The sequence below is a fragment of the Shewanella sp. 6_MG-2023 genome (assembly GCF_030547195.1).
Taxonomy (GTDB): domain Bacteria; phylum Pseudomonadota; class Gammaproteobacteria; order Enterobacterales; family Shewanellaceae; genus Shewanella.
In genome coordinates this window covers 1-45069 of the sequence record NZ_JAUOQU010000037.1, presented here as the reverse complement: position 1 = coordinate 45069, position 45069 = coordinate 1, and the positions used below count along the sequence as shown (strand labels likewise).

The window sequence follows — 45069 nt, the reverse complement described above, 5'->3', positions numbered from 1 at the left end:
GTCCCCTTCGTCTAGAGGCCTAGGACACCGCCCTTTCACGGCGGTAACAGGGGTTCGAATCCCCTAGGGGATACCACCTTCTTTTTTCGAAAAGAACATAAACCACTTAAATGTGGTTTTTTTGTGCCTAAAATTAGGCGAGTTGGTAGCGTGTTAAAAAAGCTCCAATGACGAATATGAGTAAATTTCCCAAAAGAACTCATCGCTAATATCTCATCGATATCTGTAACCTAATTCAAACAGCTCTTATCCATCATATATCCTATTACGGATATACTCGATCACACCAATTACAGCAACCAAGCGAAAACACTATAAAATCCTCCAATTGATAACTTCAAATCCGCCTTAGAGAGCTTTCAAACTAGAACGATTCAAACCAATACTAAGCACTGCCTACTCACAACCTGCTATTCAATTCATCAATTAGTGACTTTATTAAATTCATTAACTAAATCGCTATTCAACTCTGTGCTTATAAAGTCTTATTTAACTGTAAATTTGAGACAAAAAAAGAAGCCATTAAGGCTTCTTCTATAAACAATGACGAAATTATTTTCCCAAGAGGACTGACATTATACAGCAGCTTTACTTAGGCTTTGATAATGCGACAACCTGAATATAGCCAGCGACAGTAATACCAATAAGCCAACTGAACCCACAACAACACCTTGCCATTCAGCTTGAACCCAAAACATCATCAAGTAAGGCCCTCCAAGAGCTGCGCCGAGATAATAACTACAAAGGTATAGTGATGTTGCTTTAGCCCTGTGAGAGGACGCCCTGATGGCCACAAATGAGTTACAACAGCTATGGGTTAAAAAGAATCCACTTGCTGTTAATAAAAAGCCTATAACGATAGCAAATAAATTATCAACTAAGGTCAGTAAAGTACCCAAGAACATCACAACTAATGCGCCGCGATATAAAAATTCCACCCCAAATTTAACCACCCACTTTGCAGATAAGTACGAAGTAAAAGTGCCACTGAGATAGCATAAGAAAATTAATGTCGCACCGAAACGACTAAACCCATACGGCTCAGCCATGAGGTGTAATTGAATAAAACTAAACTGGTTTACCATCATCATAAACGCTATGCCACCAATGACATACACTAAGCGCATTTGATGATCCGTTAAGTGATAAACAAAGCCGCCAATATCTTGTTTTATCTTCAAAAAGGTACTTTGCTTATCTAATTGTGGGGCATTTTTTTGCTCACATCGAGGTAATAGATAAGTCACCAAGGCGATACCCGTTAAGGTCACCAAAAAATTCACCATCATTGCTGACTGCCAATCAAAGTATTGTGACAATAACCCACCCATCAGGCGTCCGCCAATACCACCAAGACTATTGGACATAATGTAAATACCTGCAGCTTTTAGCATAAAGCTCGCTGGCAGTTGCTCTTTAAAATAAGCCATCGCAATGGCTGGTACGGCAGCTAACAAAACCCCTTGCAGTAACCTCACCATCAACAAAGAGTCAAAGTCTTGTACAAAAATCAGTAAGATATTAGAGGCTGCGAGTAACCACATACTCACCATGATCGGCATTAACCGCCCGACTCTATCGGAAATAACCGCATACAACAGTAATGAAAATGCCAGTGAAAAACTGGTAAAAGATAGAATCAATGTAGCTCTAGCACCTGAAACCTCAAAGTGTTCAGCAATGGATGGCAACATCCCCTGCATGGCATATAGGTTTATATAAACCACGACAGATGCTAAGCACAAAGCCCAAATTAAGCGTATTTCAGATTTTGGCCGACAGGTTTTAGTCCTTGTAGATGCAGACAATTCAGGCACAACTTAAGCCTTAAATAAAAATTGATGAAGAATTTGATTATTACCCGAAAACCAACATAAGCAATGGCGGAAATATTAAGATGTGACTTATGCCCTAAAATGATTCTTAGGGCATTATATTTATAGGTTGAGTGAGTTAAACCTAACGAAAACTAATGAGGGACTTTTTTCATCACAACTTCAGTGGTGAACTTGTCGTTGTGGATGACTTGAAACTTTTCATAGGTTTGAAAAATTACCTGCTCATTGTAGGTAATCATTGCCACCACCCCATAATCCACCGCATCATCAATACCTTCAGCAGGTAAAGTAAACTTAAACGGCACTGGAGCTCTGGCAATATCGAAGGTCTTTTGTGAAATGATTGAACCTGGGGTATTAAAGTCAATAATGGCAATATTGATTTTACAGCCTTGAGGCAAGGCTATTTTTTCTAAGTAGCCCGCATAGCCATTAATAACCACTGGCGGCTCAGGTTGAACGGTGACACAAGCACTTAGCATTAATGTTAATAACGAAAATATCGCCATTTTAAATGAAAATTTCATAAATTATCCTTTTGTCATTCTAAGTAGGCCTTCTTGGGTTGCTGATGCAACTAAACGGCCTTGTTGATCAAAAAACTGCCCCTTTACAAAACCGCGACCACCGCTAGCATTGCTGCTTTCAACACTGTAAAGCAACCAATCAGAAAAGTTAAACGGTCTATGGAACCACATCGCATGATCAATAGTCGCCATCCTAACGCCAGGCGTTAAAAATGAAACCCCATGAGGCTGAGCTGCGGTGACTAAAAAATTAAAATCAGAGGCATAAGCCAATAAATATTCTTGTACATTATGATCCGTTGGGATTTTACCACTGGCACGCATCCAGATATATCGTTTGGGCTCAGTGGAATCAGGCGCGATGGGGTGCGAAGGGTTAACTAAACGCATCTCAATCGGTGAGTCAGTCATAAACTTTTCAAGTATTCTTGCTGGGATCTTATCTCGCATACTCACAGCAAGTTCTTGCTGATTAAGTATGCCTTCAGGCCCGGGGACATTAGGCATTTCAGCTTGATGTTCAAAGCCTTCCTCTGGAGCTTGAAAAGAACAGGTCATATAAAAAATTGGCCTACCCTTCTGAATCGCTTTTACGCGTCTTGCACTGAAGCTGCCGCCATCACGCATATTTTCAACATCATAGACAATCGGTAACTTTTCATCACCGGCTCGTAAAAAGTAAGAATGTAAAGAGTGCACATGGCGATCTTCACTGACGGTTTGCTTAGCAGCGCTCAGCGCTTGCCCCATCACCTGGCCACCAAAAACATGACCAAAACCTAAGTCTTGGCTTTGACCGCGAAACAGCCCTAATTCAATTCGCTCTAGAGACAACAAAGACAAAAGGTCATTTAATACTTGGCTCATAATATTCCTAGCAGTTTATTTACTTATCACTAATATCATAGGTTAACTTAATAACCTTGGTTACTGGAAAATTTAATCGTAAATTGAGTCGCATATAAAATTAAATCTACCTAGAAGAAAAAATAGCATAACTTTTTCATCATTTGCGAGATCATAACCCCGTACAAAATCTCAAAAAATTGCTATGCTATTAGTCCATTCTAATTTAAATCAACACCCTGAAGCCTTAATTATATGCAATCTTGGATTTTAGCTATTAGACCACGTACTTTACCGGCTGCGATTGGTCCATTATTAATTGGTAATATTTTAGCACTACATTTAGAACTTTTTAGTTTTACAATTGCTTGTATCTCGATGCTGTGTGCTATTTTATTGCAAATAGCCGTAAACCTAGCCAACGATTATTTTGACTACAAAAACGGTATTGATACCGATGAGCGTGTTGGTCCAGTTCGAGTTACCCAAAGTGGCATGATATCTCCCAACAGTGTTCGAAATGCGATGATTTTGTGTCTTATTCTCGCACTTATCGTCGGCTCAGCACTGATTTTACACGGTGGTTGGCCTATCGCTATTTTAGCTGTAGCCTCATTATTAGGTGCCGTCTGTTACAGTGGCGGCCCGTATCCATTAGCTTCTCACGGTTTAGGTGAAATCGCCGCATTTGTTTTTTTTGGACTAGTGGCCGTAGTAGGTAGTTATTACTTACAGGCTGGGGAAACCAGTATCAGCGCTTGGTTACTTGGCAGCGCCATTGGTATGTTCAATGCCGCGATTATGCTCGTCAATAATACCCGTGATATCCAAACTGATACCAAAGCTGGCAAAAACACCTTAGCGGTTCGTATCGGCCAAGCTCAGGCAAGAGTGCTTTATCAAGCCTTAGTGTATTTACCCTTTGGGCTCATCATTGGCGGTTTTCTGATGGGCTACCTTGCTGGTTTACCGGTTTTACTCGCCGGGCTTTCCATCGTTTATGCCCGTCAGTTAAGTGGCGAGTTCAGTAACACCAGTGGTGAAGCACTCAATCCAATTCTAGGCAGAACCGCAAAACTCACAATGATTTTTAGCTTGTTATTTAGCATAGGTTTAGTGTTTAGTTTGCCGCAATAATAAAATATCACCAATAAAAAGGGCTTCTACTATTTAGTAGAAGCCCTTTTTTAATCTATTGATTTACAATAAGTCTTAAACTGCTTTTGCAATTTAAACTTTAGATAAGGTGCGCGCTTTAGCACTCCAATCTAAATGATACTTTTCACCCGCTGGCTTGTCAGTGCGTTCAAACGTATGAGCACCAAAGAAATCGCGCTGACCTTGAAGTAAGTTAGCAGGCAAAGTTTCACATCGGTAACTATCATAATAAGCAATTGCCGAGCTAATACATGGCGCTGGCGTGCCTTGCATCACTGATGCGGCAACCGTTTTACGCCAATTCATATGTTTAGCCGATAAGCTAGCACTGAAGGTATCAGCCATTAATAAGTTCGGCAGCTCAGCATTATCTTGGTAAGCCTTGGTAATTTCTTGCAAGAAAGTGGCACGAATAATACAGCCTGCACGCCAAATTTTGGCTATTTCAGCAAAATCTAAAGTCCAGTTTTGCTCTTTCGCGGCCATTGCCATTAGCTGGAACCCTTGTGCATAGCAGCACACTTTGGCGCAATATAGTGCATCTTCTAAGTTAGCAATAAATGCTGCTTTTTCTGCATCAGAAAGGGTTACAACGGCAGGGGCAGCAAGTTTGCTGTTAAGCTGTACTCGTAAATCTTTTTGAGTACTTACCGCGCGGGCATAAACAGCTTCGGCAATCGTAGGCGCAGGGCAACCAATTTGTAAACTGCTTACCGCAGTCCAAAGGCCTGTGCCTTTTTGACCCGCTTTATCAAGGATCATCTCAACTAATGGCTTGCCTGTTAGTGGATCGTCTTGCTGCAATACTTCTGCACTTATCCCCATCAGATAGCTATTCAAGCTGCCATTATTCCAGCCATTGAAAATATCACCAATTTCATGGGCACTTAAGCCTAATCCGTCATGAAGCAATTGAAATGCTTCGCAAATTAACTGCATGTCCGCATATTCAATGCCGTTATGTACCATTTTCACATAGTGACCAGAACCGGCAGGACCTATGTATGTTGTACAAGGCTCGCCTTCAACAACTGGGTTACCAGGCTCAAAACGTTCAATGGGTAAACCTGTAGCAGGATCGACTTTAGCTGCCATCGCTTTCCAGACAGGTGCAACGTATTGCCATGCATCTTTATTACCACTTGGCATCAATGACGGGCCAAAGCGCGCCCCAACTTCACCACCTGAAACCGCTGAACTAAAGAACACAAATTTGCCTTTAAAACGTGCTTCACGTTCTACAGTATCCGTCCATAAACTATTACCGGTATCAACGACAATGTCATCTGACTCAATGCCCGCTTCAATTAATGATTTACACACTCCATCAACAGGTCCACCAGCAGGAACTGACAGCACAATAACACGTGGCTTAGTTAGAGATGACAGCATTTCGGTAAGATTATTACAAGCCAGCATTCGGGGGGCTGAATTGGCTTTTCTTTCCGCTTGTTCTTGATTAATGGCAGCATTAACTTTGACAGTATCTAAATCAAAAGCAGCAACCTGGTAGCCATTATCAACGATGTTTAACGCGAGATTCTTGCCCATAACACCAAGGCCAATAACGCCGATGTCTGAACTGAATGGTAGGGTATTCATTTATTATTTTCCAAAGGTCGCAGAGATTAATCGCGTATAGCGAATCCATTTGGACGGTGATTATACTGATTTGTGTAACTAAATTACAGTCATAATACGTGCATACACTTTTGCCAAAAGCGGCATATTAGATCACCAACAAGACTCTGAAAAAAATTATTCATATAAGACAACACCTTAATCTAGATTTTTAACTTTAGATAAGGAAGTGATGCTTTGTTTATCCGAGTAAAAGTTATTTTGCATTTCCTTTTACTGGCATTAAAAACACATATCAATCATTAAACCTGTTCACTTAACCAGCAATCCTAAATTGTATAGGTAAAGTGTACTTTCTCTAAATCCACCAGTTTTAACCAATTAAGCTAATGATTTAAAATTAGATTTTACCCCTCTGCCAATTAACACTTCTTGAATAAATTCCATTAAAAAATGTGATTAGGTTAATAAATACTACAATTAACCTGCAACCTATACCCCGAAATTGGTATATTCAAAAAATTCACATCAGCTACGGAAACTAATCAATGATTAACGCGACCACTCAAGACAAGCTTCAGCATCTTGATTACATGACATTATTAGTATTTTTAAGGCTATATGAATTTAAAAGTGGCAAGCTCACTGCTGAAGCTTTTAATGTTCCTCAATCAAAGATAAGCCGCTGTTTATCACGCTTGCGAGATGCATTTGATGACCCCTTATTTGTCAAAAAAGTAGCCGGTCTTGAAATTAGCGATAAAGCACAACGGCTCTACCCCATCATTAAAAAAATCGAGATAAACCACCTCGACTTAGCCCAAGAAATTGATAAAAGTAATGACAAACTTGATAACAAAGTTGTTATCCATGCTCCATCGGGCTTCACCAATGGCCTACTAAGAAATCTCTATCAATGTAGTTGCATGAGCGCCTGTGTGAAATCAGCGGTACTGCAAGACAATGGTCCCAATGATGAAGAAATGCTGCTAAATAGCCAATGTGATGTGGTGATAAGTTGCCAAGCATCTAGCCATGTAGGGATTCAAAATCAGAAAATATGTGAAGTGCGAGATACCTTCATTGTCGCAAGAGATGATCACCCAATTTGGAATGAGATATACAAACCTATTCTTGATAGAGTGCTGAACTACCCGGTTATTTTGACCGAAGTGTTACACTTTAATAGTGACATTGAAGCCACACCACTGAAACAGTTTGCCGATAGCCGTAAACGCGAGCTCGACGTTGCAGCCAAAACCAATAATCTCAATGAAATTAGTGACTTCCTCGTTGGCACTGATGCCATCACGTTAGTGGTATCACAAGGCGCGGTTGATCACTTAACTCAAAATGAAGCAATTAGGGCGCAAATGATACCGAAAACAGAGCGCGCCGAACTGATGCGTAATAAGCCTAATATGAACCTGTATATGCAAACCCGAAAATCAGAGCGCAAGTTAACTGATTGCGTTAAACATAAAATTGCACAACTGGTTACTCAGGGCGCCAATGGCAGCGATGAAGCCTGTCTATTTGAAAAATAAACACCAGCGACATAAACGCCGAGCAATGCTCACAACATTTAGGTGAGCAAACAATGCAAAGGCTATTACTGAGTTCAATAAATAATTTGATGCCGTTGCATCAAAAATAATAACCACAAGGTTTTTCAGTAAACTTATTCATAAAAAGCAGACTATTTGATTAAAAATAGTCTGCTTTTTTGTATCTATCCTTAAGGCCTTATCAGCTTGTTACTTCACTTAATCTCTGTAATGTTAATACTGCCTTTGCCATAGGCTGGGTGGCCTTTTTGCTGCTCTTCAGGTAATCGATTAATGCAATAATTGATATAGAAAATATTAAATACCACGGTGAAAAACGTGTTCATTTTGAAATCAATTCCAAAATTCACATGGGCATAGTCTTGTAATGCAGAACGGGCCCTAAATGACCAAAACACGTACAAGAAGAAAGCGCCAAAAAGTAACAAACTACCTACTCCACTCAATAACCCCATTGCACTGTGTGACAGCACACCACCAAAGCCAAAGCAAACCGCGATAGCGATAATAAAGTCGTCATCAGCGGTGCGAATTGATGTAATTGCATCCATTTTGGGATACTTAGCAAATAACCAAATTATCGGGTAAATACCACCAGTAAAAATGGTTAACCAAAATAGTCTGCTGGTTTTAGTATTAATCTTTTCTGGCAGTTCTTTAATGTTGTTCATAAAACTTGATCAAACCTTTGTCATATTTACTGGTTAACAGTCATCTTTCTCAATTTCAGCCACGAGTAACTGAATTCGAGAATACATCTAGTTTAACGATAGATAGAATACCCTTGCCGATTATAAAATAAAAAACATCTCAGTTTGATTAAATAACACTATAAATCGGCACTTAACTCTCAGTTTAGACCAAATTTAGTCCTTAATATCTTTATATTCGATAAAAAGGCGTTATCCATAAAAAAACGAGCCATTAGGCTCGTTTGTTAACATGACACACAAACTAAACCGTGAGTTCCTTGGCCAACGCATCAGCATAGCCCATCTTAGTTAATGCCGTGCGAATAATATCTAGCGTCATCGGATCTTCAATAGTGGCAGGCATAGTATATTCGTTATTGTCAGCAATCTTACGCATGGTGGCGCGCAAGATTTTACCCGAGCGGGTTTTAGGCAGTTTTTGCACCGCGCTGACTAATCGAAAAGACGCCACTGGGCCAATTTCATGTCTCACCAATGCTAGTAACTCTTGATATAAAACTTCATCAGATAACTCGACGCCATTTTTAAGTACCACTAGCCCTAACGGTACCTGACCTTTGAGTTTATCTTGCACCCCAATAACCGCCGCTTCTGCAACCGCTGAATGTTGGCACAATACCTCTTCAAAGCGCCCAGTAGATAATCGGTGCCCAGCAACGTTAATAATGTCATCTATGCGGCTCATAATATACAGGTAGCCATCTTCATCAATATAGCCCGCATCGCCCGTTAAATAATAACCTTGATACATAGATAAATAGCTCTCCACATAGCGTTTATCGTTGTTCCATAAGGTGGTTAAGTTACCCGGTGGCAACGGCAGTTTAATCACCACATTACCACTTTCATTGGCGCTAACTTGCTCGCCCATGGCATCGAGTACTTCGACCTGATAACCGGGTACTGGTCTTGCGGGCGATCCCGCTTTAATCTCGATAGGATCTATCCCCATCAAATTCGCCGCAACTGGCCAACCGGTTTCAGTTTGCCACCAGTGATCGATAACAGGTTTGGCCAATTTATCTTGGGCCCAATTGAGCGTGTCGGGATCGCAGCGTTCACCCGCAAGAAATACTTGCCCTAAACACGATAAATCAACACCTTTAACTAATGCTCCGTCAGGATCTTCGCGTTTAATGGCTCGAATGGCCGTCGGCGCGGTAAAAAAGCTTTTTACATTATATTGTTCGATGATCCGCCAAAAAGCCCCCGCATCGGGGGTACCAATGGGCTTACCTTCATACATCAATGTTGTTGCGCCAACTAATAATGGCCCGTAAACAATATAAGAATGACCCACAACCCAGCCCACATCTGATGCAGCCCAAAACACATCGCCAGCGCCGATATTATATATGTGCTTCATAGACCAGATTAGCGCCACCCCATGGCCACCATTATCTCTCACCACGCCTTTGGGTTGGCCTGTTGTACCTGAGGTATAAAGCACATACAGCGGATGGGTCGCTTCAACGGCGACGCAATCCACTGACGATGCATGGCTCACAGCACTTTGCCAGTCAACGTCCCTTGGGCTTTGTAAGTCTGCAGTATATTGAGGTCGATTGAGAATAACGCAATGGTCAACTTGGTGAGACGCTTGAGCTAAGGCATCATCTAATAGCGGTTTGTACTTCACCACGCCTGACGGCTCAATACCACAAGATGCCGATAAAATAAGTTTCGGTTTAGCATCATTAATCCGGGTGGCTAATTCATTGGCTGCAAAGCCGCCAAACACCACAGAGTGAATGGCGCCTATGCGGGCACAGGCCAGCATGGCATAGGCGGTTTCTGGCACCATCGGCATATAAATGACCACTCTATCGCCCTTTTCAATGCCAATGGATTGCATGTAACCGGCTAACCGGCTCACTTGGGATAGTAATTCTTGATAACTAATACTGTACTGATTTTGGGTTACAGGACTTATGTATTCAATGGCAATGCGATCACCGTGGCCAGCTAACACATGACGGTCAACAGCGTTATAGCAGGTATTCATTTCGCCACCAGCAAACCATTGATAAAATGGCGCATTAGCCTCATCTAACACACTATCAAACAGCTTATCCCAGGTAATGGCCTTGGCAGCCTTTCCCCAAAACCCTTGTTTATCCTGTAAAGAATCTTGATGCATTTCAATCCCTAAACCAGCCATAAGCTACTCCCCACTGAACGATTGACCTTTCACGCTAAGTCATACCTTTAAATAACTTACCGTGAGTAATATTGAATTAACTTCATTATGGCGTGGTTAAAAAAGTTTCCCCATTAGACCAAGGGATATAGAAATCTCAGCAATAACACATAAATAAAAACTTCAGTGTTATGATGCTAACTTAATGATAATTATAAGTTAGCACTAAAAATCACCATTAATTATTAACCTAATTAATGGCGTCTTTGCTACAATATTGAATTCACTATTCTGTCACTGCGCCATTCTTGCGCGCGGTAATCCCTAAGCCTTGGCAAGCTGTATTTACATTGTTTTTTAACAAAAACAGCCTTGGCAACTGGCGACAAACTTTACCTTTACGTAAACTTCATATATCTTGCATCAAAAGACGTACTTTTGGTGAAACGATGAGCGCAAATTTAAACCCACAATCCACTTATTCAATTAGTGATTTATCAAAGGAATTTGATATCACCACACGTAGTATTCGGTTTTATGAAGACCAAGGCTTAATAAAACCTAAGCGCCGCGGTCAAACACGTATCTATAGTTTAAAAGATCGTGTGCGCTTAAAACTGATATTACGAGGTAAACGTTTAGGTTTTTCGTTAGCGGAAACCCGTCGTTTGTTTGAGCTTTACGATGCAGATAAAAGCAGTACTTCTCAACTACAAACAATGCTCGATTTAGTAGAAGAGAAAAAAGCTTCTTTGCAGCAGCAAATGGACGATATCAAGGTGGTACTTATGGAACTGAACTCTGCTGAGCAGCAATGTAAGTCAGCCCTAGAGGAAAGTGTTAAATAGCGACTCATCATCGACAGCAAAAGATCCGTTTAACTGAATAATAACAGCAACAATATAAAAATTATAAGCCTAAGGAACAAGATAGTTTCACGGCGCAAATAGCTAATATTCAACAGGACACAAGACAATGACATCACTCTATACAAGCCTTAATTTCGGCCTGGGCGAAGACGTGGACATGCTTCGCGATGCCGTACATGATTTTGCCAGCAACGAGATTGCGCCCATCGCGGCGCAAGTTGATCAAGATAATGCTTTTCCTAACCACATGTGGCCAGTTCTAGGAGAGATGGGACTCCTTGGCGTCACCGTGCCTGAAGAGTTTGGCGGCGCGAATATGGGCTACCTTGCCCATGTCGTCGCCATGGAAGAAATCTCCCGCGCCTCTGCTTCTATTGGCTTAAGTTACGGCGCCCACTCAAACCTTTGCGTTAATCAAATTAACCGTAATGGCAGCGCTGAGCAAAAAGCCAAGTACTTACCCAAATTAGTTAGCGGTGAACATATCGGCGCACTGGCCATGAGTGAACCTAATGCGGGCTCAGACGTGGTGTCAATGAAGTTAAGCGCCCGTAAACAAGGCGACCGTTACATTCTTAATGGTAACAAAATGTGGATCACCAATGGTCCTGATGCTGACACCTTAGTGATTTATGCCAAAACTGATGCAGACAAAGGCCCACATGGCATCACTGCATTTATTGTTGAAAAAACCTTTAAAGGCTTCAGCACCGCACAAAAACTCGATAAATTAGGCATGCGCGGCTCCAATACCTGTGAATTGGTATTTGAGAATTGTGAAGTCCCTGAAGAAAATATCTTAGGCGGCCTTAACAATGGCGTAAAAGTACTGATGAGCGGCCTTGATTACGAACGCGTGGTGTTATCAGGTGGGCCGTTAGGCATCATGAATGCCTGTATGGATATTGTCATGCCTTATATTCACGAGCGGGAACAATTTGGTAAATCCATTGGTCAATTCCAATTAGTCCAAGGCAAGCTTGCCGATATGTACACCGGCATGAACGCTGCTAAATCCTACATCTATAACGTGGCCAAATCTTGTGACCGCGGCGAAACCACCCGTAAAGATGCTGCTGGCGCAATTTTATATAGCGCCGAGCTTGCCACAAAAATGTCACTGGATGCGATTCAGTTACTAGGTGGCAATGGTTACGTCAATGAATATGCCACAGGGCGTTTATTACGTGATGCCAAGTTATATGAAATTGGTGCGGGAACCTCAGAAATTCGCCGCATGTTGATTGGACGTGAGCTGTTTAATGAATCCAAATAGCTGTTAAATTTGGATAGCTAATCCAAATAGCTGTTAAATTTGGATAGCTAATCCAAATAGCTGTTAAATTTGGATAGCTAATCCAAATAACTTCTAGAATTTAGCTAGTTAGCAGCACACTAAAAAATACAATCAACACCAAATTATTCAAAAGTTAACGTCAATAGCAAAGTGTTTAGTGCGTAGCGTGGTTGAGACCCCATCCCCCTTTAGACTCAGCCATGCTAACGCCTCACTTGACTCATTAAGGATATGAATTGTGACGCAATTGAGCAGCCGTATTAACGCCCGTAGTGACGAGTTTAAAGCCAAGCATGATGACATGGTGGCATTAGTTGATGATCTAAAAATCAAACTCACCCAAATTGAACAAGGTGGCGGTCCCGTCGCCCTTGAACGCCACCTGTCACGAGGTAAATTACTGCCCCGTCATCGAGTCGAAAAACTGCTCGATCCCGGCTCACCCTTTTTAGAAATATCCCAATTCGCCGCCTATGAAGTTTATGATGAAGCTGTGCCCGCAGCCGGTGTGATTGCCGGTATTGGCCGTGTAAGCGGTGTTGAATGTATGATTATCGCCAATGACGCCACCGTTAAAGGCGGTACTTACTACCCTATTACGGTGAAAAAGCATTTACGGGCCCAAGACATTGCCAGTCGCTGTCATTTACCTTGTATCTACCTAGTGGATTCAGGCGGGGCAAACTTACCAAGACAAGATGAAGTGTTTCCCGATCGCGATCATTTCGGGCGTATTTTTTACAACCAAGCGCAAATGTCAGCTAAAGGCATTCCGCAAGTGGCTGTGGTCATGGGTTTGTGTACAGCAGGTGGCGCCTATGTTCCCGCCATGGCAGATGAGTCGATTATCGTAAAAGAGCAAGGCACTATTTTTTTAGCCGGCCCGCCATTAGTTAAAGCCGCTACCGGCGAAGAAGTAACCGCCGAAGAATTAGGCGGCGCTGAAGTACATACTAAGATTTCTGGTGTTGCCGACCATTTAGCCCAAAATGATGACCACGCACTTGAGCTTGCCCGTAAAGCCATTTCACGCTTAAACCATCAAAAGCAAATTACAGCCCAGCTAAGTCCATCAAAGCCACCTAAATTCGATATCAGTGAATTGTACGGCATTGTCGGCACCGACCTTAAAAAGCCCTTTGATGTTAAAGAGGTTATTGCCCGGGTTGTTGATGACTCAGATTTTGATGAATTTAAAGCCAATTACGGTAACACGCTGGTTTGCGGCTTTGCCCGCATTCATGGCTACCCTGTCGGCATTGTGGCTAACAACGGCATTTTATTTTCTGAATCTGCCCAAAAAGGCGCGCACTTTATTGAATTGTGTTGCCAACGCAAAATCCCATTACTGTTCCTGCAAAACATCACTGGTTTTATGGTAGGTAAAAAGTACGAACATGAGGGTATTGCTAAGCACGGCGCTAAAATGGTTACCGCAGTATCTTGTGCCAATGTGCCTAAATTTACCGTCATCATTGGTGGCAGTTATGGCGCGGGTAACTACGGCATGTGTGGCCGTGCATTTGAGCCCACCATGATGTGGATGTGGCCCAATGCTCGCATTTCAGTCATGGGCGGCGAACAAGCTGCTGGTGTATTGGCCACAGTTCGCCGTGACGGTTTAGCCCGTAAAGGCCAAGACTGGTCTGATGAAGACGAGCAAGCCTTTAGAAAACCGATTGTTGAGCAATATGACAAAGAAGGTCATCCCTACCATGCCAGTGCACGCCTGTGGGATGACGGCATTATCGACCCTGCTCAAACGCGTGATGTAGTGGGTTTAGCGTTATCGGCGGCGTTAAATGCGCCTATTGAAGATACCAAGTTTGGTGTGTTCCGCATGTAATTGCGGTTATTCATTCAATATCAATAGGAGCATGCAAACATGGCAATAGCCAACCCATATCAATACATTCAATGCCAGCTTAACCAAGGCGTTGGTGAATTAATTTTAGACCGCGTTGAAAAACATAATGCCTTTGATGAAGTGATGATTAATGAAATGATCACCGCCATCGAAGCCTTTGCCGAAAACGACCAATGCCAGCAATTAATATTGCGCGCCAACGGTAAAAACTTCAGTGCTGGCGCTGACCTTAACTGGATGCGCAAGCAAGCCAAAATGGACTTTGAGCAAAACCTCAATGACGCCCATGAACTGGCTAAATTAATGCACGTGCTAGATAAGTTTCCTAAGCCGACTATCGCCTTAGTCAATGGCGCAGCCTTTGGCGGCGCACTGGGATTAATTTGCTGCTGCGATATTGCCATTGCCAATGAGCGCGCAAGCTTTTGCCTCAGTGAAGTCAAACTCGGTTTAATCCCTGCGGTTATCAGCCCTTATCTGGTGCGAGCCATGGGCAACCGCCAAGCACGACGTTATATGCTCACCGCCGAGCGCTTCAGTGCCACTGTAGCCTTAACTCATCAAATAATTCATGAAGTTAATGATGATTTAGACGCAGCAGCCCAGCCGTTTATCGAGGCCTTTAACGCTAACAGTCCCCAAGGCATGGCATGGGTTAAAACCTTAGTGTCCCACCTTGAAGATGGCGTGATAAATGACGCCACCCTTGCCCATACTAGCGAGCAGATTGCCCGCATACGTGTATCAGACGAAGGCCAAGAAGGCCTCAATGCATTCTTTGAAAAACGTTCACCATCATGGCGTGCTCAATCGACTAAAAGCAGCGCTAAGACTGATGCACAAGGAGCCCAATAATGTTTACTAAGATTTTAATTGCCAATCGTGGTGAAATTGCCTGTCGCATCATCAACACCGCCCGCGCCATGGGCGTTCGTACTGTAGCGCTTTATTCTGATGCCGATAAAGATGCCCGCCATGTCACCATGGCCGATGAATCTTTCCACATTGGTGGCAGCGCTCCGGCTGATTCATACCTAAAAGCTGATTTGATCATTGAAATTGCGAAAAAGTCAGCCGCTGAAGCGATTCACCCCGGTTATGGTTTCTTGTCTGAAAACGCTGACTTTGCTCGCAACTGTGAGCAAAACGGCATTGTATTTATCGGCCCAGGCAGTGATGCCATTGATGCTATGGGCAGTAAAAGCGCCGCCAAAATGATTATGGGCGCAGCCAATGTGCCATTAGTGCCCGGTTATCATGGTGATGACCAATCAGATGAAACCCTACTGGCTGAAGCTGAAAATGTTGGTTACCCCATGCTGATTAAAGCGGCCTATGGCGGTGGTGGCAAAGGCATGAAGATTGTTGAAAGCCAAGCTGAAGTGCTAGCAGCGATTAACTCAGCTCGTCGAGAAGCGGCATCATCGTTTGGTAATGACAAATTATTAATGGAACGCTACTTACGCCAGCCACGTCATGTGGAGCTACAAGTGTTTGCCGATACTTTCGGTAATACCATCTATTTATCAGATCGTGATTGCTCCATCCAGCGTCGCCATCAAAAAGTGGTCGAAGAAGCGCCAGCCCCAGGGCTGTCAGATGCACTGCGTAAGCAAATGGGTGAAGCGGCAGTAGCCGCAGCTAAAGCCATTGATTATGTGGGCGCAGGCACGGTTGAGTTTCTATTAGATACTGATGGCAGTTTCTACTTCATGGAAATGAACACCCGTCTACAGGTTGAGCACCCAGTTACAGAAATGGTCACCGGGCAAGACTTAGTAAAATGGCAACTAATGGTCGCTAGTGGCAGTGAGTTGCCCCTTACCCAAGCTGAAGTGCGTATTCATGGCCACGCCTTTGAAGCTCGTATTTATGCTGAAGATCCCCGCAATGAATTTTTACCCGCGTCAGGCAAGTTAACCTTCTTGCGCGAGCCGGATCAAAACCGTCATGTACGCATTGATTCAGGCATTCGCGAAAATGATGTCATTAGTAACTTTTACGACCCAATGATTTCAAAACTGATTGTCTGGGACGAATCTCGCCCCCGCGCACTGCAGCGCTTAACCCACGCATTAAGCTCGTATCAAATCAGCGGCCTTAAACACAATATCGAGTTCCTCGCTAATATTGCTGAGCATAAAGCCTTTTCAGACGCCAATTTTTGTACCGACTTTATCGAGCGCTATTCCGACAGTTTAATTGGCAATGTTACTGATGAGTCAGACAACGCACTGGCATTAGCGGGGCTTTATCAAGTATTAGCTCGCCAGCAAGCGGCAAAATCCACCGCCACCAACAGCCACGACCCTTACTCACCGTGGGGACAAGTTAGTGGCTTTAGACTCAATAGCGCCAGCGTGCATCATGTTGCCCTACTCAGCGACAGCAGTGACGAGCAGCAATTGCACAATCTCGTCATCACCGATTTAGGCGATGCACTGCATCTTAACCTTAACGGCCAAGCATTATCGCTTGCAGGCACCATTAAAGATGACATGCTGCAGGCTGAAATTAATGGCCATAAAAGCAACATTCCCGTCAGCCATCAAGGTGATGACTTTACCTTGTTCTTACCGAGCGGCAGCTATCACTTTAAAGCGATATTAGCCCAAATAGCTGAAGACACCATTGATAGCGCCGACAAATTAAAAGCGCCAATGAATGGCACTGTGGTCACTCACTTAGTTGAGGTGGGCGATAGCGTCACTGAAGGCCAAGGCTTATTAGTGATGGAAGCGATGAAAATGGAATACACCATTGAAGCGCCATTTGATGGTGTGGTCAGTGAATTTTACTTTCAAAGCGGCGAGCTCGTCACCGATGGTGCCCAACTGCTAAATGTCGAGCCAACAACACTTGATGTCACAGCGCCTGAATCTGCTGACTCGGAGGCATAAATGTTACCGAGCAATCTCCCGACTCAGGTCAGTATTTTTGAAGTTGGTGCCCGTGACGGACTGCAAAATGAAACCACGGTCTCTATTGAAAACAAAATTACTCTTATTGAGCAGTTAGCCGCTGCCGGTGTTAATCGTATTGAAGCGGCCAGCTTTGTTTCACCTAAGTGGGTGCCACAAATGGCCGACTCAGGTGATATTTTACGGCAAATAAAGCGTAAACAAGGCGTGGTCTACTCTGCCCTCACCCCAAATTTAAAAGGGCTGGAACTTGCCCTTGACGCTGGCGCAGATGAAGTGGCCATCTTTGGCGCCGCATCAGAAAGCTTCAGCCAACGCAATATTAACTGCTCGATTGACGAGTCAATCGCCCGCTTTGAGCCAGTCATGGCGCTCGCTAAAGCGCGAAACATTAAGGTACGCGGTTATGTTTCCTGTGTACTGGGCTGCCCCTATGAAGGCGAGATAAAGAGCACAGAAGTGGCCCGCGTGTCTGAAATACTTTACAAAATGGGCTGTTACGAGATCTCCCTCGGAGACACCATTGGTGTTGGCACGCCACTAAAAGCCCGTAAGATGGTTGAAACCGTCGCTAATTTAGTGCCTGTCGATAAACTGGCGCTACACTTTCATGACACCTACGGCCAAGCATTAGCCAACATTCAAGCCTGTTTAACCACAGGCGTAAGCGTAATTGACTCATCGGTCGCAGGCCTTGGCGGCTGCCCTTATGCCAAAGGCGCATCGGGTAATCTCGCCACTGAAGATTTAGTTTATATGCTCCATGGCATGGGCATAGAAACTGGCATTGATTTACACAAACTTGCCCAAGCAGGCAATCAAATCAGCCAAGTATTGGGCCGCACCACAGGTTCAAAAGTCGCCCAAGCGCTAACGGTATAGGCCATTGTTTAAAGTCAGTGCTTAATAGCGCACATTAAAACGATATAAATTTGCAAACCGCAAACTGAAAAGGACAAGATTATGGCAGGACTCAACAAAGTCGTTCACAGTTACCAAGAAGCCCTAAACGGCCTCAATAACGACATGACAATTATGGTCGGTGGCTTTGGCCTGTGTGGTATCCCTGAAGGCCTGATTAATCATATGGTGACCACAGGCGTAACTGGGCTTACCGCAATTTCAAACAACGCTGGGGTTGATGATTTTGGTTTGGGCTTATTGTTAAAGCAGCGCCAAATTGCCACCATGATTGCCTCATACGTGGGTGAAAACGCCACTTTTGAACAGCAAATGCTATCAGGTGAGTTAAATGTCATCTTAACCCCACAAGGCACCTTGGCTGAAAAAATTCGTGCTGGCGGCGCGGGTATCCCAGCCTTTTTCACTGCAACTGGTTACGGCACGCCAATCGCTGATGGTAAAGAAACCCGTGAAATTAAAGGCCGTAATTATGTGCTTGAAGAGTCACTAACCGCCGATTTCGCCTTAGTTCGTGCATGGAAAGCCGATACCATGGGTAACTTAATCTTTCGTAAAACAGCGGCTAACTTTAATCCTATGATGGCTACCGCAGGCAAAATCACCGTGGTAGAAGCGGAAGAAATTGTCCAGCCGGGCGAGCTAGACCCAAACCATATTCATACCCCTGGTATTTATGTTGATCGGGTGATTCAAGCAAGTTTTGAGAAACGTATTGAGCAGCGCACCGTTAAACCTCAACCTGACAACCAAGCATAAGGAGCAAGATCATGGCTTTATCAAGAGAACAACTTGCTCAACGTGTAGCGCAAGAAATGCAAGACGGCTTTTACGTTAACTTAGGTATCGGTATTCCGACCTTAGTGGCTAACTACATTCCTGCAGGCATGAGCGTGATGCTGCAATCTGAAAACGGCCTATTAGGTATGGGCGAGTTCCCAACTGAAGACACCATTGACGCCGACCTCATCAACGCAGGTAAGCAAACAGTCACCGCAGTTGATGGCGCATCATTTTTCTCATCGGCTGAAAGCTTTGCCATGATCCGTGGCGGCCATGTCGATTTAACCGTGCTCGGCGCTTTTGAAGTTGATGTAAACGGCTCAATCGCCTCTTGGATGATCCCAGGTAAATTGATTAAAGGCATGGGCGGCGCCATGGATTTAGTGGCAGGCGCTGACAATATTATTGTCACCATGATGCATGCTGACAAAAAAGGTAACTCTAAGTTATTACCTTTATGCGAGCTGCCATTAACCGGTTATGGCTGCATTAAACGTGTCATGACAGATTTAGCCTTTATGGAAATCAAAGACGGCGCATTTCACTTATTAGAACGTGCTCCAGGTGTGAGTGTTGAAGAGATTCAATCTAAAACTGCAGGTAAGTTAGTCGTGCCAGAGCATGTACCAGAAATGGTGTTTTAACTTCTAGCCAAAAGTTAATGTGTTGGCTTTTTTAAAATCAAAAGCGAGCTTCATTGGAGGTTCGCTTTTTTGTTTGGTGTGATTTAAGTTTTATTTGAGAGTGCACCAAACTGCGTTTGGATTGATTGAGGTTTAAAAGATTAACGTCGTGGCGCTTCGCCCACACCAGACGAAAGGGAAACAACAGCATTTCCCTTCTCGATATCCCTTGCCGCTCCAACGAAGTTATTCTGAAAAACGAATAAGCTGCGGTCTTATTCGAAAATAACTAACGCTTACGATGGGGCGTCCCTTCCCCTCGAAAGCTAGCCAGACATCCATGTCTGGACTTACGTCATTTTCTTCAACGTCCACAGCAACTTCAAATGGAGATGGTTGAACTAGCAGGGTCTGTTGTTACTTTTGAGGTTTAACCATATAGCTAATGCTTATCAAGCATTAATGTGCTCATATACACTTTGTAGAAATGACATTTTGATGGCTAATAAAATCAGTTATTCTTTATATCATTAGAACCTCACCCGTTAATTCGTTCTAATAATGGAATAAATGGGTTTTAAACTTAAAAAAAATAAATCAATTTATTGCAGGAGAGACTATGAAAAAACAAACAAAAAAGAATCATTTTAGCCCTGTATTTGCTAATCAACATTGGACCAATGAAGAAAATGGTTGGCATTATAAATATTATTATTATTGCCCTCATAGAAAATGTGTTGTGGATTCACACAAAGATAAAGGTAAAACGGCATGGGGATATGAACTCAATTTATATTCACAGGAGTTGGAGGATAAGCTTGATACTGAAATCGAGAATAATACCGCTCAAATTTACGATAAGCTTTTAAATGAAGAAACTCTAAATACTGATGAAAGAATGAAGTGGGGACAATTTATTATTACCCAATCTATGAGAACTCCAAGTTTTTTCAGATATCGCGAAGAACTTGAAAAATCAAGTGATGTAGATGATTCCTTTAAAGAAGATATTATTGGCTGCCAATGGTGCGAAGATAATAAATATATAGCATCTCGAAACTGGATAATTCTCGAAGCTGCCGAAGGTGATTTCTTTGTTCGAACTGATAACCCTGTTTATATGACAGGCTTTCTCCGTAACCCAAATACAACGATATTTTATCCTTTAAGTCCTAAAAAGTGCTTTGTTGCTTGTTCATTTATTGAAATACAGCTAGCTCTTATAGGAAGCAAATTACCTTTCCCAAAACAAGAAGTACTTAAGTTAGAGAAAGGTAACGCATATAAAATTAATTTTGACCTCATAAAATCAGCTTCGACCTCTTTAATAGTTGCAAAAAATGACAACAATAACGTCATCAGCAAGATGAACCTTGAGTTTCTAGGGGCCTTTCCACAGATACCATTTATGTTATCTTCTGCAGAAAATGATTATGCAGAATCGATTAAAGTTGAGCAGTTAATACAATTAATGTCATGTACCGATGGGGTTGAATACCCAGGATATAGAGACTACGAGCTAAAGCCCTTTTATGGTATTGAATTTTCAATAGGGATAAATCCATTCTCTGTTTTTGGTGTTACTAATCAGCAGTTAAAAAAGTTAAACCCCGATATTGAAATAGGAATAGAATAAGTTAGGCAAATATCCAAACTTCAATTAAACCTGCTGATTCAATGATCTCCGTTGGAAGTTGCTGAGGGCGTTGAAGAAAATAGCGTGAGCCAGACATGGATGTCTGGCTAGCTTTCGTTTGGCCATGGATGGCCTATCGAAAGCGTCAGCTATTTTCGAATAAGACCGAAGGTGACAACTTCGCCGGAGCGGCATGGGTGATCCAAGAGGGGGATTCCTGTTGTTTCCCCTCTTGGTCGGGTGTGGGTGGATAACCCACGACTTTGACTTTAGCAACCGACAGGTTGTAATCAATTCAATCAAAAATTCAGCCACTAAAAAAGGAAAAATAAACATTGGAGTCACTGATAAATTAAACTAGATAATCCCCATTGAAAGTGTCTGAATGCGTTAAGCTAATTTACATGATGTAGACAAGCCATTGCATTAATCATAAATCGCTTGCCGATATGTTGAATCAAAGCCAACTAATAATTTTTCGACATAAAGTAGATTAATCTCATTTGGCTTGAAATTTTTCCCCGCCGATATTTTGTCTCTGTACTTAATAAGAGCTTCTTTATCTCGCATCAAAAATGCGATATTCGCATTCACAAAGTCATTCCACATTAAAGGAAAATCATCCAAATCTTCCTCAATATCGATGACAGAGTTTGCATAAACAATTGCAGCTTCATATTCACCATTAAAGGCTTTCATTTGCGCTAAATGCCATCTTAAAGAGCTTCTTTGAGATTGATTTGCAATGATATATAACTCTAAAAGTTCAGCAGCTTCTTTAAAGCAAAACATCCTCTCAAGTGGGCGAAAGCCGTTATTCTCAGTTTGATCGAACTCTTCATATGTAAAAGCTAACTCATTTTGAATTTTGCTTTTTAGCAAAATTTCACATTCATCAGCAAGTAAATCACTAGAGGTAATCAGCACTAACATGATAATTAATCTTTTAAGCATAAGTTTGAACCATATCCTTTGCTTCATAAACTTAACAATATGATAAGAATATAGAATATTCACATTAGAGTAAACTAATTAGAAAATCTCCAATTTCACCTGCGGATTCAATTATCTCCGTTGGAAGTTGCTGAGGGCGTTGAAGAAAATAGCGTGAGTCCAGACATGGATGTCTGGCTAGCTTTCGTTTGGCCAAGGATGGCCTATCGAAAGCGTCAGCTATTTTCGAATAAGACCGAAGGTGACAACTTCGTCGGAGCGGCATGGGTGATCCAAGAGGGGGATTGCTGTTGTTTCCCCTCTTGGTCGGGTGTGGGTGGATAACCCACGATTTTGACTTTAACAACCGACAGGTTGTAATCAAATCAAACCAATCAAAACTCATCCACTAAAAAGGAATACCAATGTATTCCCAATTCAGCCAATGTGGGTGGAAAACCCACGACGTTGACTTTAGCATCCGTCAGGTTGTAATCCAATCAAAGTAAGCTGAATTTAAAAACCAGTTAGCCCTGCTGATAGGCTAGCCATAAACAACAATGGCAACATTACTGTTGCCATTCATCATTCACTACAATGCTGATGATTAATCTCAGCAGTTATAAAGTACTAATATTAATCATCACGGGTTAGCACTTCTAATAATTCAATTTCAAAGAATAGATCAGAATTAGGCGGGATTTTATCGCCAATTTTGCGCTCGCCATAACCAAGGTGAGCAGGGACTGACAGTTTACGTGTTCCGCCGACCTTCATTGGGTTGTCGCCAATAATACCTTGATACCAACCTTGGATAACCCGTTTAGCGGTGATCACCACTTGAAATGCTTCTGAGCTATCAAATACGCTGCCATCGGCTAATTTACCGGTATATTTACAGGTGATTAATGCACCTTTTTCTGCGGCTTTGCCTTCACCAACCGTGATGTCGGTAATATTAAGTTCTGCAAGGGAGGTCATACGAATGCCTTTTCTATAAAATAATGTCGCTATGATAACAGCAAATTGACTCAATTCAGATGCTAAAAATAACTCATAGTCAGTATTTTGCAGCGTTTTTCATCGCTAAATGCTGTTGTAAACATGCTTAGATACTGCCAAACGTTTTTAGCCTATCTTCATTGTCGCTGGGGTAATGACCGCCATTGTTAAATAAGTGGGATCAAGAAAAATGGTTCTTAGAAAAGTAAGAGGCGGATTGCTGTTGTTTCCCCTCTTCGTCGGGTGTGGGTGGATAACCCACGACGTTGACTTTAGCAACCGACAGCTTGTAATCCTGCCACTAACTCTCAATCACCAATCACCAACACCAATCACCAATCACCAATCACCAACACCAATCACCAATCACCAATCACCAATCACCAATCACCAATCACCAGCTATCAAGTTACATCCAACCAAACAAACCATCAAACAAACCATCAAACCATCAAAAATCAGCCACAAAAAAGGGAATACCTTGGTATTCCCTACTTCACTAACTCACTAGCTAAAGCTTTGATTACAACTTTAACCAAAACGATGGCAACAAATCTCAACTTAGCCATTCAATCGGCAGATTGAAAACCTAGAAGTGATATCTCACCCCAGCAATGGCTTCTAATTTCACTTTAACATCATCAAGTATATACAAGGTCGGTTGTGCTTCAGCAAAAAAGGTAAAACGCTCCACTTTAGCGTGAGCACCAAACACCGCTCTAGCACCTAACTGAATATCATCTTTATGTGAGTCAGCAATTTTACCCCCAAGGCCCCAATAAAAATTTGGGTTATCTTGGAAATTAAAGGTTCTATCCATAGTAAAAGATAACTCGTCAAATCCAACACCAATCTTGTAATCATCAATTTTGACATTGATACCTGAATCACTACCCACCATTAAACCCACTTGTGGCGCGGCGTTAACTGATGAACTGCTAAAAAGACTGAATAAAGCGATGAGGGTTAAAGCCAGTGTTACGGATCTCATGTGATACCTTGCTAGATGCTAAATGGGGCAACATCCTAGCGAGTTAGCACAAGGGAGTAAATCAATTTGTGCTAACTCAATGACAAAAAACACTATGTATTAAAAGTATCAAAAACAAAAAATACTGCTTTTACAATGGTTTACTAACAGGCTTATAACTCTTTCGCTACATTATTACTAGCGGCATCAACTGATTTATTTACCGATAAACCTTGAAACTTTTCAGTCAAATTAATCAACTGCCCCGTCAATAAACTCATGCTGTAACCCAGCATAGCGCCAATTAACAATGGCGGTAATATTGCAGCAATATCGCCTCCCATGGCAAAAGTGACACAACAGCCAATAAATGCCCCAGGAATGAATGCCAGCTTTTGATAGCTTGCCTGTAAACACATTGCTGAGGTTGCGATAGCTGTAAAGAGGTAACCAAATGTCGGTGACACAAACAAGCTACTGCCAGCAATAATTAACCAGCCCCAAAATACACCTGATAAATTAGTGCTCATGGCCATGAACATACCTTTTATGCCTGATTCAGCCTGAGCAAAAAAAGTACTACAACTTAAAAAGCCAATCCAAGTAACTAACTGAAATACATCGGCCACACCAGCCCATAATCCCGCCAAAAGCCCTGCTGAAATGGCTATCTGCCAACGATGTTTCATAGTTTTCCCCTTGCACATAGTTTATAAAATAAAATGAAGAGTTCTTTAAAAAATACAATTGCGCATAATGTACGCTATTTGCAGCCTGAGTAAAAGTGATCACACACGTGTTTTAATTAATTGCCCACCTGCCGCAACCACAGCGTTAGCACTATATTCAATATTAGTGATTCAAAATAAACTATTAACCACAATGAAAATTAGGAACGGTTAACGACTTCGTACAAAAAAACAACAAATAATCAAAATCTTGCAGTCTGCAACTGCTACAAGAAAGTGATAACCATCAAACTTTAGTAACAAATTACCCTCTAATTTGTAGATATTTGTATTTTCATGCTTCAGCCGACATTTATCACCACTGGAGTCCATTAGTCTGGTTATATTAGACATAATGATATCAATGAGGGCTTTAATGAAATCCACTCTCTCAACCTCAAGGTTAGACCTTGCAACCAATAGCCTCGACTGGGTTATGGGTCAAACGATTAAACGCTCTTTAAGCTTGAAAAATGCGGTTGAAGTTGATGTTGACGCCAAAGACTATATCCCTGAAAAACCCATCGAAACCCTCTATATTCACATTCCTTTTTGCCATACTTTATGCCGTTTTTGCTCATTCCATAAAATCAAATTTGTTGAAGGCATTGCCAGAGAGTATTTCAAAGCCCTGAGAAAAGAAATTAGAGAAGTTATTGCCAAAGGCTATACCTTTAACCGGGTTTATATTGGCGGTGGTACTACGACCATTTTAGAAGATGAGTTGATTAAAACCATCGAGATGATTAAATCGATCACCACGGTACGCGAGGTCTCTTGCGAAAGCGATCCAATCTACTTTAAAGAAGGCAATCCACATTTACTTAAAGGCTTAGTGGATAGAATGTCCATTGGGGTGCAAAGCTTTGACGATAAGATTTTAAAAGCCAGTGGCCGTTTTGAAAAGTTTGGCTCGGGATTACAGCAAGCTGAATACGTTAGCCGCGCCATTGAGGTCATCCCCACTGTAAACCTCGATATGATGTATGGCTTTAAGGTGCAAACGCCTGAGTCAATTGCTTGGGATCTTGAGCAAACGATTCGCTTAAGCCCTGATCAAATTACTACTTATCCACTGACTATCGGCATTGGTAAAAACCGTAAAAAAGCAGGTAGCCTTGCAGGTGAGCCTAATGAGCTTTGGCCGCAATTTCTAGCTGTTAAACAAGCGTTAGGTGACAAGTACATAATGGAGTTCCCATGGACATTTAGCCGTAATTTTGGCCAACCAGTTGAAAACAAATATGTGCTCGACGGTGAAGATTGCTTTGGGGTTGGCTCTGGTGCCTTTGGCCGCTTTGGCGAGCAATTCAACATTTCCAGCTTTGATATCCCAACCTATATTGAGCGTATCAATGCCGGCCATAGTGGTACCTGTTATACCAAACCTCTTGAGCAAAAAGCGCTAATACAACATCACTTAATGATGATGATGGGTCATGGTGTATTAGATAATCAACAATTTAAAGCCCATACCGGTAAAACATTGTGGCAGGCATTTCCCTTAGAAATGAGTTACTTGCATGCAGCTGGGGCAATAAAGAAACAAGGCAGTAACTACCGCACTACCACTGAAGGGCAATTTATTGCGCTGAAAATGTTCTCCGGTTTCTTAGCGGGAATGGACTATCTGCGCGAGCAAGCAAGGGAGTTGCCGTTATCACAACAGCAAGACCGCGAATTAACTGAATCAGTACTTACGTGCACTAACTAAATGCTATAACTAGGGCGATAAACGTGGTTTTGAGTTAAACTTTAGCAGCCATTGCCACAATACTGAATCGATGTAGCATTCACAGGGATGTGAGTGCTAGTTTCAAATCAATCACTCAAATCAATCACTCAAATCAATCACTCAAATCAGCTTTAATTCAAAACTAGCTCAATACAACCCATTGACTATATTACCTATTAGCATAATAGAAGCACATCAATCTCACTTTTCAATAGCCATCCACATTCAATAACGACACCTGACGCTATAATTGCCGCTGTGAAGTTAACAAACCGCCGATAAATAATTACTGAGTTTTTGCTCAAAGTTAGTTATGGTTAAACACCTGTTTAATTCTTGAACATCAATTCTGTCACTATGCGAGTAAGCACAGAAATATCATAAGAAAGGATCCTATTATGCCGATTTATCAAGCCCCCCTTAGAGATTATCAATTCATATTATCTGAATTACTTAATATTTATCAGCAACCTAACTTATCAGGTTTTGATGAAATCGACCCTGAGCTTGCTGATGCTATTTTGCAAGGCGTGGCCGATTTCACTACCGAGATTATGTTGCCGCTTAATGCTTCAGCTGATCTTGAAGGTTGTCAGCTTGTGGATGGCAAAGTGATTACCCCAAAAGGATTTAAACAGGCGTATAAACAATACGTTGATGATGGTTGGGCCACATTAACCTGTGATCCTGAATATGGCGGTCAAGGCTTACCCGAAGTTATTGGCACCTTTGCCACCGAAATGAAAACCGCCACCAATATGGCCTTTGCCATGTACCCAGGGTTAACCCATGGTGCTTACTCAGCTATCCACGTTCATGGTAGTGATGCACTGAAACAAAAATACCTTGCCAAGCTGGTCAGTGGTGAGTGGACTGGCACCATGAATTTAACCGAGTCTCATGCTGGCACTGATTTAGCTTTACTGCGCACTAAGGCAACCCCAGCTGCAGATGGCCAATTTGCCATTAGCGGTGAAAAAATATTTATCTCATCTGGTGATCATGATTTAGCGGAAAATATTATCCACCTTGTATTAGCAAAATTACCTGATGCACCTGATGGCGTAAAAGGCATATCTTTATTTGCTGTGCCTAAGTTTATGGTTAACGATGATGGCAGTTTGGGTGAAGCTAATAGTTTATCTGCCACCGGTCTTGAACATAAAATGGGTATTCATGGTAACTCCACCTGTGTGATGCATTTTGATAATGCTCTAGGTGAATTAGTCGGCGCACCTCATCAAGGTTTAAAGGCAATGTTCACCATGATGAATCAAGCCCGCTTAGGCGTCGGCATTCAGGGTTTAGGCGTGTCTGATATCGCTTATCAAAACGCATTGGAATATGCTAAAGGTCGCATTCAAGGCCGCGCGTTATCTGGTGCTAAACAACCAGAGCAAGCCGCTGACTCTATTTTAGTTCATGGCGATGTGCGCAGAATGCTGTTGTCGCAAAAAGCATTTAATGAAGGCACCCGCGCCTTAATGGGCCAGCAAGCGCTTTGGCTAGACTCTGCTGAGCGCCATACTGATCCCGCACAAGCAAAACAAGCTTCAATGCTGGCAGCGTTATTTACCCCAATAGTAAAAGGCTTTGTCACCGACCAAGGCTTTAAAGCCTGTGTTGATGCGCAGCAAGTTTATGGCGGACACGGATATATTAACGAATGGGGCATGGAACAATTTGTCCGCGATATTCGCATTGCGATGATTTATGAAGGCACCAATGGCGTACAAGCATTGGATTTAGTTGGCCGTAAATTACTCTCAGATAAAGGCGCTGCACTGACATTGTGGTCAGGGATGGTTAAACAACTCATCCAAGAAAACAGCGCCAATGCAAACATGCAGCCTTACATTGCCGGCTTAATGGATGCGGCAGGCGATTTAGAAAAAGCCACTGGCTTTATCGTCAAATCTGCCAGCACTAATCCAGATATTATTGGCGCAGCTTCTATGGCCTACATGCAGTTATTTGGCATCACCACGCTGGCGTGGATGTGGACCCGTATTGCCGCCACCTCGTTTGCAGCTATTGAAGCTGGTACTGAAGAAACGGAGTTCTATAAAGGCAAACTTAAAACCGCTCAGTTTTATATGAGCTACTGGGGCAGTCAGACTCGAAGCTTACGCAAGCAAATTGAAGCAAGTAGCGAACATATTGCCAGCTTTGATGAAGCGGATTTTTAATCGCAAATAACGATACATTCAAACTACGCCCTAATAATATCTGAGTTACTGGGGTAGCCAGGCTCGAAGTTTACCTAAGCAAATTGAAGCGAGTAGCGCATATTGCTAATTTTGATGAGGCGGATTTTTAACGCTGCTTTGTAAGTAACTACCAAAAACAAGTCCAAACAAAAACAGCGCCTATAAATCAATATAGGCGCTGTTTTATTTAAGAGTAACTCGTTAACTGCAACGAACTAGTCCCAAAGAAATTCTCTAAAATGCTTACGGCATACCGACTCGTAACTTTCGTTACCGCCAATGGCAACTTGCTCACCATCACGCATAGGCTTACCGTTGCCATCCAGTCTTAACACCATGTTGGCTTTACGGCCGCAATGGCAAATAGTTTTAAGTTCTACCAATTTATCAGCCCAGGCTAATAAGTATTGGCTTCCGGTAAACAATTCACCTTGAAAGTCGGTTTTTAAACCATAGCACAGCACTGGAATATCAAAATTATCAACCACATGGGTTAACTGCTTAACTTGCTCTTTACTTAAAAATTGCGACTCATCAATTAATATGCAGTGCAGCTTTTGTTCAGCAAGTTGCTTTTCAATAAAATAAGCAAGGTTATCACCATCACTAAAAACATGGGCTTCGGTTTCAATACCAATACGAGAAGCCACTTTGCCAATACCATAACGATCATCAATTGACGCTGTCATGACTAAGGTATTCATTCCACGTTCACGGTAGTTGTACGATGATTGCAGTAGCGAAGTTGATTTACCTGCATTCATTGCAGAATAGTAGAAGTAGAGTTGCGCCAAAACGGTGTGTCCTTATGGTTATTTACCGTGGCAGTTTATCATTTTTTCAGCAGCGAAATAAGCGTTAGAATAGATAAACTCATGTCGGTATCACAAAAAATCATCTCTGTGCAGCTGCGCTTTTGAGCTAATCACCTCTCGCAGCAGTAATTACATGTTAAATCCAGTTAACATGTCACATTTATTAAACAGTTAACGTTAAAAAAGCCATCATAGTTCACGCTTTTTGTATTACTTCAGATACGATTAAGAAACAATTGATAGATTGTTTGAACAATAAAATATAATAGGAAGTCTAAACACTATGCATAAAACACTTGTTGCTGCAGCTATTGCTGCCACAATCGTCGTAGGTGGATGCTCAATCTCAAATACTGATACAACCCAAGCTGAAAACGTCACTATGATACAAGCAGATAATCCTTTTTTTGCTCCAAGCAGCTTGCAATATCAAACCCCTAATTTTGCTGACATAAAAAATGAGCACTTCTTACCTGCGCTTGAGCAAGGTATCAATGAGCATTACCAGCAAATCTTGGTTATTGCTAACAATCCAGCGCCTGCAACCTTTGAAAATACCATTGTTGCCATGGAAAAAAGCGGTGAACTATTAGGCCGTACATCGAAGGTTTTTTATAATTTAACCGGTTCAACAAGTAACCCTGAGCTACGTAAAATACAGGGCATTATGGCGCCTAAAATGGCAGCCCATTCTGACAACATTAATTTAAATGCTGCACTTTTTAGCCGCATTGAACAGATTTATAACAGCCGTGAAGGCTTAGAAATTAGCCCTGAAGCAAAACGCTTAATTGAAGTTTATCATCAACGTTTTGTTCTAGCGGGCGCTAAACTAACAGAAGCGCAAAAACAGCAAATTCGTGTATTGAATGAAGAGCAGTCAACCTTGACTAACGAATTCTCACAGCGACTAATGCGCTTAAGTAAAGAAATCGCCGTAGTCGTTGAGGATGAGTCAGAGCTTGCGGGTTTATCAGCAACCGCCATTAAATCAGCAGCCATTGATGCCAGTGCAGCAGGCCATGAAGGTAAATACTTACTTAGCATTACCAACACCACTCGTCAGCCTGTATTAGCCCAACTAGACAACCGTCAGTTACGTCAACAAGTATGGCAAGCATCTGCTAACCGCGGTTTAACGGGTGACAATGAAACCGCTTCTTTAGTGGCTCGTTTAGCGCAACTACGTGCCGAAAAAGCCCAATTACTGGGTTATGACAGTTGGGCAGATTACCGCTTAGCGCCACAAATGGCCAAAACCCCAGATGCGGTTTATAAGATGTTTGGCTCAATGGTGCCTGCTGTAGTTGAAAACACCCAAAAAGAAGCCGCAGACATACAAGCAATGATCACCAAAATGGGCGGCGACTTTACCCTTGAACCATGGGATTGGGCTTATTATGCCGAGCGTGTACGTAAAGAAAAATTTGATTTAGATGAGGCATCAATTAAGCCTTATTTTGAATTTAATCGTGTACTGGAAGATGGCGTGTTTTTCACTCTTAAAGAATTGTATGGCGTGACCTTAACACCAAGACCTGATCTGCCTGTTTATCACCCTGATGTAAAAGCGTATGAAATGTTTGATGAAGATGGCAGCAGTATGGCTATCTTTTATGCTGATTACTTTTCTCGTGAAGGTAAACGTGGCGGCGCTTGGATGAACTCGTTTGTGGGTCAGTCTGAGTTATTAAACAACAAGCCTGTGGTAGTTAATGTGATGAACATTAAGAAAGCCCCTGAAGGTCAGCCAACATTTGTGAGCTACAGTGAAGTCACCACCATGTTCCATGAAATGGGCCATGGTACCCACGGTATGTTCTCAAAAGTTACTTACCCATCACTTGCGGGCACCTCAGTATCACGTGACTTTGTAGAGTTCCCATCGACATTTGAAGAAGACTGGGCAGCGCACCCTAAAGTGCTGGCTAACTATGCTAAGCACTATGAAACAGGCGAAGTCATTCCTGAGGCACTACTAGAAAAATTACTTGAGTCTCGCAGCTTTAATCAAGGGTTTGACACCTTAGAGTATATGGCGGCAGCACTAGTTGATTTAGAGTGGCATTCACTTGCTGCTGATGTGCCATTACAAGATGTGGCGAGCTTTGAAGCAAGCGCCCTGAAAAAACACGGTGTTGACATTAAAGCGGTACCACCTCGTTACCGCTCAAGCTATTTTGCTCACGCTTTCCCGGGCGGCTACTCTGCAAGTTATTACGCTTACATGTGGAGTGAAATCCTTGCAGCTGATGCCTTTGCTTACGTACAAACTCAAGGCGGTCTAAACCGTGAAATTGGGATGAAGTATCGCAAAACCATTCGTGAAGTGGGTAACTCAGTACCACCAATGGATGCGTATAAAGCCTTCAGAGGTCAAGAGCCGACGACTGATGCATTACTTGAGCGTCGTGGTTTAAACTAACGCTATTAGAACCTTGTGGCTTAACATCATTTAAGTTTGGTTAAAGCTAATTTTATTTAGCACTTAAACTTAAATCCTAAAAATGCCGCTCATTTGAGCGGCATTTTTTTATCTCAATTTTCACCTAGATCCGAGTACGCTGATTAGCAGTACTTGTTAATCCCTATAATTGCTAACCCTTGTACTCACCATTGACAGAAACCGTCATTCACTCACAGCGCTAATCGCTGCTTCTCTTCGCTAACAATAACTGCTGCATAAACAAAACATGTGAGCTTAAACCTTTGAGGTTCACTCTAGTGATTCGACTTAGATATTTAGCTTATATATACCACTTTATTATGCAGCCTTGATTTTAAAACATAAAAAATGCCGCTCATCTGAGCGGCATTTTCATACAAGTTAGCTATATCTAAAGTTCGCGATAAGCTTAAATCAAACCGAGTTAGCTTACGCTATTTAGTGATCAACTTCAGTCCAATAACGCTTAATACAAATAGCACACTACAGGTGACCAAGCCCATGGCCACTGACGCGGTAAAACCTAATACACCGTAGCCAATAATACTAATGACCGCCACGATTAACGCATAAGGTAATTGCGTCATTACGTGATCGATATGGTGACAACTCGCCCCCGTTGACGACAAGATAGTGGTATCTGAAATCGGTGAACAATGATCGCCAAATACTGCACCAGATAACACGGCTGCAAGCATAGGTAACATCATAGTGCTATCACTGCCCATCGCCATATCAGCTGCAATTGGCAACATGATACCGAAGGTACCCCAGCTGGTGCCGGTTGCAAATGCGGTTAGGCCTGCTAATAAAAATAATACTGCAGGTAGCATCGCAAATGGAATATTGCCTGTGGCTAAACTGGCCATGTATTTACCGGTTTCAAGGTTGCCAATAACCGTTGAAATCGTCCAAGCAAATAACAAAATATAAATGGCAGGTAGCATTGATTTAGCGCCAAGTTTGATGCCAGTGAACACCATAGGCAGAGCAATTTTTTGCTTCACAGTTAATACTAAGGTGACCGCTAACCCTACCAGTGAACCGTAAAATAGTGACGAGCTCACTTCAGTATTTTCAAATGCTCCTAAAATGCTAAAAGGTAAATCATTAGCTGATAATGCATCAGCGCCTGACGCCACCATGAAATAGAAGGTTGCCGCAACTAACACTAATATAGGTAAGAATAAGCCAATGATTTTACCGGTTTCCGCTTCTGGTAAATCGGCTGTGGCTCCTGGTGGTAAGCCTTTAGATTCGTCGAACAACTCACCCTTTTGGGCATTTTGTTCATGCTTACGCATTGGGCCAATATCTAAACCAAATAACGCCACACACACCAATAATAATAATGCAAAAATGGCATAAAAGTTCATTGGGATCATTTGCAGGAACACACTTAAATGCCCTGTATCAGCAAAGCCATGAGCCGTTAAAATCCCGCCGATCAGGGCGATAATGTACGCCCCCCAGCTTGAAACAGGCGAGATAACACAAATTGGTGCCGCTGTTGAATCCAATAAGTAGGCTAATTTAGCCCGTGAAATGTGGTAACGGTCGGTGATTGGACGTGCAATAGATCCCACCACAATACTGTTAAAGTAGTCATCAATAAACACTACAACACCAAGGAAGATAGTCATCAACTTGGCATCACGTTTATTGCGAATACGTTGATGAGCCCAATCAGCAAAGGCGCGAGCTGAACCACTTACCGTGATTAATGCCGTGATCATGCCCAAAATCACCAAGAAACCTAAAATTTGTAGGTTCCATGAATTGAGCGCGCCATCATCCCAAACTAGACCCGTGACGGTAGTCAGTAAATTTGAGGCTGCAGCGCTAACTGAAAAATCACCGAGTAAAAACACCCCGGTGATAATACCTAAGCCCAATGAAAGTAAGACTCGGCGAGTTAATACTGCGAGCAAAATAGCCACTACTGGTGGCAAAAGCGAGAGAGCCGAATCGGCGTAACTTGTTATCATCATTTCTTATAATTTCTTCGTTGAGTACGAATGGAGAATAACTGATAAGGCAAGTTTACGTTGAATACGTAAACGAAATTCTTTTCAGTAGCACTCCACAGTAATATCAATATCGTTGTCGATATATATTCTTCTACCCTTTCGGATAGAAATTACCATGACAGTGCAGTCCCTTTCGGTAACTGCCCCAATAAATGGTTTTGATAGAATCCATTTACTTCGGCACTAAATCCTTTCCGAATAAGTTATTGGCATCACCCAACTCACCCGTACTGATACTTAATGCACCTCTACTTATGCTAACAACAGAAAGGCTCTGTATATCAACACCCCATCATACAAACATAAGCAGTAGCATCATTGCCAGATAAAACTTGATTATCTTGTGATATATAACATCACAACTAAAACCGCGCACATTGACGCAGCACTAGTGTAACCTTTTATTAGCAAGGGTTCATATTTAACGCAGTGGTAATTTTTGCTCACTGATAGAACAGCACCGCAAATAACAACGCATTAGTATAAATTGGCAGCAACTATCTACGGAACATTAAAAAAGGCTTTTACCTCTCGGTAAAAGCCTTTTAGTGCCGTTTTTTATTAGTGGATATTAACTCACTAAAAAACTAGCGTAGCCATAATCCTATTATAAAGAGCATTATTTAGGACTCTTATTTAGGGCTCTAATTAAGGGCTCTAATTAAGGACTATAGCAAATTAGTTAGCTCAGGGATCGCTTCAAACAAATCAGCTTCCAGACCATAATCTGCAACCTGGAAAATCGGCGCTTCAGGATCTTTGTTGATTGCCACAATGACTTTAGAGTCTTTCATACCAGCAAGATGCTGAATAGCCCCTGAGATACCTACAGCAATATACAGATCAGGTGCGACAATTTTACCAGTTTGTCCTACTTGTAAATCATTCGGTACAAAGCCAGCATCAACAGCTGCGCGCGAAGCACCAACAGCAGCAGTTAATTTATCAGCAAGCGCTTCTAAAATAGCAAAGTTCTCACCACTGCCCATACCGCGGCCGCCGGAAACAATCACCCCAGCACTGCCAAGCTCAGGACGCTCTGATTCAGTTAATGTTTGCGAAACAAATTCTGCCGCTGCTGTGGCAACAAAATCAACCATAACCGCTTCTGCACTGCCGTCATTGGTTGCGGCATCAAAAGCACTGGTTCGTACTGTTAGCACTTTAACCGCATCTAAACTTTGCACTGTCGCTAATGCCGAACCGGCATAAACAGGACGCACGAAGGTATCTGGGCTTACAACTTCAATCACTTCAGAAACTTGCGCCACATCTAATAACGCCGCGACTCGTGGCAGGGTATCTTTACCGACACTGCTAGCCGCAGAAATAATATGTTCGTAATCACCTGCAAGGTTAACCACTAACTGTGAAAGGTTTTCTGCTAGTTGCGCTTGATACACAGCATTATCAGCAACTAATACCTTGCTTACGCCTGTTAATGCTTGCGCTGCGGTAACTGCTGCAGCGCAATCACTACCAGCAACTAACACATGCACATCACCACCAATGGCAACCGCTGCGCTTACTGCTTTAGCGGTATCTAATTTTAAGCTTGCGTTATCATGTTCAGCTAATACTAAAATAGTCATAATTAGATCACCTTCGCTTCATTTTTTAACTTTTCAACTAATTCAGCCACTGAATTCACCATGATGCCAGCTTTACGCTCAGCTGGAGGGGTGACTTTTATAATGGTTTGATGTGCTTTTAAGCTTACGCCTAAATCATCAATTGAAAGTGTCTCTAATGGCTTACGCTTAGCTTTCATAATATTAGGTAATGATGCGTAACGAGGTTCATTTAAACGTAAATCAACCGTAACCACCGCTGGTAATGGCATTTTTATTGTTTGTAAGCCGCCGTCAATCTCACGGGTTACTTCTGCACTGTCTGCCGTTAATGTTAGCTCTGATGCAAACGTTGCTTGAGGCATATTCGTTAATGCAGCTAGCATTTGACCGGTTTGGTTATTGTCGCCATCAATAGATTGCTTACCAAATATCACTAATTCTGCTTGTTCTTTTTCTTGAACCGCTTTTAAAATTTTAGCAATCGATAACGGCACTAACTCGTCATCAGTCAGGACATGAATAGCACGGTCGGCACCAAGCGCCATCGAGGTACGTAATTGTTCTTGAGCATTTTTAGCTCCAATAGTGACCACAACAATTTCCGTAACACTTCCTGCTTCTTTCAATCTTACAGCTTCTTCAACTGCAATTTCACAGAATGGGTTTAACGCCATTTTCAAATTAGCAGTATCAACATTTGTGTTGTCAGCGTTTACTCTGACCTTCACATTTGCATCGACTACGCGCTTTACAGGCACCAATACTTTCATGGGATTTCCTTTTACACCTTCAATGTATGTGGACGGCACATTGGTTTTAACCAATGTAATATGGCTCAACTTTACGGCCTGTTAACGTTAACGTCAACCTAAGTCAAACACTTGTTTATATTTTTTTTGGCTCAATGTGCGTTTAAAAGAACTGACATCTGCACAATTTATATTAAATAAGGTACCTAAAAGGTAGATTAATTAATTTTTATCTACTTATTGATGATTTTATTTGATCCATTCAGATTTAGTTTCTATTATTAATGACTATTCAAGTAAACTTATTTTTTTACTATTAAATATTGTGCTTTATTGACATGCTTAATGGTCAATTAAATTTGACACTCCAATGCTAAATAATTAAGCAATGTAGCGATTTTGATAGGTATTCTTTAATCTCTAAAGCATTACTTGAAAACTTATTATTTAATAACCATTAGGATGCACATTGATATGAGTGACTTTTTAGAAATACTAACCCATGGTCGTCGTTTTAAAGCTGCAGTTAAAGAGTTGTCTGTAGAAGATTTACGTGAGCTTTCAGTAAAGCTTGAAAAAATCATTACAGAAAGAGAAGAAGACGAAAAAGCAGAACAAGAAGCCAATGCAGAAAGAAATGCACGCATTGCTGAAATTCTAGCGCAAATTGAAAACAGTGGTTTATCAATTGAAGACTTAGGTGAAGTATCAATTAAGCCTGCACCAAAAAAACGTGCGCCGCGCCCTGCTAAATACCAAATTGAAGTTGATGGCGAATTAATCCAGTGGACGGGTCAAGGCCGTATGCCAACTGTGTTCAAAAACCAAGTTGATAATGGCAAAACAATGGAAGACTTCTTAATTCCTGGTATGGAATAACACTTGCTGTTTTGACATCCTTCATATAGAAAAAGCTTACTTTGGTAAGCTTTTTTCTTATCTGTATTCTATTCCCACCTGCTAGCAAGCATTGTAAACTATACTACATTCACCTCTTTTGAATTAGGCTTTACTATGAACGTTTCTCGTCCTGTTTTTTCTTTAGCTATAAGCTCAGCAATATTATTATCTGGTTGTGCTAGTGAATACACTTTTAATAGTAACCTAGACGCTAAGGCAATTGATGACTATTTCAAACCTGGAAATGTGGTTCTATATAAAGAGAACCAACGCCCTAAAGGGTCATTTGAGGTGTTAGGCCTAGTTGAAGGTGAATCATGCCAACAAACTGCTGATGGGGTTCCTGCAAGCATTGCAGATGCGAGAACCGATGCACGAAAACAGGCGGTCGAGCTAGGTGCCAATGGGCTAATGATCAAAAAATGCCTATTAACAGAACAACAGGTCGACAGCTGCTACAGCCAAGCAATTTGTGTCGGCCAAGCAATTAAAACCGCTACTGAGCAGTAGATACTTGTTAATAATTTAGTATTAGAGCAACCGACTATTAATGGCTAATGGTCAAAGAAATTAAACCATCAGGCTAGGTGTCTAAGTCATTTTATTTATGCTGTTATCCGAAGCATTTTAAAGACGTTAACACCCGCTTTGCTTAAAACCTTACATTGGCTAATGGCTCTTTAGTATTAAATTAACAAAGCATTGAACATTTATTCGGTTCAATGCTTGATTATGCCCCCTCTTAATTTATTAGTAACAACACTTGACGGTTTCTTAGACATGAAAACAGATCCTAACGCGCAAAACTTTAGCTCTCAAATAGAGGCCGTCGGGTATTGTCGTACCCCTTACAAACAAAAGTTTGGTATCCCAAGACAACCAGGGTTGGTAAATATTAAAGGTGTTATTGAATTAGCCCCTCAAGTCAATAACCTTGATGCGGTTAGAGGTATTGAACAATATTCACACTTATGGCTGCTTTTTTGTTTTCATGAAAACCTACAGCAAGGTTGGAAAAATACCGTCAGACCACCAAGATTAGGTGGCAATGAAAAGTTAGGCGTATTTGCCACCCGCTCTACATTCAGACCTAATGGTATTGGCCAGTCAGTGGTTAAATTGCATAAGGTTATTCAGAAAAATGGCAAAGTTTGTCTTGAAATATCCGGCATGGATTTATTAGATGGTACCCCCATTATTGATATAAAACCTTATATTCCATTTTCTGACTCAATAGAAAGTGCGACAGGTGGCATCGCTCAAGATGCGCCAAAATTAATTGATGTACAATTTTCAAGCTTGGCAAAAGCGCAAATTGACGCCCACTCATCTAAGCTCAATAACAGTGATTTAATTCAACTTATTACTGACGTGTTAGCTCAAGACCCTCGACCTGCTTATAAAAAAGCCAAAGCAGATCCAAAATTATATCAAGTGGCCTTATATGATATTGATATTTTTTGGACCGTCACTGAGCAGCAGATTAATGTTATTGAAATTAAACCCACCAGCGTTGGTCAAAACTAATATGAAGTCTGATTTGAACAGCACCCTTGATACAAACAAAAGTCCTGATTATCAAACTCAGCATAAAAAACGTTTATCTTGGATGCCGTGGTTGTATTTTTCCTTAAAAGACAAACAATTTACCTGGGCTAAACCCTGGCAAGATGAAGTTCAGCAACAATTTGAGCAGCTTGAAACCATTAAGTTTGGTCAGCAGTGTTTTATCGCCCCCGAAGCCAATGTGTTTGCAGAGCCTGGGCGCAATATAACTATGGGAAATCAATGCATGATTGCCGCCGAGGTGTTTTTACATGGGCCGATAACCCTAGGCAATGAAGTGGCCATTAATCATGGCTGCTCTTTTGATGGCGGTCGCTGCGGCATCACCATTGGTGATAAAACCCGTATCGCCAATAACGTCACGATTTATGCTTTTAACCATGGCATGTCAGCAGAGCAAGATATCTATCAACAACCCAGTCAATCAAAGGGTATTGTCATTGGCCGTGATGTATGGATTGGCGCCCAAGCTGGCATTGTTGATGGGGTTACTATTGGCAACCAAGCCATTGTTGGCATGGGTAGTATTGTGACCAAAGATGTTCCCGAATTTGCGATTGTTGCCGGTAACCCTGCCAAAATCATTGGCGACCGACGCGATAAATAGTTGCTTTAATTTATCGCCCATATCATTTTGCCATAGCCCTATGGCTATCTTTGTCAGGTATCGCTTAATTATCTGGTGACTTCATCGTTACAGGTGATAAAATGTCGCACATTAATAGCTACTAAGTGGACATTGGGAATGCGAGTTAGCAAGTACCTGCTTTCAACACAAAAAGAAACACCTGCAAATGCAGAAGTCATCAGCCATCAATTGATGTTACGTGCCGGCTTTATCCGTCGTAATGCATCAGGCCTTTATTCATGGTTACCGAGTGGTTTACGTGTATTACGTAAAGTCGAAGCCATTGTTCGTGAAGAAATGAACAAAGTCGGTTCTATTGAAATTTTGATGCCCCTAGTACAGCCGGCCGATCTTTGGGTTGAAACAGGACGTTGGGAAAAATTTGGTCCTGAATTGCTCCGCTTCCAAGATCGTCATAACCGCGACTTCGTTTTAGGCCCAACCCATGAAGAAGTGATTACTGATTTAGTCCGTAAAGAAGTGAGCTCTTATAAGCAATTACCACTGACATTATATCAAGTACAAACAAAATTCCGTGATGAAGTCCGTCCTCGTTTTGGCGTGATGCGTGCACGTGAATTTTTGATGAAAGATGCCTATTCTTTCCATTTAACCCAAGAGTGCATGGATAAGACTTATGCAGACATGCATCAAGCATACTGCAACATCTTTAATCGTATGGGTCTTGCTTTCCGTCCTGTTATTGCTGACACGGGTTCAATTGGTGGTAGTACCTCACATGAGTTCCATGTTCTTGCTAACAGTGGTGAAGACTTGATCGCTTATTCAACTGAAAGTGATTATGCCGCAAACATTGAAAAAGCAGAAACTGCAGCACCAACTGGCACATTAGCCGCACCAACACAGGAAATGACTGTCGTTGATACGCCAAATGCCAAAACCATTGCTGAATTAGTTGAGCAGTTTGAACTTGAAATAACTAAAACAGTTAAAACCCTGATTGTTAAGGGCGCAACTGAAGATGCACCATTGGTAGCATTAGTTATTCGTGGCGATCATGAGTTAAACGAATTAAAAGCTGAGAAGCATGAGCTCGTTGCCTCACCACTTGAGTTTGCCACTGATGCTGAAATGGTTGCAGCTGTAGGCGCAGGTCCAGGTTCAATCGGCCCTGTAGGCCTTGAAATGCCTATTATCATTGACCGTGACGTCGCGCTAATGAGCGACTTTGCTGCTGGTGCTAACCAAGAAGGTAAGCATTACTTTGGCATCAACTGGGAGCGCGATTTACCAATGGCACAAGCGATGGATATTCGTAACGTGGTTGAAGGTGAAGCAAGCCCAGATGGTAAAGGTGTTTATGCGTTTGCACGTGGTATTGAAGTCGGTCATATCTTCCAACTTGGTACTAACTACTCAGAAGCAATGGGCGCAACCGTACTTGATGAAAACGGTAAGTCAAAAGTGATGCAAATGGGTTGTTATGGCGCTGGTGTTAGCCGTATCGTTGCCGCTGCAATCGAGCAAAACCATGATGACCGCGGTATGAAGTTACCTGAGTCACTGGCGCCGTTCACTGTGGGGATTTTACCGATGAATATGCATAAGTCTCATCGCGTAAAAGACATGGCTGAGCAGCTTTACGCAGACTTAAGTGCCCAAGGCATTGAAATCTTATTAGATGACCGTAAAGAGCGCCCAGGCGTGATGTTCAATGACATGGAGCTAATTGGCTTGCCTCATGTAATTGTTATTGGCGATCGTAATATCGATGCTGGCGTGTTTGAATATAAAAACCGCCGCACTGGTGAAAAACAAGATATCCCGTTTGATCAGATTGTCGACTTTATCAAGTCAGCAATTAATGGCTAATCATTCGCTTTAAAACTATGCCGTAAAAAACGCACCTTTTAAGGTGCGTTTTTTTTGGTTTTCATTTCATATTTTACATGTAACTACTGTCGATTATGTTATTTTGATTGGTATAACCAGTTATTGCTATACATACTGATATCATCAGCTTATCAAACAGAGGAGAGCATAGTTGTCAGATTCAATTGCACTGGTATTAGGTGGCGGTGGCGCACGGGCTGCGTATCAGATTGGCGTGTTAAAAGCGCTAGTTCAGCTTTATCCGCGTAATCATCATATCCCGTTTAATATTCTAAGTGGTAGCTCAGCAGGTGCAATTAACGCAACGTCATTAGCTACCCATGCCTCTTGTTTCCATTTAGGGGTTCGCAAACTTGATTGGGTTTGGCGGCACTTTGAAACCCATAAAGTCTACAGTTCATCGTTTTGGAATGTATTAAAACACTTATCAAAAATGGCCTTAAAAGGGCTACAAAGTGATAAGGTCAATACCGAAGCGGGCAGCCTGCTTGATAATCAGCCATTACGAAAACTACTGAATCAATTAATCGATTTTCAGCGTATTGAACGCAACATCGGTAGTGGCGCTTTAAAGGCCATTAGCTTAGATGCATCAAGTTACAATGACTCATATTCCTACAGTTTCTATCAAGCTAGCCATCATATTAACGACTGGCAACGGGCAAGAAGACAAGGTACCCGCACCACATTAACCACAGATCATTTGATGGCGACCTCAGCTATCCCATTGGTTTTTCCATCGGTAAAATTAAAACAAGCCTATTTTGGTGATGGCTCAGTACACCAATTGTCGCCGTTATCCAGCCCGATACATCTAGGAGCCAGAAAAATTATGGTGATCAATCTAGATAGCCCTCATAAACAAAGGCACAGTGATATAGATGCTCACCCAAAAACAGCAACCATTGCAGGTCATTTACTGGATACCATTTTCTCAGACACTTTAAACAGTGATTTAGAACGCTTAGAGCGGATAAACAGCACCTTAGACCTTATTCCACCCGCCGATGCTAAGCTGGTTAATTTGCGTAAAATTGACACCTTAGTCATTAAGCCCAGTGAAGATTTAAGTGTTATTGCCGCGCGCTACTTTCAAGACTTACCTCTCGCCATCAGAATATTATTGAAATTTATTGGCATTAATCGTCAATCAGACTCAAGTATCGCGTCATACTTATTATTTGAAAAATCCTACACCAGTGCCTTAATTGATCTCGGTTATAAAGACGCTATGAACCAAATGGATACCATCAAAACCTTTTTTGAACTGGAAACCTAAATAGGCTTCTTGGCTAAATGATTAGTGCAGCACGACTCACTTTGAGATGAACTCACTGCCAAATACGCTGCTATTACAAATAATAAAAAGCAAGTTGCCACGCAACTTGCTTTTTTTGGTGGAGAGTGTTTCCACAGGTGCCGCTTAATAAGTATTAGAAGCGTGAAGTGCCACCAATATAGAAACCATCTTCAAAAGCACGATCTGAACGACCATCATACTGGAAGGTCATATTTCTATAACCGAAAAAAACCGCCATATTAGGGTTAAAGTCATACTGCACTTTTCCACCTAATTCGGTGTAACCATCGACATCCGAAAAAGACAATACTGACGGCGCATAATAAGCATCAGCATGCAGCGATATTTTATTGCCTAGCGCAAAGCCATAGTGTCCACCGACGGCAATGACACTGCCATTAGGACTATTATCAAACCAAACACTGGATAACTTAGGGCCAATTTCAATTGAATGCGGACCAGTTTGATGGGTCATATGCATGGCAAACTGCGCCAAGTTACCCTTTTTATCTGAATACACATAACCGGCTTCAAGATTAACATTAGGGTTAATATTGGTCTTAATGTCAGCAGATACCACGTGCTCACTGAGCCCTAAAGAAAACTCAGTAGCATTAACATTGACGCAAAACACACTCGCTGCAATAACAGCCATCATTTTTTTATTCATTTATAACCTCAAACCTAAGTGCTTATGGGCCAAGATTATACTGAGCTAATTAATTAGTCTTTATAAAAAGGCCTAACACGAGCGCCTAGATGGATTAACACACAATTAAACCACAACCAAGTTACAATAAATAAGAGTTAGCAATACCTGTAAGTTAATATATCAAGTCGCGGTTGAGTATAACTTAATCGGTAAAATTAACTGCTCTCGTTGATGGCAAGCCCAGATCAGCTTATGCGTTTATTAAATTCGTATTTTAAATTGTGCACAATCCAATTTGCAGTTATGATAAAACTTAAAAGTATTATTATCGTTTTAGGAGTTGACCATGAGCCAAACATTTTATCAGCAAAGCGCAGTAGACATTCAAGGTAACACTGTATCCATGGATCAATTTAAAGATCATGTGGTATTGGTTGTTAACACCGCTAGCGAATGCGGCTTCACCCATCAATATAAACCCCTTGAGCACCTGTATCAGTTATATAAAGAGCAAGGTTTAGTGATATTAGGGTTTCCATGTAACCAGTTTGGCTCCCAAGAAAAAGGCGACGAAGCTACCATTAGCAAATTCTGTGAACTGAATTTCGGGGTTAGTTTTCCATTATTTAGTAAGGTGGACGTTAATGGCGCCAATGCCGCACCTATCTATCAGTTTCTTAAGTCTTCAGCTAAAGGGTTGCTGGGCAGTGAGTCAATTAAGTGGAACTTCACTAAATTCTTAATAGACAAAGAAGGCAAGGTGTTAAAGCGTTATGCACCGACCATGAAACCTGAAAATTTAGTAGAACAAATTGAGTATCTACTGAAAAAGTAATAGTTACCGCATTAAATCGACACTTAATGTATTTTTAATCTACTGATTTAATTGCATAAAAAAATTATTGATAAAAAATATAAAAAAATTGATGTTTTTTTGAACTATTTCACTTTGAGATGCTCATAGTATATAGACAGTGTTTTCACTTTCATCATCTCCCTGGGACTTCTAGCGCGGTCCCTTTGATCTCAAAGTGGATCAATAGGCAATCGTTTGATTGCCTTTTTTTATGGAGCTAATTTTTGATGAGACTGGTTTGTTAAAGCAAAGTTTATAAAGCACCCCTTAATCCTGACGATGTTCGTCATAAAAGAACAATAAAGGTTATCACAAAAACCCAATAAAAACAGATACATAAAAATGTATCACTTTCGATCATTCTAAATATTTAAAAAATAATAAATTTTATTGAACCATTTGCAGCTTAGCCTCTCTTAGTAATGTAGCTAGTCAGTAATAGGCTAACCCCTCATCAAGGTTATTTCGATACTGAGCTTTTATAGATTTAATCTCCCCAATTATTTCGCTACTCGAATTTGGTAACTCTTTTTCATCATCACTCCCAATTGGGACATTGCTAACACGCTAGCGCACCGTTAACAGTGACCCGCATAGAAATACTTCTGGCAATCCACTGGGTTGCCATTTTTTTTGCGCCAAGTTTATCTCAGCTTGAATATGACCTGAGATTAAACACCAATTCAAACTGCTGATTTAAAACTAAATTGCAGTAATAAAATCCAATCAAGCCAGCTAGCCAAAAAAACTTTAAAATAATTTACCGCGGTAATGAACTTTTTTGAAATGAGCCACTCTGAGTAACTGTAGCAACGAGGTAATGTGCTTTTAAG

General features: G+C 41.7%; 36 protein-coding genes, 1 tRNA gene and 1 riboswitch. Of the genes, 22 read left to right on the top strand and 15 right to left on the bottom strand.

The window, feature by feature from the left end; all coding sequences use genetic code 11:
- Positions 1-76, top strand: a tRNA-Glu gene (locus Q4533_RS17505).
- A gap of 499 nt (positions 77-575) precedes the next feature.
- On the opposite strand, the gene Q4533_RS17500 is transcribed toward Q4533_RS17505, so the two are convergent.
- The 3 genes from Q4533_RS17500 to tesB form a co-directional block, all read right to left on the bottom strand.
- Positions 576-1808: an MFS transporter gene (locus Q4533_RS17500; protein ID WP_241901100.1), complete on the bottom strand. Its 1233-nt coding sequence runs from the start codon at positions 1806-1808 to the stop codon at positions 576-578.
- Between the two features lie 161 nt (positions 1809-1969).
- Complete coding sequence (locus Q4533_RS17495; RefSeq protein WP_076540422.1) at positions 1970-2365, bottom strand: YbaY family lipoprotein; 396 nt, start codon at positions 2363-2365, stop codon at positions 1970-1972.
- Positions 2366-2368: 3 nt separating this feature from the next.
- The gene (tesB, locus tag Q4533_RS17490; protein WP_102477013.1) at positions 2369-3232 is read right to left on the bottom strand and encodes an acyl-CoA thioesterase II; all 864 of its coding nucleotides are present in this window, start codon (positions 3230-3232) and stop codon (positions 2369-2371) included.
- Between the two features lie 234 nt (positions 3233-3466).
- On the opposite strand from tesB, the gene Q4533_RS17485 reads away from it, so the two are divergent.
- Positions 3467-4348 (top strand): 1,4-dihydroxy-2-naphthoate polyprenyltransferase, encoded by an 882-nt coding sequence (locus Q4533_RS17485; protein WP_102439476.1) that lies wholly within the window; start codon positions 3467-3469, stop codon positions 4346-4348.
- Positions 4349-4441: 93 nt separating this feature from the next.
- On the opposite strand, the gene gndA is transcribed toward Q4533_RS17485, so the two are convergent.
- The gene (gene gndA / locus Q4533_RS17480) at positions 4442-5971 is read right to left on the bottom strand and encodes an NADP-dependent phosphogluconate dehydrogenase (RefSeq protein WP_303503547.1); all 1530 of its coding nucleotides are present in this window, start codon (positions 5969-5971) and stop codon (positions 4442-4444) included.
- A 527-nt stretch (positions 5972-6498) separates the two neighbouring features.
- On the opposite strand from gndA, the gene Q4533_RS17475 reads away from it, so the two are divergent.
- Positions 6499-7497, top strand: coding sequence for a LysR family transcriptional regulator (locus Q4533_RS17475; RefSeq protein WP_102520633.1), 999 nt, complete (start codon positions 6499-6501; stop codon positions 7495-7497).
- Between the two features lie 215 nt (positions 7498-7712).
- Here Q4533_RS17475 and Q4533_RS17470 read toward each other — a convergent pair whose 3' ends face one another.
- Positions 7713-8189 carry a hypothetical protein gene (locus tag Q4533_RS17470; protein ID WP_102520632.1) on the bottom strand — a complete coding sequence of 159 codons (477 nt, stop codon included), beginning with the start codon at positions 8187-8189 and terminating at the stop codon, positions 7713-7715.
- Between the two features lie 283 nt (positions 8190-8472).
- Positions 8473-10392, bottom strand: a complete 1920-nt coding sequence (locus Q4533_RS17465; RefSeq protein WP_102436308.1) for a propionyl-CoA synthetase — start codon at positions 10390-10392, stop codon at positions 8473-8475.
- A gap of 428 nt (positions 10393-10820) precedes the next feature.
- On the opposite strand from Q4533_RS17465, the gene Q4533_RS17460 reads away from it, so the two are divergent.
- The 9 genes from Q4533_RS17460 (at position 10821) to Q4533_RS17420 (ending at position 21288) form a co-directional block, all read left to right on the top strand.
- Positions 10821-11219, top strand: a complete 399-nt coding sequence (locus tag Q4533_RS17460; protein ID WP_102436306.1) for a MerR family DNA-binding transcriptional regulator — start codon at positions 10821-10823, stop codon at positions 11217-11219.
- A 127-nt stretch (positions 11220-11346) separates the two neighbouring features.
- Positions 11347-12516 (top strand): isovaleryl-CoA dehydrogenase, encoded by a 1170-nt coding sequence (locus Q4533_RS17455; protein WP_303503544.1) that lies wholly within the window; start codon positions 11347-11349, stop codon positions 12514-12516.
- Positions 12517-12775: 259 nt separating this feature from the next.
- A complete protein-coding gene (locus Q4533_RS17450; RefSeq protein ID WP_102436302.1) occupies positions 12776-14383 on the top strand; it encodes a carboxyl transferase domain-containing protein in 1608 nt (535 codons plus the stop codon).
- A 39-nt stretch (positions 14384-14422) separates the two neighbouring features.
- Positions 14423-15259: an enoyl-CoA hydratase-related protein gene (locus Q4533_RS17445; RefSeq protein WP_303503542.1), complete on the top strand. Its 837-nt coding sequence runs from the start codon at positions 14423-14425 to the stop codon at positions 15257-15259.
- On the top strand, positions 15259-17304 hold the full coding sequence (locus Q4533_RS17440) for an acetyl/propionyl/methylcrotonyl-CoA carboxylase subunit alpha (RefSeq protein ID WP_102520629.1): 2046 nt from the start codon (positions 15259-15261) through the stop codon (positions 17302-17304). Before Q4533_RS17445 ends, Q4533_RS17440 begins: the two co-directional genes overlap by 1 nt.
- The gene (locus Q4533_RS17435) at positions 17305-18207 is read left to right on the top strand and encodes a hydroxymethylglutaryl-CoA lyase (protein ID WP_102436296.1); all 903 of its coding nucleotides are present in this window, start codon (positions 17305-17307) and stop codon (positions 18205-18207) included. It abuts the gene before it with no gap.
- 81 nt (positions 18208-18288) lie between these two features.
- Positions 18289-19005 (top strand): CoA transferase subunit A, encoded by a 717-nt coding sequence (locus tag Q4533_RS17430; protein WP_102436294.1) that lies wholly within the window; start codon positions 18289-18291, stop codon positions 19003-19005.
- An 11-nt stretch (positions 19006-19016) separates the two neighbouring features.
- Complete coding sequence (locus Q4533_RS17425) at positions 19017-19673, top strand: 3-oxoacid CoA-transferase subunit B (protein ID WP_102436292.1); 657 nt, start codon at positions 19017-19019, stop codon at positions 19671-19673.
- 598 nt (positions 19674-20271) lie between these two features.
- Positions 20272-21288, top strand: coding sequence for a DUF4238 domain-containing protein (locus Q4533_RS17420; RefSeq protein ID WP_303503539.1), 1017 nt, complete (start codon positions 20272-20274; stop codon positions 21286-21288).
- 426 nt (positions 21289-21714) lie between these two features.
- Here the strand turns inward: Q4533_RS17420 and Q4533_RS17415 are convergent, their stop codons facing one another.
- The 4 genes from Q4533_RS17415 to Q4533_RS17400 all read right to left on the bottom strand — a co-directional run bounded on the left by Q4533_RS17415 (position 21715) and on the right by Q4533_RS17400 (position 24882).
- On the bottom strand, positions 21715-22221 hold the full coding sequence (locus tag Q4533_RS17415; protein ID WP_133126595.1) for a hypothetical protein: 507 nt from the start codon (positions 22219-22221) through the stop codon (positions 21715-21717).
- Positions 22222-22857: 636 nt separating this feature from the next.
- Entirely contained in the window at positions 22858-23202 is a 345-nt protein-coding gene (locus Q4533_RS17410; protein WP_102477004.1) for an FKBP-type peptidyl-prolyl cis-trans isomerase, read from the bottom strand.
- 610 nt (positions 23203-23812) lie between these two features.
- Positions 23813-24214 (bottom strand): hypothetical protein, encoded by a 402-nt coding sequence (locus tag Q4533_RS17405; protein ID WP_102440648.1) that lies wholly within the window; start codon positions 24212-24214, stop codon positions 23813-23815.
- A gap of 152 nt (positions 24215-24366) precedes the next feature.
- Positions 24367-24882 carry a DUF1097 domain-containing protein gene (locus tag Q4533_RS17400; protein ID WP_303503536.1) on the bottom strand — a complete coding sequence of 172 codons (516 nt, stop codon included), beginning with the start codon at positions 24880-24882 and terminating at the stop codon, positions 24367-24369.
- 415 nt (positions 24883-25297) lie between these two features.
- Between Q4533_RS17400 and Q4533_RS17395 the strand changes: the two genes are divergently transcribed.
- Entirely contained in the window at positions 25298-26635 is a 1338-nt protein-coding gene (locus Q4533_RS17395) for a coproporphyrinogen III oxidase family protein (RefSeq protein ID WP_303414403.1), read from the top strand.
- A gap of 419 nt (positions 26636-27054) precedes the next feature.
- A complete protein-coding gene (locus Q4533_RS17390) occupies positions 27055-28845 on the top strand; it encodes an acyl-CoA dehydrogenase C-terminal domain-containing protein (protein ID WP_303503533.1) in 1791 nt (596 codons plus the stop codon).
- A 236-nt stretch (positions 28846-29081) separates the two neighbouring features.
- Here Q4533_RS17390 and Q4533_RS17385 read toward each other — a convergent pair whose 3' ends face one another.
- Complete coding sequence (locus Q4533_RS17385; protein ID WP_076540377.1) at positions 29082-29660, bottom strand: thymidine kinase; 579 nt, start codon at positions 29658-29660, stop codon at positions 29082-29084.
- A gap of 304 nt (positions 29661-29964) precedes the next feature.
- On the opposite strand from Q4533_RS17385, the gene Q4533_RS17380 reads away from it, so the two are divergent.
- A complete protein-coding gene (locus tag Q4533_RS17380; protein ID WP_102476999.1) occupies positions 29965-32106 on the top strand; it encodes a M3 family metallopeptidase in 2142 nt (713 codons plus the stop codon).
- A gap of 455 nt (positions 32107-32561) precedes the next feature.
- Here Q4533_RS17380 and Q4533_RS17375 read toward each other — a convergent pair whose 3' ends face one another.
- The 3 genes from Q4533_RS17375 to Q4533_RS17365 all read right to left on the bottom strand — a co-directional run bounded on the left by Q4533_RS17375 (position 32562) and on the right by Q4533_RS17365 (position 36501).
- Entirely contained in the window at positions 32562-34118 is a 1557-nt protein-coding gene (locus tag Q4533_RS17375; protein ID WP_102476998.1) for a Na+/H+ antiporter NhaC family protein, read from the bottom strand.
- A 77-nt stretch (positions 34119-34195) separates the two neighbouring features.
- A riboswitch (Lysine riboswitch) is annotated at positions 34196-34416 on the bottom strand.
- A 409-nt stretch (positions 34417-34825) separates the two neighbouring features.
- Positions 34826-35749, bottom strand: coding sequence for an electron transfer flavoprotein subunit alpha/FixB family protein (locus Q4533_RS17370; protein ID WP_303503531.1), 924 nt, complete (start codon positions 35747-35749; stop codon positions 34826-34828).
- Between the two features lie 2 nt (positions 35750-35751).
- Positions 35752-36501: an electron transfer flavoprotein subunit beta/FixA family protein gene (locus Q4533_RS17365; RefSeq protein ID WP_102440655.1), complete on the bottom strand. Its 750-nt coding sequence runs from the start codon at positions 36499-36501 to the stop codon at positions 35752-35754.
- A 453-nt stretch (positions 36502-36954) separates the two neighbouring features.
- On the opposite strand from Q4533_RS17365, the gene Q4533_RS17360 reads away from it, so the two are divergent.
- From Q4533_RS17360 to Q4533_RS17335, 6 genes are all read left to right on the top strand, one after another.
- Positions 36955-37359 (top strand): H-NS family nucleoid-associated regulatory protein, encoded by a 405-nt coding sequence (locus tag Q4533_RS17360; RefSeq protein ID WP_076540367.1) that lies wholly within the window; start codon positions 36955-36957, stop codon positions 37357-37359.
- Positions 37360-37494: 135 nt separating this feature from the next.
- Entirely contained in the window at positions 37495-37890 is a 396-nt protein-coding gene (gene rcsF, locus Q4533_RS17355) for an Rcs stress response system protein RcsF (RefSeq protein ID WP_303414390.1), read from the top strand.
- Positions 37891-38160: 270 nt separating this feature from the next.
- On the top strand, positions 38161-38907 hold the full coding sequence (gene tsaA, locus Q4533_RS17350; RefSeq protein ID WP_102477014.1) for a tRNA (N6-threonylcarbamoyladenosine(37)-N6)-methyltransferase TrmO: 747 nt from the start codon (positions 38161-38163) through the stop codon (positions 38905-38907).
- A 1-nt stretch (position 38908) separates the two neighbouring features.
- Positions 38909-39553, top strand: a complete 645-nt coding sequence (locus Q4533_RS17345) for a DapH/DapD/GlmU-related protein (protein ID WP_102440662.1) — start codon at positions 38909-38911, stop codon at positions 39551-39553.
- 138 nt (positions 39554-39691) lie between these two features.
- Positions 39692-41407 (top strand): proline--tRNA ligase, encoded by a 1716-nt coding sequence (locus Q4533_RS17340; protein ID WP_102531073.1) that lies wholly within the window; start codon positions 39692-39694, stop codon positions 41405-41407.
- 172 nt (positions 41408-41579) lie between these two features.
- Positions 41580-42707: a patatin-like phospholipase family protein gene (locus tag Q4533_RS17335; protein WP_303503528.1), complete on the top strand. Its 1128-nt coding sequence runs from the start codon at positions 41580-41582 to the stop codon at positions 42705-42707.
- A 154-nt stretch (positions 42708-42861) separates the two neighbouring features.
- Here the strand turns inward: Q4533_RS17335 and Q4533_RS17330 are convergent, their stop codons facing one another.
- A complete protein-coding gene (locus tag Q4533_RS17330; RefSeq protein ID WP_102440659.1) occupies positions 42862-43398 on the bottom strand; it encodes a YfaZ family outer membrane protein in 537 nt (178 codons plus the stop codon).
- Between the two features lie 328 nt (positions 43399-43726).
- On the opposite strand from Q4533_RS17330, the gene Q4533_RS17325 reads away from it, so the two are divergent.
- Positions 43727-44215, top strand: a complete 489-nt coding sequence (locus tag Q4533_RS17325; protein WP_102440660.1) for a glutathione peroxidase — start codon at positions 43727-43729, stop codon at positions 44213-44215.
- The last annotated feature ends 854 nt before the right edge of the window (positions 44216-45069 follow it).

Coding starts and splice junctions, on each gene's coding strand:
- Q4533_RS17360 (WP_076540367.1), top strand. CDS start 36,955: ATGAGTGACTTTTTAGAAATACTAACCCATGGTCGTCGTTTTAAAGCT.
- Q4533_RS17390 (WP_303503533.1), top strand. CDS start 27,055: ATGCCGATTTATCAAGCCCCCCTTAGAGATTATCAATTCATATTATCT.
- Q4533_RS17405 (WP_102440648.1), bottom strand. CDS start 24,214: ATGAGATCCGTAACACTGGCTTTAACCCTCATCGCTTTATTCAGTCTT.
- gndA (WP_303503547.1), bottom strand. CDS start 5,971: ATGAATACCCTACCATTCAGTTCAGACATCGGCGTTATTGGCCTTGGT.
- Q4533_RS17415 (WP_133126595.1), bottom strand. CDS start 22,221: ATGTTAGTGCTGATTACCTCTAGTGATTTACTTGCTGATGAATGTGAA.
- Q4533_RS17465 (WP_102436308.1), bottom strand. CDS start 10,392: ATGGCTGGTTTAGGGATTGAAATGCATCAAGATTCTTTACAGGATAAA.
- Q4533_RS17400 (WP_303503536.1), bottom strand. CDS start 24,882: ATGAAACATCGTTGGCAGATAGCCATTTCAGCAGGGCTTTTGGCGGGA.
- Q4533_RS17365 (WP_102440655.1), bottom strand. CDS start 36,501: ATGAAAGTATTGGTGCCTGTAAAGCGCGTAGTCGATGCAAATGTGAAG.
- Q4533_RS17435 (WP_102436296.1), top strand. CDS start 17,305: ATGTTACCGAGCAATCTCCCGACTCAGGTCAGTATTTTTGAAGTTGGT.
- Q4533_RS17445 (WP_303503542.1), top strand. CDS start 14,423: ATGGCAATAGCCAACCCATATCAATACATTCAATGCCAGCTTAACCAA.
- Q4533_RS17410 (WP_102477004.1), bottom strand. CDS start 23,202: ATGACCTCCCTTGCAGAACTTAATATTACCGACATCACGGTTGGTGAA.
- tsaA (WP_102477014.1), top strand. CDS start 38,161: ATGAAAACAGATCCTAACGCGCAAAACTTTAGCTCTCAAATAGAGGCC.
- Q4533_RS17330 (WP_102440659.1), bottom strand. CDS start 43,398: ATGAATAAAAAAATGATGGCTGTTATTGCAGCGAGTGTGTTTTGCGTC.
- Q4533_RS17425 (WP_102436292.1), top strand. CDS start 19,017: ATGGCTTTATCAAGAGAACAACTTGCTCAACGTGTAGCGCAAGAAATG.
- Q4533_RS17420 (WP_303503539.1), top strand. CDS start 20,272: ATGAAAAAACAAACAAAAAAGAATCATTTTAGCCCTGTATTTGCTAAT.
- Q4533_RS17455 (WP_303503544.1), top strand. CDS start 11,347: ATGACATCACTCTATACAAGCCTTAATTTCGGCCTGGGCGAAGACGTG.
- Q4533_RS17370 (WP_303503531.1), bottom strand. CDS start 35,749: ATGACTATTTTAGTATTAGCTGAACATGATAACGCAAGCTTAAAATTA.
- Q4533_RS17325 (WP_102440660.1), top strand. CDS start 43,727: ATGAGCCAAACATTTTATCAGCAAAGCGCAGTAGACATTCAAGGTAAC.
- Q4533_RS17485 (WP_102439476.1), top strand. CDS start 3,467: ATGCAATCTTGGATTTTAGCTATTAGACCACGTACTTTACCGGCTGCG.
- Q4533_RS17430 (WP_102436294.1), top strand. CDS start 18,289: ATGGCAGGACTCAACAAAGTCGTTCACAGTTACCAAGAAGCCCTAAAC.
- Q4533_RS17380 (WP_102476999.1), top strand. CDS start 29,965: ATGCATAAAACACTTGTTGCTGCAGCTATTGCTGCCACAATCGTCGTA.
- Q4533_RS17340 (WP_102531073.1), top strand. CDS start 39,692: ATGCGAGTTAGCAAGTACCTGCTTTCAACACAAAAAGAAACACCTGCA.
- Q4533_RS17345 (WP_102440662.1), top strand. CDS start 38,909: ATGAAGTCTGATTTGAACAGCACCCTTGATACAAACAAAAGTCCTGAT.
- Q4533_RS17440 (WP_102520629.1), top strand. CDS start 15,259: ATGTTTACTAAGATTTTAATTGCCAATCGTGGTGAAATTGCCTGTCGC.
- rcsF (WP_303414390.1), top strand. CDS start 37,495: ATGAACGTTTCTCGTCCTGTTTTTTCTTTAGCTATAAGCTCAGCAATA.
- Q4533_RS17470 (WP_102520632.1), bottom strand. CDS start 8,189: ATGAACAACATTAAAGAACTGCCAGAAAAGATTAATACTAAAACCAGC.
- Q4533_RS17475 (WP_102520633.1), top strand. CDS start 6,499: ATGATTAACGCGACCACTCAAGACAAGCTTCAGCATCTTGATTACATG.
- Q4533_RS17375 (WP_102476998.1), bottom strand. CDS start 34,118: ATGATGATAACAAGTTACGCCGATTCGGCTCTCTCGCTTTTGCCACCA.
- Q4533_RS17495 (WP_076540422.1), bottom strand. CDS start 2,365: ATGAAATTTTCATTTAAAATGGCGATATTTTCGTTATTAACATTAATG.
- tesB (WP_102477013.1), bottom strand. CDS start 3,232: ATGAGCCAAGTATTAAATGACCTTTTGTCTTTGTTGTCTCTAGAGCGA.
- Q4533_RS17395 (WP_303414403.1), top strand. CDS start 25,298: ATGAAATCCACTCTCTCAACCTCAAGGTTAGACCTTGCAACCAATAGC.
- Q4533_RS17460 (WP_102436306.1), top strand. CDS start 10,821: ATGAGCGCAAATTTAAACCCACAATCCACTTATTCAATTAGTGATTTA.